Below are 53,597 nucleotides of genomic sequence, written 5' to 3'. Positions count from 1 at the left end.
CGGGCGGCCTCGGTGATGGCCAGTGCTTGGGTGCTGTGGAGTTCAGCCTGCTGGTAGAGGCCCTGGCTTCTCTCGAAGACGCCGGTCTCGTTGAGTAGGCGGCCGAGTGCGGTGTCGGTGCTGTGGGGCAGATGGTTGGTGAGGGTGGTGATGTGGGGGAGTAGGTCGCGCCAGCGAGGCCAGCCGGCCGGGTCGCCGCCAGGGTTGGCGGGGGCGGCGGTGTTGAGGAGTTGGATGGCCTGTGAACTGGGGTCGGTGGTGGTTTGGCTGGCCGGGGGTGTGAGGCGGACAACGGTTTGGACCAGCCGGTGGGTACTGACCGTGGCCGTGTCCAGGGTGATCATGCTGTAGGAGGCGAGCAGACCGAGTGCCAGGTCGGCGGTGGTCTGGTCGCCGTTGGTGAGGGCGGTGATCAGGTCGCGGGGGATGTCGTCGGGGGCGAGCCAGGCCAGGACTCGCAGGATCTCGACCGCCCCGGGATTGGTGGCGGTCAGCGCATCGAGAGTGACGGCCCAGACCCGGGTGACCGCGCGTTGCGCGTCCTGCCCTGGTGCCATCCCGGCGAGCAGACTGCCAGCCTGTTCGTCGTGGAGGCGGTCGTGGTAGGCGGCCATCGAGGTGCGGTGATGGTTGATGTAGGCGGCGGCCTGCTCCAACGCCAGCGGTAGACATCCCAGATAGGCGGCGATCCCGGCAGCAGCGGCGCGGTCGTCCTGGCCGGTGCGTTCGGACAGCATCTGCACGGCCTCAGCTTGGGTGAGGGTGCCCAGTCGGATCGGGATGAGGCCGTGGCTGGTCCATTCGATGTCGCGGCGGGTGGTGATCAGCACCCGGCCGCCGTCGACGCCGCCCAGCAAAGCCTGAATGTCTCCCGGTTCTTCGACGTTGTCGAGGATCAACAACCAACCGTCATGGTGATTCAGCCAGCCTATGGCCCATGCCTCGGCTTGATCGTCGGGCAGCACCGTTGTGGCAGGCGCCAGCCGGTGCGCCAGCGCGGCCAACCCGGCCGTGAGATTGGCCCCGCTGTCCGCACCGACCCACCACACACCTGTGTACCGATCCCGGCAGGCATGTGCGTGATGGAGCGCAACCTCGGTCTTGCCGACGCCTCCGAGTCCGGTGACGCTCTGGCCGATCACCCCGTGCGTGCCGGACGCTAACGTCTGCGCGACCTCGTTCATGACGGTGTCGCGGCCCACGAACACCCGCGACGGCCGGCGCGGCACATTCCACAACCCCGCAGGGCATGGCACCTGCTCCGGGGACTTGAGCTCACCAGAGCCGATGCTCACAAACCTCGGGTCGTCGCCGGTGCTGATGGTGCCGTAGTTGGAGCCAGCCGCGACGGATCGCTCACCGGGTGCGGTCGGACCGCCGGCCGCTCCGGTCACCGGTGAAAGGTGGGGTTATCCCCGGTGCTGGCGATACCGGAGTTCGTGCCCATCGCGATGGATCTGATCCCGGAGGCTTCGTTGTGCACCGTGCCGGCGGGCAGCAGCTGTGCCACGTCGCGGGCGAGGTCCGGGTCAGCGGCGAGCGCTTTACGGATCTGCAGCTTCAACACGGCCTCGCTGTCTTCCTCACCGGCCGCGACGTCGACAATCGCACCCTCGATCACCTGCCGCGACTCCTCACGGCCCAGGATCCGGTTCAGCAACCGGTGCCCGACCCCCACGGTCGCGTCTGACGCCTTGTCCACCACCGTGTCACGGACTTTGTCCAGCGTGGTCACCCCGTACGCGGTCACCGCGGCCGTCACATACGGCATCACCGCAGCAGCGGTCTGCACAACATCGACATCCATCCGACCTGCATACACCCGACACCGATGTCACTGACATCACCAATCGGACACCTGACACCGATGATCGGCAGACCACCCGAACGGCCGACCCCGAACGTGAACACGCTCCAGGTCATCCCGTGCCATTGGCGTGCCATTACGACAGGCAAAACAAGGTCACTCCAGGCCACCCAGAGCACCAACCACCAGCACCAGACAGCCCCCACCAGTCGATCTTGTACGGTTCCCAAGCTGACAGTGCGGGTTCGATTCCCGTCACCCGCTCCAACGACTGAGGCCCAGGCCAGCGGCATGATCCGCGACCTGGGCCTTCGTCATATCTGATCTCTATTCGGCGGTCGTGCCCCCTGCGTGCCCCTTCGGGCTCGCGTGCCCTGCGGCTCCGTGCCCCGCGCGTCCTCCACCAACTTGCCGAGCGCGTCAGCGATCTTCCGGTCTCGGCCCGCTGTCTTGTGCAGTTAGATCAGCGCGGCCCGCGTGGTGGAGTGACCCATCCGACGCGCAGCGTCGCCCCGGTCTCGGCCGCCCAGGTGTTCCCCGTGTGCCGGAGATCGTGGAAGTGCAGACCGGGCACGCCAGCCTTCTCGATGGCGGTGCGCCAGTGCTCCTCGAAGTTCGACCGGCGCAGCGGTCCATCTTTCGGCCCGACGAACAGCAGGGAGTCCGGCCGACTACCGGTGAACTCCGAGAGGTGGTGCACCGCGTTCGGGATGAACACCAGCGGGATGGTGACGCTCACGGCCGACTTGGGAGGCCCGAATACCAGCTCGCCCGTGGGTAGCTCGACGATTGCTCCACCGTGACCGTGCCGTCCGTGGTGTCGACGTGCGTGCCATTACGACAGGCAAACCAAGATCACTCCAGCCCTCTCAGAGCCTCTGACCTGCTTTTCTCCGCTAATACGGCAAGCCGCCGCGGATCGTGCTTGTCGTCGGGTGGTGGGGTCCGAGGGCGGTTTCGCTGATGGTCAGGGCGCGTTGCTGCAGCGGCACCGCCTCCGCCGTGCGGCCCAGGGCGTACAGCGTGCCCGCGAGGTTATTCAGCCGGATGGCGACGTCGGGGTGGTCAGCGCCGAGGGCAGTTTCGGTGATGGTCAGGGCGCGTTGCTGCAGCGGCAGCGCCTCCGCCGTGCGGCCCAGGGCGTACAGCGTGCCTGCGAGGTTGTTCAGTCCGATGGCTGCGGTGGGGTGGTCCGGGCCGAGGGCGGTTTCGGTGATGGTCAGGGCGCGTTGCTGCAGCGACAGCGCCTCGCCGGCCCGACGCAGGGCATACAGCGTGCCCGCGAGGTTGCCCAGCCGGATAGCGACGGTGGGGTGGTCCGGGCCGAGGGCAGTTTCGGTGATGGTCAGGGCGCGTTGCTGCAGGGGCAGCGCCTCCGCCGTGCGGCCCCGGGCCTGCAGCGTCTGCGCGAGGTTGTTCAGCCGGATGGCGACGTCGGGGTGGTCAGCGCCGAGGGCAGTTTCGGTGATGGTCAGGGCGCGTTGCTGCAGCGGCAGCGCCTCGCCGGCCCGGCCCAGGGCACGCAGCGTCTGCGCGAGGTTGTCCAGCCGGATGGCTGCGGTGGGGTGGTCCGGGCCGAGGGCAGCTTGGCTGATGGTCAGGGCGCGTTGCTGCAGGGGCAGCGCCTCCGCCGTGCGGCCCAGGGCGTACAGCGTGCCCGCGAGGTTGTCCAGCCCGATGGCAACGTCGGGGTGGTCAGCGCCGAGGGCAGCTTGGCTGATGGTCAGGGCGCGTTGTTGCAGCGGCAGCGCCTCGCCGGCCCGGCCCAGGGCCTGCAGCGTGCCCGCGAGGTTGTCCAGCCGGATGGCGACGTCGGGGTGGTCAGCGCCGAGGGCGGTTTCGGTGATGGTTAGGGCGCGTTGCTGCAGCGGCAGCGCCTCGCTGGCCCGGCCCAGGGCGTGCAGCGTCTGCGCGAGATTGTTCAGCCGGATGGCGACGGTGGGGTGGTCCGGGCCGACGGCGGTTTCGGTGATGGTTAGGGCGCGTTGCTGCAGGGGCAGCGCGATGTGGTGCTGTCCCTGGGTCCACGAGAACAAGGCGGAGTTTGAGAAAAGCGACGCGTGGGCTTCGTTGGCCTGCTCATCCGAGGTGCACCGGGCAAATGCGTCGATGTGCGGGTTGAGGGTGCGCCAGCGTGGCCAGTCCTCGATTGCCGTTTGGATGTTGCCGTTCGGGCACGCAGCAGCGAGCAGCGCGGTTACCACGGCGGGCGGCTGTAGTTCGTTGTGGCCGTCAGGCGCTGGGGTCGAGTGAGTGCGTAGGACGGCTTGGACGAGGCGATGGACGCTGACGGCGTCCTCAGTAAGGGTGATCATGCTGTAGGACGCCAACACGCCGAGGGCCTGGTCGACGTGGTCGGGGTCGAGCGCGGTGAGCATGTCGCGGGGGATGTTGTCCGGAGCGCAGTAGGAGATGACCTGCAGTAGCAGCACCGCAAGCGGGTCACGCTGCGCGATGGCATCGAGGGTGACTTGCCAGACCCGGGCGACGGCGCGGGCCGATTCGTCGGTCTCGGCGACTGTCGCAAAGGCCTCGGCGGGGCGTTGCCGCAGCAGTTGTAGGTATGCGCTGAGGCTGATGTGCTGCTGGGCGATGTAGGCGCCGGCCTGATCCAGGGCGAGCGGTAGATGGCCCAGTTGGGCGGCCAGAGCTTTAGCGGCGACGGGTTCGTCGCGGCCGGTCAACTCTTCAAGCAACTCGATCGCGGCGTCGGCGCTAAGGATGTCAAGGGACAGTGTTCGGGCGGCGCCCCGCCAGCTGATGTTGCGGCGCGTGGTGATGATGACGTGCCCCCGTCCACCGACGCGGCCCAGCAGTCCGTTGATGTGCTGGCGGTTGTCGACGTTGTCCAGGACGAGTAGCCATCCGGGGTGGCTCTGCAGCCACTGCACCGCCCACGTGGCGGCGTCGGCCGTCTTCGCCTCAACGAGAGCGAGGGTGGGGTTGAGCCGGTGGGCCAGCTCGGCGAGTCCTGCGTCGAGTCGTTCCGGTTCGTCAGCGACGATCCACCAGACCAGCCGGTAGCGATCCCTGTGATTGGCCGCGTACTGGAGGGCCAGTTCGCTCTTGCCCACCCCACCCAGCCCGTAGACGGCCTGGGTGACGACGCTGGTGTGGTCAGCGGTCAACGCCTCTTCGAGCGCTTGCAGCGTCTCGGCTCGTCCGACGAACGGATCCGTGGGAGGCTTTATCAGATTGTCCAGCCGCGACGGCATCGCCACCTGGTCCGGCAGGGGCAACCCGCCCGACCCGACGGTGACGAACCGCGGGTTGGCGCCCGTGTTGGTGATACCGGTATTGGTACCTACCGCCGCCGATCCGGGACCCGAGGCGACCGGTCCGGCAGGAGAGGTTGCGCTCACCGGTGGAAAGAGGCGTTGGCGCCGGTGTTGGCGATGCCGCTGTTGGTCCCGATGGCGATCGCCCCCGCCCCGGACGCTTCATTGTGTACGGATCCGGCAGGCAGCATCGCGGCCACGTCCTGGGCGAGTTCGGGGTCCGCCGCCAGGGCTTTACGGATCTGCAGCCGCAAGGCGGACTCGCTGTCCTGCTCGCCCGCGACGACGTCAAGCACGGCACCCTCAAGAATCTCGCGTGACTCCTCCCGGCCGAGCAGGCGGTTCAGCATCCGCTGGCCCACGCCGACGGTGGCATCCGTGGCCTTGTCGACCGCGGTGTCGCGAATTCTGTCCAAGGTGCTCATCCCGTACGTGGTCACGGCGGCGGTCACGTACGGCATCACCGCGGCAGCAGTCTGAGCAGCATCAACGTCCATCCCACCTACCTACACCGGCTAGAGCCACGCAGTAGGTGCAAGTCGGGCATCTGTCAGCGACGACCAGCAGTCCAACCGGACGGCCGATCCCGAACGAGCCCGGTCATCGTCAACACCCCATTCAGCCTGCCCGCGCCATTGGCGTGCATAAGCGGAGGCAAACCGAGGGCACTCCAGGCCGCTGAAGGCGCCGGTGAGGTCGCGTCGTGGTTGTCCATCTGGGGATCTTGTACGGTTCCCAAGCTGACAGTGCGGCTTCGATTTCCCTCACCCGCTCCAACGACTGAGGCCCAGGCCAGCGGCATGATCCGCGACCTGGGCTTCGTCATATCTGATCTCTGGTCGGCGAACGTGCCCTTCCGTACCCCGCGCGTCCTCCGCCAGCTTGCCGAGCGCGTCGGCGATCTTCCTGTCCCGGGCCCGATGTCTTTCAGCCACTATTCAGCGTGTTTGGCCACTTTCGTCCGTGTCGGTGGCTCGACACCCGTCGGGTACCGGATTCGACGGCTCTGACTCGCGGGAGAAGACGTGGTTTTCAAGAAGATGCTGGGCGCGCTGGGCGTGGGCGGCCCGAGTGTCGACACCGTACTGGCGCAGCCCGGCGCGCAGCCCGGCGGTCCGTTGGCGGGGCAGGTCAACCTGGTCGGTGGCAGCACGGACGTGGAGATCGAGCACATCACTCTGAGCCTGGTGACCCGGGTCGAGGTCGAAGGCGGAAGCGGTGACTTCGGCGCGACCGGCGAGTTCCACCGCACCACCGTGAGCGGTCCCCTGCGCCTGGTCGCCGGGCAGCACCTGTCGCTGCCGTTCCAGCTCGTGCTGCCCTGGGAGACCCCGGCCACCGCCGTCTACGGCCGGCCGTTGCCCGGCATGGTGATGGGCGTGCGCACCGAGGTGGCGATCGCCCGCGCCGTCGACAAAGGAGACCTCGACCCGGTGCAAGTGCACCCGTTGCCGATCCAGCAGCGCATCCTCGACGCCTTCGCCCAGCTCGGCTTCTCCATCAAGGGCGCCGACCTGGAGTACGGCCGGATCGCCGGCGTGCCCCAGAGCTTGCCGTTCTACCAGGAGATCGAATACTTCCCGTCGGCGCAGTACGCGCACGCGGTCAACGAGGTCGAGCTGACGTTCGTGACCAACCCCCACGCCGTCGAGGTGGTGCTGGAGTTCGACAAGCGCGGCGGCATGTTCGGCGGCGGCCACGACTCCTACGGCCGATACACCGTTTCCCACGCCGACGCCGACGCCACCGACTGGGCGCAGGTGGTCGACGGCTGGGTACGCCAAGCCCTCGAACACCGGCGGAGCATGCCCGGATTTGCGGTGGCCTCTGCATCCGATCACGGCCACCCCGGATACGTGCAGCCCGGCTACGGCCACGCCGGGCATCCGGGATACCACGGCCACTACCGACAGCACCATGGCTCCGGCATGGGCGGCGTCGCCGCCGGAGTCGCCGGTGGTCTTGCCGCCGGCTACGTCGCCGGCGAGGTCATGGACGAGGTCTTCGACGACGAGGGCGGCGATGAATAGCCACCCCGGGACCGGTATCGCGAGACGGGTTTGGCGGTCGGTGCTTGACGGGAATCCTGCGGAGCGCAGCACCCCCTAGCCAAGGAGCCTGACGTGCACGTATCCGGGATCATCACCGCTCTCATCATCGGCTTGATCATCGGCGCGCTCGGCCGCCTGGTCGTGCCGGGCAAGCAGAACATCCCGATCTGGCTGACCATGGTGATCGGTGTCGTCGCCGCGCTCATCGGGACCTTCATCGCCTCCGCGCTCGGCGTCAACGACACCAAGGGCATCGACTGGATCGAACTCCTCATCCAGGTCGTCTTGGCCGCCGCCGGTGTCGCCGCGGTCGCCGGCATGTACGGCCGCCGCCGGGTGTAACACTCACGAGCAGCACCAGTTCACCGTCTGACCAAGCCCGCCGGTTGCCCTGCACAGCCCGGCGGGCTTTGTCACGAATTCGGCTCAGTTGATGGTCAGGAAGACGTTGTCGATCTGGCCGGAGAACTGGTCGTTGCCCTTGCCGGCGCCCTTGCCACCCACCCGCAACGGCTCCGCGTTCGCGATGGACAGGCTCGCGGGCACCGGGACCCAGGCGCGTACCTGGCCCTCGACGGTCAGGGTGAGGCGGTCGCGGCTGCGAGCGCACATCAGGTTGTGCCATCGGCCGTCGGCCACGTCGAGGGACGGCTCCGCCCGGTAGATCCTGGTGCGGCCCGCGATGACGCAGCTCGGGTGGCCCTGCCGGTGGTCGACCTGGAGCTTGAACTGGCTCACGCCGCCGACCGAGTAGCCCTTCTGGAAGACGTTCGCGCCGTCCGCCAGGTCCCGGTGGGTCATCAGGATCGACGCCCCGTACCGCATCGGGCGGGTGCCGGGGTTGAGCGCGTCCTCCCGGAAGCCTTCCAGGATCGCCCGCGGGCACTGCCGTTCGCGGGCCAGGGTGCAGCGGGAGGGATAGCGCACGGCCAGGCCCTTGCCCTGCGGCACCAGGGTGAGGGTGCCGCCGTTCTGGCCGAGCGGCCGCAGCGCGAAGGCGCCGTGGAGGTCCGTCAGCGGCCGGTGCACGCCCCCGTCGAAGGTGTACCGGACGGCGATCGGGGCCCTGGCCACGGCTACCCGGCCGGCCTGCGGCACGGTGGCGAGGCCGGCGGTCGTGCTGGTGAGCACGCCGGCGCCGGCCGCGTCCGGCTGGGCGGCGACGTACTGCTGGCTCAGGCGGGAAGTCGGGGAAGCGGGCTGCGCGAGTTGGGCGGCGAGCAGGCCGGAGCCCAGGGCGGCGGTCGCAACCAGCGCGCCGAGGGTGCTGACGCGCCGGCGTGCGCCTCGCGGGGACCGTCGAGAGTCGAACATGCGGTTATTGTCCGGATCGCTGCTTTGACCCGCCGGTACAAACCCCGGATGAGCGCAAATGTGGGTTAAAGCACCCTCACGCGGTCGGTCGAACGGCGGGTTCGCCGATGACCGCATGCAGCACGTCGTCCAGGGCGATCACCCCCAGCGGGCGGCGCCCGTCGCTCACCAGCACGATGTGGCGGCGGTCGCGCCGCATGGTCAGTAGCAGGTCGGCCAGCGTCCGGTCCGGCGCGACCACGGCCAGCGGACGGATCTTCTCGGCCGGGATCGGGAGGCTGCGCTGCCCACCCTCGTACCCCAGCAGGTCCTTGACGTGCACGAAGCCCAGCACCCGCCGGGTCTCGCGCTGCACGACCGGCAGCCGCGACCGGCCGCTGCGCGTCGCCACCGCCTCGATGATCGCCGGCGACGCGTCGTCGGCGACCGTCGTCACGCCCGCCCAGGGCTGCAGCGCGTCCGCCGCGGTCCGGTCGTTCAGGCCCAGCGCCGCGTGGATCCGGGCGTACTGCTCGGTGCCGAGCAGGCCCTCGGCGCGCGCCTGGGTGACCATGCCGGCCAGCTCCTCCGCGGTGAACACGGTCTTGACCGCGTCGGTGGCCTCGATCTTCCACAGCGAGAGGACCATCCGCGAGGCCCAGCGCATCGCGACCAGCAGCGGCTTGGTCCCGGTGCAGAACGCCAGCATGAACGGGCCCAGCACCAGCGCCGAGCGCTCCGGCCCGGCCAGCGTGATGTTCTTCGGGACCATCTCGCCGACCACGGTGTGCAGGAACACCACCACGCCGAGGGCCAGCACGAACGCCACCGGGTGCACCGCCCGGTCCGGCACGCCGATCGCGCCGAACGGGCCCTCCAGCAGGTGGGCCAGCGCCGGCTCGGCGATCGCGCCCAGGCCCAGCGAGCAGATCGTGATGCCGAGTTGGGCGCCGGCGATCATCAACGGGATCTGGTTCATCGCCGACAGGGCCCAGCGGGCGCGCCGGGAGGTGGCGGCCAGCGGTTCGAGCGCGGTACGGCGGGAGGCGATCAGCGCGAACTCGCCGCCGACGAACAGCGCGTTGCCGAGCAGCAGCACGACGGTGACCAGCAGCTCAGTCATCGGCCGGCTCCGGCGGCGCGACGACCCGGACCTGCTCGATGCGGTGCCGGTCGACCTCGATGACGGTGAACTCCCAGCCGTCGTGCGCCAGCGACTCCCCGACGACCGGGATGTGGCCGAGCCGGGAGAGCAGGAAGCCGGCGAGCGTCTCGTACGGCCCCTCGGGCAGCCGGAAGCCGGTCTGCTCGGCCACCTCGTCCTCCCGCAGCAGCCCGTCGACCAGGAACTTCTTGTCGTCGCCGGGGGCGGTCAGCTCGGCGCTGCCGGCGTCGGCGAAGTCCACGTCGTACTCGTCGGCGATCTCACCGACCAGCTCCTCGATCAGGTCCTCGACCGTGACCACGCCGTCGGTGCCGCCGTACTCGTCCACCACGATCGCCATGTCCGCGTCCGCGGCCCGCAGCGCGGCCAGCACCTTGTCCAGGTCCAGGCTCTCCGGCACGAGCACGGGCTCGCGGGCGACCGTGGACACCGCCGTGGCGGCCCGGCGCTCGGGCGGCACACCGAGGGCGTCCGACACCCCGACCACGCCGACGACCAGGTCGAGGGTGGACTCGTACACGGGGAACCGGGTGTGGCCGGTGGCGCGCGCCGCCACGATGAGATCCGCCACGCTCGCGGTGGTCTTGAGCCCGACCACGTCGACGCGCGGGGTCATCGCCTTGGCCGCGCGCTTCTCGCCGAAGCGGATCGTGCGGCGCAGCAGCGTCGCCGTCTCCGTGGGCAGCGCGCCCGCCCGGGCGCTGATCGCGGCCAGCAGGCCGAGCTCCTCGGGGGAACGGGCGCTGGCCAGCTCCTCCTGCGGCTCGATGCCCAGCCGGCGCACCAGCCAGTTGGCCGAGCCGTTGAGCGCGCCGATGAGCCACTTGAAGAGCCGGGAGAAGGTACGCAGCGGAGCCGCGGTGGCCAGGGCGACGCGCATCGGCCGGGCCAGGGCCGCGTTCTTCGGCACCAGCTCGCCGAAGAGCATGGAGACGATGGTGGCGAGCACCAGCGCGAGCACGTGCGTGACAGTCTCGGTGGCGCCGTCGGCGATCGGCTCGACGGCCGGCCGGAACAGCCGGGACAGCGCGGGCTCGGCCAGGTAACCGGTCAGCAGGGCGGTGAGCGTGATGCCGAGCTGCGTCCCGGAGAGCTGGAAGGAGAGCTCGTGCAGGGCGTTCTGCACCGTACGGGCCCGCCGGTCGCCGGCCTCCGTACGCGTGTCGATTTCCGCCCGGTCGACGGTGACCAGCCCGAACTCGGCTGCCACGAAGAACGCGTTGCCCGCCGTCAGCAGCGCGAAGGCAGCCAACGGGAGCACCGTCGTCAGGAGCGGGCCGTCCATGATCGGTTCACCTCGGCCCTCATTGTGCCGGAACGCCGCCCGGCCCGCGCTCACGGTGCTGAAGATCATCATCGCCGGGGGCCGGGCCGCCGCCCGTGAGCTGGGCTGCTGCGAGTTACGGTCGGTTGATGAACCTCGCCGAGGAATTCGCGTTGCTCGCCTACGGCGACGACGGCGCACCCGACACCGACAACGTCCGGCTGGACCACGGCCTCGGAGGCGCCCTACTGCTGGAGCTCGCGATCTCCGGGCGGGTCGGCCTCGAGGACCAGCGGGTCGTGGTCACCGATCCCACCCCGACCGGTGACCCGCTGGTCGACCAGGCGCTGGACCGGGTCGCGGGCGACGGCCGGGCGGCCAAGCCGGCGCACTGGGTGAAGAAGTTCGCCAAGGACGCCCGCAAGCTGACCCTCGACCGGCTCGTCGCGCAGGAAAGGTGCTGACCCGGCAGCAGGACAAGGTGCTGCTGGTCTTCCCCCGGACCCGCTATCCGGCCCCGCACGGCGTCGAGCCAGTGCCGGAGACCGAGGCCCGGCAGCGGCTCACCGCCGCCGTGTCGGCGACGGGGCCGGTCGAGCCGCGTACCGCCGCGCTCTGCGCCCTGGTGGCCGCGACCGGCCTCGACCGCAAGGTCTTCCGCTCGCTGGACCGCAAGCGGGTCTCGGAACGCCTCAAGGAGATCACGGCGGGCGACTGGGCCGCCACGGCGGTCAAGCGCACCATCGACGAGATCCAGACCGCGGTGCTCGTCGCCGTGCTGGCCGCGTCGACCTCGAGCGCCGCCACGTCCTGACCCGCGCGGGCCCGGGCTAGGCGGGCGCCTTGTCGCCCTTGATCGACCGGAGCAGCACGCTGGCCACGTCGATGACCTCGACGTTCTCCTGCTCGCCCTTGCCGGTGACCCCGTCGCCGATCATCGTGTAGCAGAACGGGCAGCCCACGGCGATCGTCTTCGCGCCGGTGGCCAGGGCCTCCTCGGTGCGCTCCACGTTGATCCGCTTGCCGATCTTCTCCTCCATCCACATGCGGGCGCCGCCGGCGCCGCAGCAGAAGGACCGCTCGGAGTTGCGCGGCATCTCGACCAGGTTGGCCGCCTCGCCGAGCACCTCGCGGGGAGCGTCGAAGACCCGGTTGTGCCGGCCCAGGTAGCAGGGGTCGTGATAGGTGACGTCGCCCTCGATCGGCTGGACCGGCGTGAGCTTGCCCTCCTTGACCAGGTGGGCCAGCAGCTGCGTGTGGTGCACGACCTCGACCTCGAGGCCCAGCTGCGAGTACTCGTTGCCGAGGGTGTTGAAGCAGTGCGGGCAGGTCGCGACGATGCGCTTGACCTTCGCCTCCTGCAGCGTCTCGACGTTCTGCTGGGCCAGCATCTGGAAGACGAACTCGTTGCCGATCCGGCGGGCCGGATCACCGGTGCAGGTCTCGCCCTCGCCGAGGATGGCGTAGTTGACGCCGGCCTCGTGCAGCAGGGTGGCGACCGCCCGAGTGGTCTTCTTCGCCCGGTCCTCGAAGGCGCCGGCGCAGCCGACCCAGAACAGGTAGTCGAAGTCCTCGGTCTCGCCGACCCGGGGCACCTCGAAGTCCAGGCCCTTGGTCCAGTCCTCGCGGGTGTTCTGCGGCGCGCCCCAGGGGTTGCCCTTGTTCTCCAGGTTGCGCAGCATGACGCCGGCCTCGGCCGGGAAGCTCGACTCGATCAGCACCTGGTAGCGGCGCATGTCGACGATGTGGTCGACGTGCTCGATGTCGACCGGGCACTGCTCCACGCAGGCGCCGCAGGTGGTGCACGACCACAGCACGTCCGGGTCGATCACGCCGCCCTCGGCCTCGGTGCCGATCAGCGGCCGGTTGCCCTCGGCCAGGGCCAGCACGTCCAGGTGCGCGAGCTGGGCCTCGGTGGCCTTCTCCTCGCCGGTCAGGTCCTTGCCGCCGCCCGCGAGCAGGTACGGAGCCTTCGCGTAGGCGTGATCGCGCAGCGAGAGGATGAGCAGCTTGGGCGATAGCGGCTTGGCGGTGTTCCACGCCGGGCACTGCGACTGGCAGCGGCCGCATTCCGTGCAGGTGGAGAAGTCGAGCAGGCCCTTCCAGGTGAACTGCTCGACCTGGGCGACGCCGAACTGGTCCTTCTCGGGGTCGGCCTCCTCGAAGTCGAGCGGCTTGCCGTCGCTCATCATCGGCTTGAGCGCGCCCAGGCCGGAGCCCGCGGGCTTCTCCGGGCTGCGCTTGAAGAAGATGTTGAAGAACGCCAGGAAGCGGTGCCAGGCGACGCCCATCGTCACGTTCAGCGCGATGACGATGAGCCAGCCCATCGAGATGAAGATCTTGACCAGCGCGACCCAGGTGGGGCCGTTCGCCGCGGCGGGCAGCAACGCGCCGACGCCGTGGCTGATCGGCGTGGCCCAGGCGGGGTACTCGAAGGTGTCGTTGGCGACCTTGAAGCCCCGGATCAGGAAGCCGCAGATCAGCACGCCGACGATGACGGCCTCGACGAAGTAGCCCTGCCACATCGTCGAGCCGGTGAACCGGGAGACCTTCTTGCGCCGGTCGCGCTGGCGGATCGCGATCAGCACCAGGATGCCGGCCAGGCCGAGCGCGCCGATCAGCTCGGTGACCAGGCCGTACGCCGTCCAGTGGCCGATGATCGGCAGCCCGCCGGCCGGGTCGACGACCTCGAAGTAGGCCTCGACGACCAGCAGGAACAAGATCATGAACGAGACCATGACGAACCAGTGGGCCGCCCCGATCACGCTCCACTTGAGCATCCGGGTGTGACCCAGGGTCTCGGTCAGCATCGTGCGGGTGCGGGCGCCCTTACCGGTGAACCGCGCCGGGTCCGGACGGCCCTGCCGGATCACCGCGGTGATCTGCATGACCGCCCGTACCGCGAGCACGATCGCGACGAGGGTCACGACGCCCACCAGGACGGTCGCGACGATCTGCACTGGGCCCATGTGCTTGTGCCTCCTGGAGTCAGCCGGCTCGCCGACCTATGTTACCCATGAGTAATCAGAATGCGAGCGGCAGTCCGGGCAGGGCTTTCACGTCGTCCGGCGGTTCGCAGTCGAAAGCGCACCCCGCGGCTCGGACGCCGGGTGCGCTGTCGGACAAATCAGACGATGACCACGCTACCGCGCCGCCGACAGCGGCGCGGCGGGCTCGGCAACTAGCGCCAGCGGGACAGGATGCCCAGGGAGGCGACCATGCAGCCGAAGCCGACGAGGAGGTTCCAGTACCGCCAGGCCTCGACCGGGTACTGCTGCTCCGAGAGGTAGTACACCACCAGCCAGGTGATGCCGAAGACGATCAGCGCGACCGCCGTGATGGGCAGCCACACCGGACTCGGCTTCTTCGACGCCGCCGTCGCGGACGGGCGAATGTCCGTCGGCGGGGTGTAGACCTTCTTCTTGCGAACCTGTGACTTCGGCACGGTGCTCTCCTGAGGGCAACAAGTGGTGAACAACCCACCCCTGAGCGGCTCCGGGGACCCCGAAAGCTGCCCGTGGCGAATACTGTTCGATAGCTAGCGTAGTCAAGGCGGCGCGCGCACAGGCACCCGCCGGTGGGTTTTTCGGCCGAGCCAGGGAGGACAACCGACGTGGAGTACACCACGGGGGCGCCCTCGTGGCGACTTGTCCTGCGACGAGCCCTGGGCGGGCTGCGCCCCCGCCGCAGGGCTCAACGGCAACGCGGCTGGTCGGTGGCGGTCCCGTTGATCGGGCTGGCGGCCGGCCTGCTGTTCACCACCTCGGCGACGACCGCCGACGGCACCGCCCTGCGCGACGACCGCCGACCGCAGCTCGCCCAGCTCATCGCCGACAAGCGGATCCGGCTGGAACACCGCGAGAAAAGGGCCGCCGACCTGCGAGCCTCCGTCGATCAGGAGGCGGCGCGGCTGGCCGACGTCGACGAACCGGTCAAGCGCGCCCGCCAGCGCGCGGACGCGATGCGCGCGGGCGCGGGCTTCACCGCCCTGCGCGGCCCCGGCATCACGGTCAGCCTCAACGATTCGCCGCAGCGCACCACCGGCACCGGCGAGGCCGCCCCCGAGAACGACGATCTGGTCGTCCACCAGGGTGACGTCCAGGCGGTCGTGAACGCCTTGTGGGCAGGTGGGGCCGAGGCAATGGCGATCATGGATGTCCGCGTCATCTCCACGAGCGCGGTACGCTGTGTCGGCAACACGCTGCTGCTCCACGGCCAGGTCTTCTCGCCACCCTTCAAGATCACTGCGATCGGCGAACCCACGGCGATGCACCGCGCGTTGGAGTCCGCAGAGGGAGTCCAGCAATTCCGGGCGGCAGTGGCCGACTTCGGCCTCGGCTATACGGAAACCGTCGAGAGGAACGTGACTGTGCGGGCGTACGACGGGTCGAGTGACCTCCGATCCGCCGAGGCCACGGAGTGATGGAAGCGTCGGACGCCCAGGAGGGCGCGGCGAACTCCGGCCGGCACCGCGCGCCCGACGGCGACGCTCAGACGGCCTTCATTCCCCGGATCACGGACGCTTCCCCGGACGGAGTGCCGGGCGGGCCCCTGGACCCACCGGCGAGCCTCGGGTTGGCCGCGCCCTGGCCGGCGCCGGCTGCTCAAGCACAGGCGGCGTCTTCGGTTGCTCCCGGTTCGCCGGCTACGGGGGTTGCTGGTTCCGCTGCCGGATCTCCTGGTGCCGCCGATACCGCCATTATTCGGACCGATCCGCCGCCGCTTCGGGGTGAGCCGGCCACGGGGACGGTTGATCCTGTGGTGGCTCGGGCCGCGGCAGCCGCTCGGGCGGCTGCACGCGCTGATCGGCCGGCGACCGGGGCCTCGCCGCCGCCTTCGTCTTTGCCTGCTGTGGGCGGTGTCGCCCCGGTGGTGGCCGCCGCTGCTGCTGTGCCCGTGGCGCCCGCTTCGCCGGTGCCGCCCGCTGTGCCGGTGCCGGCTCCGCGTGGCGCCGCCGGCGGCGGCGACTTTGATTTCTTCGCGGCTGCGGTCGAGGAGGCTCGGGCGGCTCGGGAATTGGCTTCCGGACAGTTCGCCGGTGGCGGCGCAGCGGCGGTTCCGCCCAACGGTGACGGGCGGTCGGCGGCTACGGGCTCGGCGGACGCCTACCGGCAGCGATCCGCCGGAGTCTCCGTTCCGGGGGGCTTCGCCCGGCAGCCCACCGCGGATGATCCGCTGCGGGCCGGGAGTGGGGCTTCGGCCTCCGTCGACTTCACCCGGCCGCCCGCCGAGATGTCCGTGGCCGGCGACCACGCGCGACCCGCCAGCGGCGCCCCGATGGACGGCGCGCGACCCGGCAGCGGCGCCCCCGCAGACTTCACCCGGCCCGCCAGCGGCGCCCCCGCGGACTTCACCCGGCCCGCCAGCGGCGCCCCCATCGGGGGCGGCTACGCCGATCCCAGCGGCGACCCGCAGGCCGCAGCGTACGGTTTCGGGCCGGCCCCAGCCGACCATCCCACCCACGCCGAATTCCTCCCGCCGCCCGTTGCCTCCGGCACGGCGACATCGATCCCTATCCCGGCCCGGCCGGACGCCGAGGGCCACCGCCCGCCGGCCGACGACTTCGATCCCCGGCGCAGCCCTGGCCAACCCTTGGCGCCCGAGCAGGATCACGACGTCTACCCGGCCCCCACCAGCAGCTATCGCGGACCCGTCGACGCCCGCCGATCGTCCGCGCGACGCGCCCCGGAACCGCCAGTGGCAGCCCCCTTCGACACCCCCACCGCCCCGAACGCAGCGCCGGGCACCGTCGGCGCGCGCCGGGCAGCGGAGGAAGCCATGCCCCGCCGGCTGGCCCCGGAGGGCTTCAGCAGGGCCAACGGCACCGAGCCGTGGCCGGCTGAGAGCTACCCCGAGTCGTCCAACGGCTACCGTCCGGACGCCGGTCATGCCGAGGCGGCCAACGGCTTCGGCCGCCGCGCCACCGGTGCGGCCGCGGTTGGCGGCGCTTTCGCGGCCGCCGACGGCAGCCGGCCGAATCCGCAGGCCACCACGAGTCCCTTCGACAGCAGCCGGGCCGGCCGCAGCGCGGACCCGCAAGCCACCGGCACCGCCTTCGCCCCCGGACGGGACGGAGCCGCCCTGAGCGGCCCCACCCCCGACACCTTCCGCCCACGGACGGAACCCCTCGGCAACGGCCGTCCCGCGGTCGGCGCCCGCCGGCCGTTCGACGGCTACCCGTCGGGCACCCCGGACGGCCGCAACGGCCGTGACCCCGCCGCATGGCGACCGGCGCAAGACCCGCCGAGCAACCCGGACGGCCGCAACGGCCATGACCCCGCCGCATGGCGACCGGCGCAGGACCCGTCGGCCACCGCGATCATCCGTACCGCCGATGCGCCGACCGGCCTGCTGCCCTCGGTCCGGGCCAAGGTCGCCTCCTCCGCGCCCGACCCGGCCGCTGTGCCTACCCCCCTGCCCAGCGGGTCCGGCGACGTGGGCGCCGCTTCCGTCGCGGCCGCGGCGGCCGCCGCGGCCGCGGATCCCGATCCCGGTGGCGTGGCGGAGGACGCCAAGCCGCGCCGGGGTGAAAAGGTCGTCAAGTTGCGACCCGAGCAGACCGACGAGGGTTACAAGAGCGTGTACTCCGAGCTGACCCGCCCGACGCTGGGCTCGCGCATCCGGGCCGGCATCCGGGTCTCCGGCGAACTGATGATCACCTTCGGGCTGATCGTGCTGCTTTTCGCCGGGTACGAGGTCTTCGGCAACTCGGCCAAGGTCGACAACGAGCAGGACACCCTCGCCACCCAGCTCGACGACCAGTGGAACGATCCCACGGTCGCGCCGAGCACGCCGGTCAAGGCCGCTCCCGCCGCGCCCGGCAAGAACCTGGTCGGGCGGCTCTACATCCCGAAGCTGGGCATGGAGTGGGTCGTCGTGAACGGCGTGCGGCCCGTCGACATCCGGTACGCGCCCGGCCACTATCCGGACACCGCGGATCCCGGCGAGATCGGCAACTTCTCGGTCGCCGGGCACCGGATCCGCAAGATCTTCTGGCGGCTGGACGAGCTCAAGCCGGGCGACGTGATCGGCGTCGAGACCCGCACCAACTGGTACGTCTACAAGGTCAGCTACAGCCAGGTCGTCAAGCCCAGCGCCGTCGAGGTGGTGGCGGCGGTGCCGAACAAGCCGAGGGCCAAGCCGACCAAGGCGATGCTCACGCTGACCACCTGCAACCCGAAGTTCAACAACTATCAGCGGCTGATCGTGCACGCCGAGCTCGTGGACACGGTCAAGCGCGACGCCACGCTGCCGCAGGCCGGCCGGCCCGCCGACATCGGCAAGACGAAGGCGTAGGGAGGGCTGCGATGTATGCCTGGATCTGGCGCAAGCTGCCCTTCGGCCTGTGGGGCAAGCTGACCGGTTCGCTCGCGCTGGTCACCCTGGTCGGCGCGCTGCTCTGGTACGTCGTCTTCCCCTGGGCCACCCCGTTGCTGCCGTTCGACGACGTGCAGGTGGGCACGGGCACCGAGCAGGGCGGCCCGGCGCAGCAGGACCCGAACGTGGTGCCGGGTGACGACCCGCAGCTGGGGCCCGAGGAGCTGCCGTACAACGAGCACACGAACAATCCCGAACCGACGGCCAGCTAGGTGATCCCGTGCGCATCCTCGTGATCGACAACTACGACTCGTTCGTCTTCAACCTGGTGCAGTACCTCGGCCAGCTGGGCGCCGAGTGCGAGGTCCGGCGCAACGACGAGATCACGGTGGCCGACGTCGCCGGCTTCGGCGCCGCCGGGGTGCTGCTCTCCCCCGGACCGGGTACGCCGGACCGCGCCGGCATCATGATGGACGTCATCGCCGAGTACGCGGGCAAGCTGCCGATGTTCGGCGTCTGCCTCGGCCACCAGGCGATCGGCGCGGCGTTCGGTGGCACCGTCACCCGCGCCCCCGAGCTGCTGCACGGCAAGACCTCCACCGTGCGGCACAAGGGCGCCGGCGTGCTGGCCGGCCTGCCGGATCCGTTCACCGCGACCCGCTACCACTCGCTGGCCGTGCTGCCGGAGACCCTGCCCGCGGAGCTCGAGGTGACCGGCTGGACGGAGTCAGGCGTGGTCATGGCGATGCGCCACCGCACCCTGCCGATCGAGGGCGTGCAGTTCCACCCGGAGTCGGTGCTGACCGAGGGCGGCCACACCATGCTGGCCAACTGGCTGGCCTCCTGCGGCCTGCCGGAGGCCCGGGACCGGGCCCCCGAGCTCGCCGCCGAGGTGGAGAGCCGCCGGCGCTCCGCCTTCGCCACCGCCTGAGCCCGCCACGACCGGAACGAGAAAAGCCCCGGACGCGACCAGCGTCCGGGGCTTCCTGTTCTCGGCTCAGCGGTTGACCAGGCCGCCGAGCGTGCCGCCGTCGCCCGCGCCGCCGCCGTCGCCGCCCGGCGGGGTGGAGCCGCCCGGGTCCGGGGTGCCGGAGTCGTCGGGGTTCGGGTCCTGCTCGGCGATGACGGTCAGCGTGATCTGGGTGTCCCTGGTCTTCTTCTGCTTGGCGTTCGGGGTCTGGTCGACGACCTGGCCCGGTGTGCCCTGCTGATTCGACGGCTCGACCTCGATTTTGGTGAAGCCGGCCTGCTGCAGCAGCGCCTTGGCCACCTCCTCGGTCTTGCCGACCACCGACGGCACCTCGACCAGGTTGCCCCGGGAGATCTTGACCGTGATGGTGGTGCCGGGCTTGACCTTCTCGCCTTCCTTCTCGACCGAGATGACCCGGCCCTCTTCCACGTCGCTGTTGGTCGGCTCGAAGCTCGGCACGAGGTTGGCGGCGCGCAGTGCCTGGTCGGCCGTGTCGCGGCTGGCGCCCCGCAGGCCGCTGGGCACCCGGGTCTCCTCGGGACTGACGCACATGGTCAGGGTGACCTGCGTGGTGACCGGCACCGTCTCGGCCGGCTTCGGATCCTGCGAGTCGACCTTGTTGTCGCAGTCGTCCTTGGTGACCGCCTTGCCGGTGGTGACGTTCAGGAAGCCCGCCGCGGTGAGCCTGTCCCGGGCCGCCTTCTCCGACAGGCCCTCGACCTTCGGCACCCCCTTGGTGGCGACCGGGTCCGGTTCCCTGTCGTTGCTGCGGGACAGCATCAGGCCGATGCCCAGCGCCACGACGGCGAGCACGCCCAGCGCGGCCAGCACCGCCATCACCCAGGACGAGGTCTTGCGTTCCGGCGGCTGCGGGCCACGCGGGCCCACACCGGCCGGGATCGCCCTGGTCATGGCCGTCTGCTGGCGCATCGGCGGGCCGGACATGGCCATGGTCTCGGCCTCGGACATCACCGGGGTGGCCATGACCGGGCGGCCGGCGACCGCGCGCAGGGCGTCGGCGCGCATCTCCTGCGCCGACTGGTAACGGTTCAGCGGGTTCTTGGCCAGCGCCTTGAGCACGATCGCGTCGACGTCCGGCGGGACCTCGCGGTTGATGTCGCTCGGCGCCTTGGGGTCCTCGCGGACGTGCTGGTAGGCGACGCTCACCGGGCTGTCGCCGACGAACGGCGGGTGCCCGACGAGGAGCTCGAAGAGCACGCAACCGGCGGCGTACACGTCGGAGCGGGCGTCGACGGACTCGCCGCGGGCCTGCTCCGGGGAGAGGTACTGGGCCGTGCCGATGACCGCGCTGGTCTGCGTCATCGTGGTGGCGCCGCTGGCCAGGGCCCGGGCGATGCCGAAGTCCATGACCTTGACCTGGCCGTTCGGTGTGATCATCACGTTGCCGGGCTTGATGTCCCGGTGGATGATGCCGTGCCGGTGGCTGAACTCCAGCGCGGCGCAGATGTCGGCGATGATCTCCAGCGCGCGGCGTGGCTGGATCCGCTGCTCGGCCGCCAGGACCTCCTTGAGGGTCCGGCCGCCGACGAACTCCATCACGATGAACGGCAACTTCTCGCCGGTCGAGGACACCTCTTCGCCGGTGTCGTAGACCGCCACGATCGCCGGGTGGTTCAGGGCGGCGGAGTTCTGCGCCTCCCGGCGGAACCGCTCCTGGAAGGTGGCGTCGCGCGCCAGGTCGGTGCGCAGCATCTTGATCGCGACGTCCCGCCCGAGGCGCAGGTCACGACCCTTGTGCACCTCGGCCATGCCGCCGTAGCCGAGCAGCTCGCCGACCTGATACCTGCCACCGAGCAGGCGGGCCTGCGCCGTCATAGCGTCTGTCGTCCTTCGGTCGCGTGGGTCAGGCTGAGCGGAGCGGCAGCCTGCTTCGTAAGACGGTACGACGCCACCGGCGCCCGTGGCTCGAGCGGAGCCGCCTGCACGACGGTGGCCCGCGGCCCGCTCCCGCCCATCGCGGTGTTGCCCTGCTTGATCAGGAACGAGATGACCCCGGCGCACAGCAGGACGAGCAGCCCCAGCACGACGGCCAGCACGATCAGCACCTGTCGTCCGCCGGAGCCCTCCGGCTGCTTGCCGGCCTGCATCGGCGGCTGCTGCATCGGCGGCGCCGAGGGATGCCTGTACGGCGGCTGCCCGGACGGCACGGACGCCGCGCCGCGCGCCTGGGACCCGGACACCGGCCGCGGCACCGGCGGGTACGGCGGGCGGGCCTGGCCGGAGACGGGGTGCCCGGGCGGGCCGGAGGCGGGCGCCCCGGAGTGCGGCCGGTTGGCCACCACCGGGCCACCGGACTGCGGCCGGTTCATCGCCGGGCCACCGGACTGCGGGCGGCCGACCGGGGCCGAGCCGTTCACCGCCGGCTGCTGCACCTGGGTGGTGAGCGAGGAGGCGGCCTGCCGGGCCACGGCGGCCATCGCCGAGGCGGTGGGCCAGCGGGCGCCCGGGTCCTTGGCCAGAGCCCGGTCCACGATGGCCCGTACGGCCGGCGGGATGTCGGCGGGCAGCGGTCGCGGGGTGTCCCGGACGTGCTTCATGGCGATCTCGATGGGCGTCGCGCCGTCGAACGGCCGGTGCCCGGACAGGCACTGATAGGCGACCACGCCGAGGGCGTACACGTCCGAGGCGGCCGTGGCGACCGCGCCCGAGGCCTGCTCCGGGGAGATGTAGGAGGCGGTGCCGAGCACCGAGCCGGCCACGGTGAGCTGCCCGACCAGGGCCGAGCGGGCGATGCCGAAGTCGGTCAGCACGAGCGTGCCGTTCGGGCGTACCAGGAGGTTTCCGGGCTTGACGTCGCGGTGCACGATGCCGTTCGCGTGCGCGGCCTGCAGCGCGTCGGCGGCCTGGGCGACCAGCGCCATGGTGCGGGCCGGGGTCAGCCGGCCGACCCGGCTCAGCGTGCGCGACAGCGCGTCGCCCTCGACGTACTCCATGACCAGGAAGGCGAGCTGCTGGTCGCTGCCGTAGTCGTAGACGTCGACCACCCCGGGGTGGTTGATCGTGGCCATGGTCCGGGCCTCGCCGCGGAACCGCTCGGCGAAGCCGGGCTCGTCGAGCAGGGCCGGGAGCAGGATCTTGACGGCGACCGTCCGGCCCAGCACCTCGTCGGTGCCGCGCCACACGTCGCCCATGCCGCCGCCGGCGATCCGCTCGTCCAAGCGGTACCGGCCGCCGAGGGTGACCCCAGGGCTGATCATCTCAGTCCCCTCCCCGGCCCGCCGCGGCCTTCATGATGAGCCCGGCGATCCGGGCCGCCTCGGCACTCGGATGATCGCCGGGGACGTTCTCCAGCATGACGCAGGCCGCCGAGACTGCCTCGCCCTTGTCGTTGAACGCGAAGCCGATGAACCAGCCGTGGTTGTCGGCGCCGGTCGCGTTCTGCGCCGTGCCGGTCTTGCCGCCCACCTCGAAGCCGCTGATCTTGGCGCGCCGGCCGGTGCCGTTCTCGACGACGCTGACCATCATCTCGCGCAGGTCGCCGGCCACTTCGCCGTTGACCGGCGTGCGCAGCGTCTGCGGCGCGGCGTTGTAGATCGGCCGCCGGTCGGGGCTGAGCAGCTGCTGGACCAGGTACGGCCGCATCTGCCGGCCGCCGTTGGCCACCGTCGCCGCGATCAGCGCACCCTCGAGCGTCGTCATCCGGACGTCCTTCTGCCCGATCGACGACTGGGCGAGCCCGGCCTGGTCGGTGCTGCCGTCCGGGTTCTTGATCTCACCGGTACGGCTGGCCGCGACCGGCAGTCCCGAGCCCTCGAGGTTGCCGACCGTCAGGTCGTCCTGCTCGAAGCCCCAGTCCCGGGCCGCCTTCTTGACCTTGTCGCCGCCCAGCGCCACGCCCAGCTGCGCGTAGCCGGTGTTGCAGCTGTCGGTCAGCGCCTCCTTGAGGGTGACCACCGCGCCGGGACAGGTCTGGTCCTCGGAGTTGCGGATCGGCGCGCCGGAGCCGGGGGCGGTGTAGCTCGTGCCGGCTTTGATCTCGCTGGTCTGGGTGTACCCGTTCTGCAAGGCGGCGGCCGAGATGATCACCTTGAAGGTGGAGCCGGGCGGGTAGGTCTCGGACAGCGCACGGTTCAGCAGCGGCTTGTCCTTGTCCTTGTTCAGCTCGTTGTACGCCGCGGCCGCGGCCTTGACGTCGTGGCTGGCCAGCGGGTTCGGGTCGTAGCTGGGGAAGGAGGCCATCGCCTGGATCGCGCCGGTACGCGGGTCGATCGCGATCGCCGAGCCCTTCTTGGCGCCGCCCTGGTTGTTGGTCAGCTGCTTCCAGGCCGTCTCCTGCGCCTTGGTCTTGATCGAGAGCACGACGTTGCCGCCGCCGGCCTTGTCGCCGGTGAACATGGCGCTGACCCGGTCGGCGAAGAGCTTGTCGCTGGCGCCGGAGAGGAACTCGTTCTCGGTGCGCTCGATGCCCACCTCGGCGATGTTCACCGGCTTGTAGCCCACGATCGGGGCGTAGACCTGCTTCTCCGGATACTGCCGGAGGTACTTCAGGGTGTCGTCGGTCAGCTTGTTCTGGGCGAGCGCCTGCCCGTCGGCCTCGACGACCCCGCGGGGCACTTCATATTCGGCGACGGTGACGCGGCCGTTGTAGTCGCTGGTGCGGTAGGCGTCCGCCTTGTAGCCCTGTACCCAGTTCAGGTTGGCGAAGAGCAGACCGAACAGGACGAGGATGACCACGCCGGCCTTGCGCAGGGGTGCGTTCACGGCTTGATCACCTCCGTCATGGCGCCGTGGAGCTGGGCGGGCGGTTGCTTCGGTCCACCCGGTTGAGCCGCCGGCCCGGCCGCCGCCGGCCGGCGACCGGCATCGGAGATCCGCAGCAGCATCGCGATGAGCAGCCAGTTCGCCATGAGCGACGAACCTCCGGAGGACAGGAACGGCGTGGTCTGGCCGGTCAGCGGGATCAGCCCGGTGATGCCACCCAGGATGACGAAGACCTGCAACCCCAGGGTGAACGCGAGGCCACCGGCGACCAGCTTGCCGAAGGAGTCCCGCACCCCGAGGGCCGCCCGCAGGCCGCGCTCGACGATCAGCAGGTAGCAGACCAGCAGCGCGGACAGGCCGAACAGGCCGATCTCCTCGCCCATGCCGGCGAAGATGAAGTCGTTGCGCACCTCCGGCACGAAACCGGGCGAACCGGCGCCCGGCCCGGTGCCGAACAGCCCGCCGGTGCCCAGCCCGAGCAGGCCCTGGACCAGCTGATAGCTGCCGCCGATCCGGTTGTAGTTCTCCGCGTCGAACGGGTGCAGCCAGACGGTGGCCCGGTCGTAGAAGTTAGCGAACGGGCCGCCGACCGACGCGCCGAGCAGGTACGCCACGTAGACGCCGCCGAAGAACATGACCAGGCCGATGAGCAGCCAACTGACCCGTTCCGTGGCGACGTAGAGGGTCACCACGAACAGGCCGAAGTAGAGCAGCGCGGTGCCCAGGTCCTTCTCGAAGACCAGGACCAGCAGCGAGAGCAGCCACACGGTGATGACCGGGCCGAGGTCGCGGCCGCGGGGGAAGTCGATGCCGAGCACCCGGCGGCTGGCCAGCGACAGCACCTCGCGCTTGCGGACCAGGTAGTAGGCGAAGAAGGAGACCAGCGCCAGCTTGGCGAACTCACCGGGCTGGATCGAGAAGCCGCCGATCTTGATCCACAGCTTGGCCCCGTTGATCTCGGAGAACCGGCCCGGCAGCACGGCCGGGATCATCACCAGGACGATACCGACCAGGCCCAGCGTGTACGCGTACCGCGAGACGGCCTTGTGGTCGCGCACGACCAGCAGCAGCACCGCGGCCAGCACCAGGGCGACCAGCGTCCAGGCGAGCTGACGGCCGCCCACCCCGGCGAAGATGCCCGGCTCGGGCTGCTTCTCGGCGATCGACTTGGCCAGATCCAGCCGGCGCAGGAACCCGACGCCGAGGCCGTTGATCAGCGCCACCGTCGGGATCAGCACCGGGTCGGCGTGCAGCGCGGTGAAGCGGACCACCAGGTGCAGGGCGAGGAACAGGACGCTGAGCAGCGCGGCCGGCACCCAGAAGGTCGGCGTGAGCTTGTCGAACTGGTTGGCCTCCACCGTGGCGCCGTACGCCGCCACGATGATCATCGCCAGCGCGAGCAGGCCCAGCTCCGCGTTGCGGCCCGTCCTCGTGCCCGGGACACGCGGCATCTCACCCGTGGTCGCGGGTGTGGGAGCCGGAAGGGCGGGCGCGGTCAAGAAGGAGTCCCCAGACTTCGGTGAGCGGACGCTCAGTCGACGGGCCGGCACCCGACCGGGTCGACGACCGGCGGGGCAGACTCCGAGGGCTGGGCGTCCGGCGTGGAGGTCGGCGTGAGGGCCGACGCCGACGAGGAGGTGGGCCGGCCGGGAGACGACGTCTTCCCGGCCGCGGACGGCTCGCCGGACGGGAGCACCGGCTCCGGCGTCGTCGGCGCGGCGCTGCCGGCCACGCAGATCGGCTTCAGGTTCGGGTTGGACGGCTCGTCGCTGGTCAGCTCCTGCAGCATCCGCTGGGCGTCGGGCTGATTGGCCGCGTGGATGCCCTGCTTGACCCGGTCCTGGGCGACCGAGGTGAGGTCGTCCAGGCGCGCCGGGCTGGTCTCGTGAACGCTGGAGAGGTCGAGGCCCGCGATCTGGCCGGGCACGCCCCGGAAGATCGCGAGCTGGCCCTGCTCGGTCGCGCCGACGTAGTACTGCTTCTGGGTGTACTGCCAGCCCAGGTACAGGCCGCCGCCGAGGATGCCGAGCAGCAGGAGCAGCAACAGGCTCGTGCGTACCGGATGGCGCTTGGGCTGCGGGTCGGGCTCGTCCCGGTCGTACGCCGGTCCGGGCTGCGCCGGCCGCGGCGGCGACTGCAGGGCCGCCGCGCGGGCCGCGGCGCTGGAGGCGTCCGCGACTGTCGAGTTGCCGCGGTCCCGGGCGGCCGCGCCGCCGACGATCGGGGCCTGCTCGACGATGTCCGCGTCGGTCGCGTCGGCGACCACCACGGTGATGTTGTCCGGGCCGCCGCCGCGCAGGGCGAGCTGCACGAGCCGCTCCACGCAGGCCTGCGGGTCCTGGATGTCGCGCATGCTCTCGCCGATGGTCTCGGCGCTGACCACGCCGGACAGGCCGTCGCTGCAGATGAGGTAGCGGTCGCCCTTGAGGACCTGGCGCACCGAATACTCCGGGTCGATGTCCCGGCCGTCGAGCGCGCGGGTGAGCAGCGACCGCTGCGGGTGGCTGCTCGCCTCCTCCGGGCTGATCCGGCCCTCGTCCACCAGCATCTGGACGTAGGTGTCGTCCTTGGTGATCTGGGCGAACTCCCCGTGGCGCAGCATGTAGGCGCGCGAGTCGCCGATGTGCACCATGCCGATCTTGCTGCCGGAGAAGAGGACCGCGGTCAGCGTCGTGCCCATCCCCTCCAGGTGCGGATTGGCGTCGACGGTGTCCCGCAGGGTCTGGTTGGCCGTGCCCACGGCGTGCCGGAGGGCGTCGACCAGCGCATCGCCGGGGACGTCCTCGTCGAGCGGGGCCATGGCCGCGATCACGATGTTGCTGGCGACGTCACCGGCGGCCATGCCGCCCATGCCGTCGGCGACGGCAAGGAGCCGCGGTCCGGCGTAGACGGAGTCTTGGTTTCCGTCTCGGATCAGACCGCGGTCGCTCTGGGCGGCGTAGCGCAGGGTCAGGGTCATGGCCGTAACTCGAGTGAAGTGCGGCCGATCCGGATCGGCACGCCAAGGGGGACGGGAGTAGGTCCGGAGACCTTACCGCGATCGAGATAGGTGCCGTTCGTCGAGCCGAGGTCCTCGACGAACCACTGCCCGTCCCGCGGCACGAGCCGGGCGTGCCGGGCCGACGCGAAGTCGTCCGTGATGACCAGCGTCGAGTCCTCCGCCCGCCCGATAGTGATTTGAGCCTCACCGAGCGTGATCCGGGTGCCGGCCAGCTGGCCGGCGGTCACCACGAGCTGCCGGGCCGCCTTGCCCCGCTTCGCCTTCGCCGGCCGGCCCTGCGGCACCACGCCGCCTACGCCCCGGGGCGAGGCGACCAGGCTCTTGGACCGGACCCCGGCGAAGAGATCCTTGCGGATGACTCCCACCACTGTGAACACGAAGATCCACAGCAGGATCAGGAAGCCGAAGCGGGCGACGGTGAGGACAAATTCTGGCAAGGTGCCTAGCCGTCCACTCGGAACGTGAGGGTGGTCGTCCCCAACTGGATCATGTCGCCCGGGTTGAGCGCCACGGCCGACACGCGCTGACCGTTGACCATCGTGCCGTTCGTCGAACCCAGGTCGGTCAGCACGACCTGGCTGCCGTCGTAGTCCAGCCGGGCGTGACGCCGCGAGATGCCGACGTCCGGCAGGCGCAGATTCGCCTGGTCCCCACGGCCGATGACCGTCGAGCCCATCTGCAACGGGTACGTGCGGCCGTCGCCGGAGACCAGGCCGACGTTGCGCCCGTTGTGCCCCCCGTGCGGCGGATAGCCACCCTGCTGCTGGTCGTACGGCGAATACGCCGGCGCCGCGTCGTAGGCGGGCTGTTGCACCGGGGCGACCTCGCCGCCGGTGTACACCTCCGCCGTGACCCGGAACATGCCGGTATCGAGCCCGTCACCGCGCTCGATCTCGACGATGACGTCGCCGTAGACCGTCCAGGCCTGCTCGCCGATGAACTCCGCCTGCGACTGGGCCAGCTCCTGGGCCAGTGCGGCGGCGTACGGCGCCAGCCTGCTGTGGTCGTACGGCGAGAGATCGATCACGTAGCGGTTCGGCACCAAGGTGCGACCACCAGCGAGGATAGCCTTGTGCGCCTCGGCCTCCCGCTGCATGGCATTAAGAATCTCCACCGGGTGCACGACACCCTTGAACACCTTCGCGAAGGCACCCTCGACCAGGCCTTCCAACCGCTTCTCAAAGCGCTGCAGCACGCTCACCGGCTCCTCCTCGGGTTCCGAGGACATGATGGTATCCGGCCGCCGCTTCCGCATCTCTGCGAAGAGCCGCCGGTCGCTCCTGACCCTCGTATTGCGTCCCCTGACGCCGTGCTAGTCTTCCCTGGCGTCACGGGCAGTATCTGCTCGCGGTGTAACGAGGGACAGCGTAGTCTGTTCCGGCTAACTGAATGCCACGGGGATGTGGCGGAATGGCAGACGCGCACGGTTCAGGTCCGTGTGTCCGAAAGGACGTGGGGGTTCAACTCCCCCCATCCCCACGAGACGCCTGGGCGCCTCCTGTCCGCGGAAAGCGCGGACCGGGGGCGTCTCGTCATATCTGCTCCGGGGGCCGAGCCCCCGGACGCCCCGCGGTGCGGTGGGCGCGCTGAGTGATCTGCTCGCGCTGGGTGGGTGGCTCGCCGTCGCTTCGCTCGGCATCGTGGGGGGGTCGGGACTCTGTCCTCCCCTCCGCCTCTCCCTCCGCCTCCGCTTCCTTCTTCTCTTCTCCTGGGTTTGTGCCGGCTCGTTTGGGTGACAGCGGAGCGTGAGGGGGGTCGCGTTATGCTCTCGACTGGTTTTTGACCCCGAGACCTCTGGAGAGTTTGCTCGTGGCTGTTGCCCTGGTGACCGGATCAGGTGGTCTCATCGGCTCCGAGGCGGTTCGGCACTTCGCCGGGCTGGGCCTCGAGGTCGTCGGGATCGACAACGACATGCGACAGGAGTTCTTCGGCGCCGAGGCGTCGACGGCCTGGAACGTGCAGCAGCTCACCGCGGACCTCGGGCCGGCGTACTCACACCACGGGGTGGACATCCGCGACCGCGACGCACTGTCGCGAATCTTCCAGCGGTACGGCAAGGACATCGCGGTGGTGATCCACACCGCCGCCCAGCCGTCGCACGACTGGGCCGTGCGGGACCCGTTCACCGACTTCGACGTCAACGCCGGCGGCACCCTGAACCTGCTGCAGAACACCCGCGAGCACTGCATCGACGCGGCGTTCATCCACTGCTCCACCAACAAGGTGTACGGCGACGCCCCCAACCGGCTCCCGCTGATCGAGCAGGAGACCCGCTGGGAGATCGACCCGGCGCACCCGTACGCGGACGGCATCACCGAGGACATGTCGATCGACCAGTGCCTGCACTCGGTCTTCGGCGCGTCGAAGGTGGCCGCCGACGTGATGGCCCAGGAGTACGGCCGCTACTTCGGCATGAAGACGGCCATCTTCCGGGGCGGCACCCTCACCGGGCCGGCCCACTCGGCGACCGAGCTGCACGGCTTCCTCGGCTACGTGATGCGCGCGAACATGGAACGGCGGCTCTACCGGATCTTCGGCTACAAGGGCAAGCAGGTCCGCGACGCCATCCACAGCCACGACGTGCTCAGCGCGTTCGAGGCGTTCTTCCGCAACCCGCGCTCGGCGGCGGTCTACAACCTCGGCGGCGGCCGGCACTCGAACTGCTCCAACCTCGAGGCCTTCGCCATGGCGGAGAAGATCAGCGGCACCGAGATGGTCACCGAGTACGTCGACGAGAACCGCATCGGCGACCACCAGTGGTGGATCGGCTCGATGGCCGCGTTCCAGGCCGACTACCCGCAGTGGAAGCAGGTCTACGACGTCCCCATGATCCTCCAGGAGATCTACGAGGCCAACGTCGACAAGTGGGTGCCCCAACCGTGATCGCGCAGGGCAAGAAGAACGTCCTCGGCGTGCTGGTCGACGCGGTGGACTACGAGGCGGCGACGGCACAGATCCTCGACGCCGCCCGCGAACGCCGCCACTACGCCGTCACCGCGCTGGCGGTGCACGGCGTGATGACCGGCGTGCAGGACAAGGCGCACAACGCCCGGCTCAACTCGTTCGACCTAGTCACGCCGGACGGGCAGCCGGTCCGCGGCGCGCTCAACCTGCTGCACCACGCCGGCCTGGCCGACCGGGTCTACGGTCCCGAGCTCACCCTGCGCGTGCTGCGCCAGGCCGCGGCCGAGGGCCTGCCCGTCTACCTGTACGGCTCCACCGAACCGACCCTCGGCAAGCTCGTGCCGGCGCTGGAGCGGATGTTCCCGGCGCTGAAGATCGCCGGCGTCGAGGCGTCGAAGTTCCGCAGCGTCCAGCCGGGCGAGGACGCGGAGATCGCCGAGCGGATCAAGGCGTCGGGCGCGCGGATCGTGCTGGTCGGGCTCGGCTGCCCCCGGCAGGAGATCTTCACGTACGCGATGCGGCCGCTGCTCGACATGCCGCTGCTCGCGGTCGGCGCGGCGTTCGACTACCACGCCGGGCTGCTGAAGAACCCGCCCGCGTGGATGCAGAAGTACGCCCTCGAGTGGTTGTGGCGGCTCGGGCTGGAGCCCAAGCGGCTGTGGAAGCGGTACATCCTGCTGAACCCGGCGTACCTGTCGCGGCTGGCCGTGCAGAAGGCCGGGCTGTGGAAAGCGGCTCCGCCCGCGCCGGCCACCGAGCGGGTTCACACCTTCGCGGTCTGACGTCCCCCGGCCGGGTTGTCCACAGGCGGCCGGGCGGTGCCGGGGTCCCGCGGCGTCGCCGCCGGAAACCCCGGCCGACCTCCCCAGGTCGGGCCCGTGGCCGCCACCGATGCATCGGTGGGGTCTGGCACCCGACACTAGGACACAGCTCACGGCCGCAACAGGGGGCATTGTCCCCTTCGCCCATTGGGATGAGGTCGCTGCGTGAAGCTGCGGCGACCCTGGGTCATCAGGTAACCCCTACGGGTCCCCGGTCCGGGCATATCCCGGTTTCGCGGTTTGCCCGCCAGGTGAAGGCTGTCGATGTGAACACCGCAACGGACCTGATTCTCATCGGCGCGCTCGCCGGGGTCTGGCTCACCGCCGGACTGCTCGCGGATGCCCTGCCGGGCGTACGCACCGCTCGTGAGCTGCGCCGACGTGCGCGCACACTGTCCCTGCTGGTCGGTGCAGGCGTCGCGGTGTTCATCGCCGTGCCGCTGGTCACCGGCGTACTGCCCGGGACGTCGAACGCGCCGGCGGCCGCGCTGCTGCCCGCCGTACCCGCGTTGGTCGTGCTGACCCTCACCGCGCGCCGCCTCACGCGGATCCGGCGCGGTGCGGCCGCGTTCGCCACCGCGCCGCTGACGCCGGCGCCGCCGGCGCTGCAGGCCGCCGCCGCGCACCCGCTGGTCGCGACGCCGCTGCAGGTCACCGGCCTGGCCGCGCTCGCCGGCGTGCCGATCGCCGCGGGGGTGATCGACGTGCCCGGGGCCCAGGTGGCCGGGATCGTGCTGACCGTGGTCGGAATGGCGGTGCTCGCGCTCGGCATCCGGCACGCGATCCGGCACAGCCGGCTCAACGTCAACGTCTTCGCCCCGATCGGCAAGGCCCGGCTGCGTCCCGTGCCGGCACGCCAGACCGCCGCCGAGACCTACACCGCCCTGCCGGCCGAGAGCCGGCCGGCAGAGGGGTACGCCACCTCGGGCCACCGCGCCGCCTGAGGCGTCGCGGTCCTACTTGCGCTTGGCTTCCTGCACGTAGAGCAGTTCGAGGATGGAACGGGCGGCCTCGAACCAGCGGTCCAGCCAGGCCGAGTCCGGCATGGCGCCGCGGACCGGCAGCTCGAGCAGCAGGCCACGCAGCAGCGGGTGGTCGGCCATCGAGGGCGAGCTGCTCGCGTCGACCCAGCCGCCGCTGGTCGGGAAGACCGGCTCGGTCACCCCCTGCAGGTCCATGGATGGCAGCTTGGCCGCCCGGTCAAGTGCGCTGGTCGGCTCGATCGGGGTACGGGTCGGCAGGCCCGACAGGCTCGATCCGCCGCCCCGCGCGACCAGCTCCCCGTCGTTCTCCGCGGCCAGGGCAGCCTCACGGCGGGTCTGCCGGTACGCGCTCACGCCCCCGCTGAAGCGGTCCTGTGCGGTCACGGATCCGTTGCTCAGATTGTCGGAACCCATCGTCATCTGCTTCGCCTTGCCTCGCTCGTATGGATCGCCCACCCGCACCGTCACGCGAGGGGGACGGTCAGCCGTACGGGGCCGGCGGCGGTTCTCCGGCGCGGTCCGGTCCGCGCTTAGAGCGTTCAACGAGGCATACCCGAACGGGCGACGGTGCCAATGGGGCGAAATGCAGCGACCGCCCCCACGTACGCGGCGGGGGCGGTCGGGTGTTGCACTACCGGTCGAACTCGCCGTCCTTGGCGCCGCCCACGAAGGCGTCCCACTCGGCGGCGGTGAAGATCAGGGCGGGCCCGGTCGGGTTCTTGGAGTCGCGCACCGCGATGGCCTGGTCCACGAAGGCCACCTCAACGCAGTTGTCACAGTTCGGCCCACTGCGCGTGCTCTTGAACCACTGCGCGCGGTTCAGATCGATCCGGAACCCCTTGGTCTCAACTTCCACAATGGCTCCTCTGCCAGCATAGCGATCATGTCTCTGGACTCCTCGGGAGAGAGGGCCGACGATCGGATGGTCTCGAAGATCGAGTTGTACTTGCGGAGCTCATCGCTCTTCTCCAGAAACAGCCCGCCGGTCGCGTTCTCGGCGAACACCACGTTGGGGTCCTCGGCGTCCGGAAAGTCGAGGATCGCGAACGTGCCGTCCATGCCGGCGTGGGCACCCGCCGCGAACGGCAGGATCTGCAGAGTGACGTTCGGCAGACGGGTCGCCTCGACCAATCGCAATAATTGATCTCGCATGACCTCGTCGCCGCCGACCGGGCGACTCACCACCGCTTCATCGAGCACCACCTGAAGATCGATCGGATCGTCCTGAATCAATAACGCTTGGCGAGCCATCCGGACGCGTACCCGTTGCTCTATTTCTCGGTCCGGGTCACCCAGTCGAGCGGCCCGAATCATCGCTATTGCGTACTTATCGGTCTGGAGCAAACCGGGAATCACCTGCTGCTCGTACGCCCTGATGGAGCGGGCCGCCGCCTCCAGCCCGACATACGCGCCGGTGAGCACCGTGCTGAATGGATGCCACCATCCCTTTTGCCGGGCTTCCCGCGATATCTGGACTAATTCGTCGGATTCCACGCCCTTGACGTCATAAATGTCCAGCATGTCCTTTACGTCCCGCGGAGTGGCGCTGGTGTGGCCGGTCTCGATTCTGGACACCTTGGACGGTGAGCAGCCGAGACGCTCGGCCACCACGTCGATGGTCACGCCGGCCGCGTCGCGGTATCGACGAAGTTCGGCACCGAGTCGGCGGCGGCGGATGGTGGGGCTGCGGCGCGGATTCACGCTCACCTCCGGGCTGCGTGGCATCATGCGACCGGACGGTATGGGGCTCCACCGTACGGCGTTGTCCGACTCAGTCTCTCTGTTGATCTCTTGATCCTTCAAGCGTCCACAGTGATCGTTTAGTCACTTTCGGCTGACCTGCAACTTGCATCGACTAGTCTCGTGGTGCAATCTTTCCGTATGGCGCACGTCACTTAGTGTTCTTGCGGGAAGCTGCGATACGGCGCCGAGCACTCAGCAATGCACCGAAAAGCGACGTCGTGCACGGGGGGACCGGCCCCCGCCGACTGTCCCGGCCGGACTCCACCGGCTCACGGGCAGTAACGGCGGGCCGACTGCGGCACAACCGCGCCATTGCGAGGATTGGCACATTCGTTATGGTGCAAAGACGCACGAGCCGGGCACACTGGACCGTCGGCGTTCATGTGCGGCGCAGTGCAATTTGCCCCTACTGGGTTCAGGACAGGAGATGACGTGCTTCCTCGGTCCGGCGATGTCATACACGTGACGAAGGCGGCCAGCGTCCAATTCGCGGCGCCGATGCTCTTCCGCGTCATCCGGGTGCACGACTGGCCGACCTACGAGGGTTGGATCTGGCTGGACGGCTACGAGCTCAACGGATCCGGTGACGCGGTCGAGCGTCGCTCCATCTTTGTGCAGGTCGGCGGCCTGCGGCAGGTCGGCAAGGCCCCGGATCCGCGTACCCGTAACGGCCGGCAGCCGGGCATGACCACGGGCGCCATCCAGGCTCGGGCCCTGCGCGCCAACCGCTGACGCCGACTGACCCCGGGCTCGGTTGAGCCCGGCCTCAGTCCTCGTCCGGCTGGCCGGCCGGGCTGGTCGTGGTGGGCGGCGTCGTGGTCGCCGGCGTGGTCGGTCGCGCCGCGATGATCAGCGTGACCACCGTGTCCGCGGGCACCTGCTGACCCTCCGCGGGGTCGCTGTCGATCACTGTGCCGGCCGGGGAATCGCTGGTCACGTAGCGCAGCCGGTAGTTCAGGCCCTTGCGGTCCAGGGCGCCCCGGGCCTCGTCCGTGGACAAACCCTTCAGCGCCGGCACCGTCACGTCGCTCGGGGTGGTCGGTGGCGTCGTCGTCGGCTGCGTGGTCGCCGGCTCGGTGGACGGCGGCGCGGTAGTGGGCTGGGTGGTCGCGCCGGTGGTGGCCGGCGCCGCCGCCGAGGGGGTCACGGCCGGGGTGGCGTCGTCGCCCCCCGTGGACTGCACGATGAGGTAGATACCCCAGCCCAGCAGGCCCAGCAGCAGCAACGCGACGATGCCGACCGCGATCGGCGTCCACCACTTGCCGCGCGGTTCGTCGGCCGGCCCGGCGGCCCAGTCGGTGGGGGCGTACTCGTCGCCGTACCCCGGGCGCGGAGGGCGGACGCCGGCCCGGGCGGACCAGACGGCGTCCCCCTCTTCGGCCCAGTTGTCGGTGCTGCGGGGGTAACGCTCTGTGTGCGTACCGTCGTCGGTCGGACCGGGAAAAGCGGCGGTCGCGTCGCCCCGCGACGCCCGCGGGGCGACCTGGGTCGCGTCCGGATCGGCGCCGGGAAAGACCTGGGTGCGGTCCGCGTCGGCCGCCAGGCCGGGCAACTGGGCGGTGCGGTCATCCTGCGGGGGACCGTCGATCGGGGGATTTTCCTCGTCGTCGGCGAACGGGAAGTACTCGCCCGTCTCGTCCAGGCGGCGGCGCTCGTCGTCGTCGGCCATCGCCGGATCCTCTCCGTTCGCGCGTCCTGCCCACCAACCTAACCAATCTTGGTGCATCACCTCATTGATTCGCAGGCATCGTCACCGACGGCTACAGTGCCCGGCATGGCCGAGACGGGCTGGACAGCGCGAGTGGCAGCCGCGGCCGGAGTGGCCGCGGGGACGGGCGCCGCCCAACTCGGCCTCGGCTACGGCCTGGGCGTGGTGGTGTGGCCGGCGGTGTCCGACGACGACAGCGTCTGGCTGGGCAGCCTGGGCTGGGCCACCTGGATCGCCGCGAGCGCGACGGTGTTCGGCGCGGTCATCGCGGGCCGGCTCGGCCGCGCGGCCGGCGGGCCCTGGCGCTTCGCGCTGGCGGCCTCCGCGGCGGTCGGCGCGCTGCTGACGGTCGCGCTGATCGCGCTCCCGGCCCGGGCAGCGGTACGGACGGACACCTACTCGCCGCAGACGATCGCCGGCGGGTACGCGGTGATCGGCGTGCTCCTGGGCCTGGCCATCGCGTACTGGGCGGTGGTCTCCCGGCCCGTGGCGGCGAACCTGATCGCGACCGCGGCCTGGCTGTGGTCACTGGCCGTGGCGGCAGTCATCGCCACGATCTTCTGGCACCGTCCCTCGGCGACGTACCTGTCGAGCTGGCAGTTCGTCTCACCGGACACCGCCGACAGTCAGTACGGCACCATCTCCTGGCCCAGCGCGGTGCTGACGCTGCTCGCGGCCCTGGTGCTGGGGGTCCTCGGCGCCCTGCCCGCGGTCCGTCGCGGTGACGTCGGGGTGGGCGCCGCCTCGTCGGGTGCGGTCGGTCCGCTGCTGGTGGCGGGGGCGTTCTTCGTGCTGGCGCCGCAGTTGAGCGGTACGCCCGGGCCGTTGCAGTCGGCTTATCTCATCGCGCCTTATGCGGTGCTGGCCGGGCTGGCGGGGTCGGCGTTGGCGGTTGCGCTCGGGCAGCGTTGGGGCGTGGGGCGAGGTGTCGCCGCGGGCCCGGCATCCACAGGCCCGGCATCCACAGGCCCCGCATCCACAGGCCCCGCATCCACAGCTCCCGCATCCACAGGCCCCGCATCCACAGCTCCCAGGTCCGAGGCTTCCGGATCTACAAGCGCCGCGACGGGCTCGGCGCGAGCCGGGAACACCGGGTCCGGTGCTGCTGCGACACGGGCCGGCGCTGCTGAACCCGCGACTGCAGCCGGTGCCAAGGGTTCCAGGGCCGGGGTGTCTGGGACCACCGGGTCAGGAGTAGCCGCGTCGGGGCCTGCTGGGAGCGGAACCGCCGCCGTGCCGTCGGCCAGGTCGGCATCGAGGTCCCGGGGCGGGTCTGAGTCGATCTCCGCGCCGCCGGAGCGGGAGGAGCGCGCCGGATCCGCCGGTGGGTCCGAGGCACCTCCCCGACGGTCGTTCATGGACCGGTTCCGCCGGCGCGACGCCCGTCAAGGTGACACTGAGTCGCCGACCACTCCGTCGGGGACCGCTACGGGACGCGCCAAGGCTCCCGCTTCCGCGACCGCGTCGGCCGGTGCCGGCCGACGCGAGGACGCCCCTACGCTTGGCGACCGCGCCGCCGGAGGAGACCAGACATCCGGCGATCGAGCTGGTGCGGGCCGAGGGGATGCCGCACCGAGTGTCACGGGTGCCGTCGCCGCTCGCGGAAAGTCACCGGCCGGCCGCCCCACAAGCTCGCCGCGATCCGGCGCGGCGTCGGTTGACGGAGCCGCGCGTCCTGCCCCGTCGTCGGCTCCCGGCCGGTCCGACACCCGCTCGACGGTGGCGCCTCCCCCGGCCTCTCCACCGATAGCACGGATCAACGAACCTCAATCGGGTGAAAAGCGGCCGGCTCGCCCGCAATCCTCGGCCCGCGCGGGTGGCAATGAGACGCCTGGTCAGGCAAATGACGCGGCTTCCGATAAAGCGCCTTCGGCGGCGAAGACCACCGCGAAGTCCACAAAGGCCGCGTCCGGCACGCCCCGATCGGCGCCTCGGCAGACGAGGTCGGGGGGCGCGAGAGCAGCAACGTCCGCCAAGCCGGACGCGTCCGGGTCCACCGCCACGGGACCGACCACGGCTGCGGCAACCACCGCGGGATCCAAGAACGCATCCGGCTCGAAGGACGCCGCCGGCTCGAACGACGCCCCCGAACGGAAAGACACCGCCGGGCCCGATGCCACCGCCGGCCAAGAGATGCCGCCCGGCAAAGAGACACCACCCCGCCAGTAGTGCCGCCGGGCCAAGATATGGGGCCCGCCAAGAGACTCCGCCGCAAAGAGATGCCGCACCAAGAGACGCCACACGACGAGAACGACAACCGCGGACCACGGGAGAGCCGGCTCACCGATCCGGATACGCCGGGCCAACCCACCACCTGCGTTCAGCCGGGTGGAAGCCCCCGCCAAAGAGCCCCTCAAGCCTGCCAAGAAGACGCCGCCGCGCCGGCAAGAACGGTGATCCGCGGCAAGAACAGGAACCCCGCCACCGGCGAAAGAACAAAGCCCGGCGGCCCCGAACTCAACGCCCCCCAGCCACCACCCTGGAGGGGAACGCCGGCCAGCTGCTCGGCAGCGAAAATCCCGGACAACCCGCGCTAATCGACCGGCCAGGTATGGACCGGCTCGTTCGTCTGCTGCAATGAGCTGTACCGAAGCAACATGTCATGCAAAGCCGCCTGCCGATCCAGCCCGCGATGATGCTCGGCAGCCCACACCGCCCCGGTCTGCCACGTCGCCCCGTTACGGCCCGTCCGGCAGCGGTTCTCGATCACTCCGAGCAGCCGGTCCCGTTGGGCGGGATCCACGCCGAAGGCGTCCAGCCCGGCATGAGCCATCGGCAGCAGCTCGCCCAGCACCAGTTCGGGCACCGGGATCTCGCCCCGGCCGGGCCAGTACATTTCCGCCTCGATGCCGCGCCTGGCCGCCTCGTGGAAGTTGTCCTCCGCCGCGCCGAAGGCCAGCTCCGCCCAGAGCGGCCGGTCCTGCTCGACCAGGTGGCGGACGAGGCCGAAGTAGAACGCCGCGTTCGCCAGCATGTCGATCACCGTCGGGCCGGACGGCAGCACCCGGTTCTCCACCCGCAGGTGGGGGCGGCCGTTCATGATGTCGTAGACCGGGCGGTTCCAGCGGTACACCGTGCCGTTGTGCAGCCGCAGCTCGCCCAGGGCCGGGACCTTGCCCGCGGCCAGGGCCTCGGCCGGGTCCTCGTCGTCCATGATCGGCAGCAGGGGCGGGAAGTACCGGACGTTCTCCTCGAAGAGGTCGAACACCGAGGCGATCCAGCGTTCGCCGAACCAGACTCGGGGGCGTACCCCCTGGGCTTTGAGCTCGTCCGGCCGGGTGTCGGTGGCCTGCGCGAACAGCGCGATCCGGGTTTCCGCCCAGAGCTGCCGGCCGTGCAGGTACGGCGAGTTCGCCCCCAGCGCCACCTGGATCCCGGACACCGCCTGGGCCGCGTTCCAGTAGTCGGCGAACTTCTCCGGCGGCACCTGGAGGTGGAACTGCACGCTGGTGCACGCCGCCTCGGGGGCGATCGAGTCGCTCGCCGTCTGGAGCCGTTCGACGCCGCGGATGTCGACGCTGAACTGTTCGCCGCGGGCGCCGGCGAGCTGGTCGTTGAGGGCGCGGTACCGGTCGTCGGCCGACAGGTTGGCCAGCACCAGGTGGTCCTGGCGCAGCGTGGGCAGGCTGCCGATGAGCACGATGGTGCTGTCGGATTTCTTCGCCCGGTCCTCGGCGCGGGCCAGGCTCTCGATGATGTCCTGCTCGTAGTCGGCCAGTCCGGCCCCGCTGATCAGCCGCGGCCGGGCGTTGAGTTCGAGGTTGAACCGGCCGAGCTCGGTCTGGAACGTGGGGTCGGCCAGGTCGGCGAGGATCTCGGCGTTGCGCATCGCCGGTTCGGCGTCCTGGTCCATGAGGTTGAGCTCGATCTCGAGGCCCGTCATCGGGTGCTCCGCGTCGAAGGCGAAGTCGTCCAGCATCAGCGCCAGGACGTCGAGGCAGCGCCGGACCTTCTGCCGATAACGGAGCCGGTCCTCCTGCGAGAAGACGACCCCGGAGAGGCCCTTACCCATCGTTCCTCCTGCGGGGTTCGCGTGACGGTCTCACGCTATGTGCACCCGCTAACCAAAGCCAGGGACAAACCGGACGTACATCAGCTCTCGGTAAGCGGACCGCAGCGCAACGTTTACCCTCGCATCCGCTCCCTGATGCCGCCAGTCCTGCCCCGAACGCAGCCGGGCGCCGCCCGAACGGGCGGCGCCCTGCTGCGCAACGGCCGGATCAGGCCTGGCGAATGGCTTCGCCCTCGATCTCGATCTTGACCTTCTTGCCGATCATGACGCCGCCGGACTCGAGCGCCATGTTGTAGGTCAGGCCCCAGTCCTCGCGGTCGATCTCGGTGGTCGCGCTGAAGCCGAACACCTGCTGACCGTACGGGCTGGTGGTCGCGCCCTCGAACTCGACGACCAGCTCGACCGGCTTGGTGACGTCCTTGATGGTCAGCTCGCCGTCGAGCACGAACTCGGCACCGGAGTGCGACTTGATGCCGGTGCTGCGGAAGGTGATCGCCGGGTACTTCTCGGCCTCGAAGAAGTCGCCGGTACGCAGGTGGTTGTCGCGGTCGGCGTTGCCGGTCTGCACGCTCGCGGTGGTGATCGTCGCGGTGACGGCGGACTGCAGCGGGTCCTCGGCGATGGTGATGGTGGCGTCGGCCTGCGCGAAGTCGCCGCGGACCTTGCTGACCATCAGATGGCGTACCACGAAGCCGACGCGCTTGTGGGCGGCGTCCAGCTGGTACGTGCCGGCGGCCGGGATCTGGAGACCGTCGAACTCACGGGTGGTGGCGATGGAGTCGGTCATGACATGTCCTCTCGATGGCAGAGCCAGGTTGTTGTCTGACGGAGCAACTATATGCCAAGCAATATTCCTCCTGTCAAGCTAACGAGGTAGGATGAGTGACGTGGCTACCGACTTCGATGACTACCGGTTCACCGCCATCGGCCTGTTCGCCGAGGCGTTCACCGGCCTGAACAGCCGTTTCGCCGCGCAGTTCGAGGAGCACCGGGTCTCCCCGGTCGAGTTCGAGGTGCTGATGCGCCTCGCCCGCTCGCCGCAGAACCGCTTGCGGATGACCGATCTCGCCGGCCAGACCTCCCTGTCCACCAGCGGGGTGACCCGGGTCGTGGACCGGATGGACCGCAGTGGGCTGATCCGCCGCGAGGCGTGTCCGAGCGACCGCCGCAGCTCCTACGCGGTGATCACCGAGGCGGGCCTGGCCCGGCTGGAGGAGATCCTGCCGGGGCACCTGGAGCTGGTGCAGCGGTGGTTCATCGACCAGCTTCCGCCCGAGAAGCTCACCCAGCTGCTGGAGTCGTTGCGGACCATCCGCGACGCGGTCAACCCGTGCGCGACGGCCGGCAGCTCCGAGGACGACGCCGCCCGGGTGGCCCCGGCCGGCTGATTCGAACGGGTCGGTAACCGGCAGAACTACCGGCAGAAGCACCACCGGGTGCGGCCGAAACCGGCCTATATCCACAAATCGCCCGAGAGCCCCGGCTAAGGTGATCTCCGCAGGGGGACGCGGCGCGGCCGAGGCCACGGCGGGGCAAACGGGGGTGCCTTCGTTCACGCCGCGTTACCGGGGCGTTGGGACGACCGGCGTGTGGGGGGCACATCAAGCGCCGGTCGTCCACGCCCTGCCTCGGCTCAGACCTGCTCCTCCAGCCGGCGCAGCACGTCCGCGCCGAGCAGCTCCCGCTCCCGGGGCAGCAGCGTGATCCCGCCCGTACGGCACAGCTCGGCGAGCCGGGCCACCGCCTCCTGCCGGCGTTCCGCCTCCGGGGTGCTCCGCACCACGCCGACCAGGGCCTCGACCGTGTCGCGCGGATCATGGCCGCCGGCATAGGCCGCCGCGGCGGCCGCGAAGCTTTCCGCCGCCCGCTTCTCCTCGCCCTGACGCAGCGCGATCGCCGCTTCGACGATCGCCGCGGGCCCGTCGGCCACCGCCTGCGGCGCCGCGGTCCGCAGCTCGGCCAGCACCGCGGACGCCTCCGCGACCCGTCCGCTCTCGGCCAGCGCCAGGCCGATCGTGGCGAGCACCCGGCGCCGATGGCCCGGGTCACCGACGTCCTCCAGCTCGGCGATCGCGTACCGGCCCAGCCGCGCGGCCTCCGCGAAACGGCCGTCGAGCCGTTCCACCTCTGCCAGGTTCGCCGCCGCCAGCGCCCGCAGCCGGTGCTCACCGCACCGGCTGGCCAGCCGGTCGACCTCCGCGAGCCGGTCCCGGGCGGCGGCCAGGTCACCCTCGCGGATCTCGTGCCAGGTGAGGTTGTTCTCGGCGACCGCCATGTCGCGGGCCCGGCCGCTGCGACGCGCCAGCTCGAGCGCGGCGGCGCCGTGGCGGCGCGCCCGCTCGTATCCCCCGGCCGTCAGCCACAGGGCGGCCAGTTGGGTGTGCGCGGTGAGCTGCCCCGGCACGTCCCCGTGGGTGACGAAGTCGGTCAGCGCGGACTCCGCCGAGTCGATCTCCTCCGCCCCCGAGCCGTGTTCGAGGGCGAGCTGGGCCAGGCCGACCTTGGCCCAGGCCCGGACCAGCGGGTCGGCGTCGGCCGTCCGCGGGTCGGCCAGCAGCCGGCGCAGCCACTGCCGCCCGGTCACGTCGCGACCCCGCAACCGCCACCACCGGGGCAGCGCGGCGGCCAGGCGCAGCGCGATGTGCGGATGCTCACGGGCCGCGAACGTCAGGGCCGCGCCCAGGTCACCGGCGACGTCGTCGAGCCGGGCGGCGGCCTCGGCGAGACGCCCCTCCTTGAGGTCCGTGGCGATGCCCTGGGCCAGGTCGGCCAGCACCTCGGCGTGCCGGTGCCGGGCGGCCGCCAGGTCGCCGTCGGCCGCCGCGCGCTCGAGCGCGTAATCGCCCACCACGTCCAGCAGGCGGAACCGGAAGGCCCGGGCGCCGCGCGCGCTGAGCAGGCCCAGCTCCAGCAGCCGGTCGAGCAGGTGCACCGCGTCGGTGGCCGCGCCGTCCGCGATCACCGCCTCGGCCAGGTCCAGCGACCAGCGGTTGCGGAAGGTGGCCAGCCGGTGCAGGGCCCGCTGCTCGTCCGGGGCGAGCAGCCGGTAGCTGGCCGCCACGGCCTCCCGGACGGAGACGACGGCGCCCGCGGCCGGCCGGCCGGACAGATCGAGGACGCGGTCGCCGTAGCGGTCGAGGATCTCCGCGACGGTCAGCACCCGGCCGCGGGCGGCGGCCAGCTCCAGCGCGATCGGCAGGCCGCCCAGCCGCCGGACCAGGGCGGACAGCGGCGCCACCTCGTCCGGCTCGACCGGCCCGCCGCGGACCCGGGACAGCCGGTCGAGGAAGAGCGCGACCGCCGGATAGCCGGCCACGTCGGCGAGCTCCGGACCGGCGTCCTCCGGCGGCGCCACCAGCGGGGTCACCGTCCAGACCCGTTCGGTGGGCAGGCCGACCGGGTGCCGGCCGGTGGCCAGGAAACGCAGGGTCGGGTGCTGGTCCAGCAGTCGGCCGAGACCCTCGGCGACGGCTTCGGAGGCGCGCTCGACCGCGTCGATGAGCAGCAGCGCGGAGCGACCGGCGAACCGCGGCGCGAGATCGTCCGGCCGGCCCACCCCGAACACGGCCGCGACGCCGCCGAGCACCTCGCCGGTGGTGGAGCCGTCGGTGATGACGACGCCCGCGATGCCGCCCGGGTAGGCCGGCGCGACGCGGTGGGCGACGGTGAGCGCGAGGCTGGTCTTGCCGACCCCGGCCAGCCCGACCAGGGTGATCCCCCGGCGCCCGTCCACCCGCGCCGGGGACAGGCGGGCGACCAGCTCGGCGACGTCACCGTCGCGGCCGATCAGGTCCCCGGCCGGGGGCAGGCGCATGTAGCGCGGCGGCGGGCCCGCCCCGGCTGGCTGTCCGCGTGCGGCGGCCAGGAACGCGAGCCGGTCGGCGCCGGCCAGCCCCAGCGCCGCCGCCAGCAGCTCCACCGTGGTGCGTTGCGGCCGGGACGCGCGGCCGCGTTCGAGATCGCGGACGGTCCGTACGCCGACCCCGGCGCGAGCCGCCAGCTCGTCCTGGGTCAGCTTCGCCCGCAGCCGGTAGCTGCGCAGCACGGCGTCGAATCCCGGACCACCCTGGTCCGCCCCGTGATCGGACGTCATGTCTCGAACCTAGGCACCCGTGTCGATGGATGCCGAGTTCAACAGGCTCTTTGTCGAGTAACCGACGTTCTCGCCGTCGGATTTGCCGCGGAAACCGCCCGCGAGTCCAAGATCTACAGTCCGAGGCCGCGCGCGATGATCATTCGCTGCACTTCGGACGTACCCTCCCCGATCTCCAGGATCTTCGCGTCCCGGTAGAAGCGCCCCACCGCGGACTCGTTCATGAAGCCGTAGCCGCCGTGCACCTGGGTCGCGTACCGGGCGTTGTCCATCGCCGCCTCGCTCGCGTAGAGCTTGGCCAGCGCGGCCTGGTGCTTGAAGTCCTCGCCGGCCAGCATCCGGGACGCGGCCTCGTAGTAGGCGATCCGCGCCGTGTGCGCGCGCATCTCCATGTCCGCGATCATGAATTGGACGGCCTGGTAGTTGCCGATCGGCCGGCCGAACGCCTGGCGCTCCTTGGCGTACTTGACCGACTCGTCGACGCAGCCCTGGGCCAGGCCGACCGAGAGCGCGGCGATGGCGATCCGGCCCTCGTCCAGGATGCGCAGGAACTGGGCGAAGCCGCGGCCCCGCTCGCCGAGCAGGTTCGCCGCCGGTACGCGCACGTCGTCGAAGGCCAGCTCGTGGGTGTCGGAGGCGCACCAGCCGACCTTGGAGTAGCCGGGCGCCACGGTGAAGCCCGGGGTGCCCGACGGCACGATGATCGTGGAGAGCTCCTTGCTGCCGTCCGGCTTCGTGCCGGTCACCGCCATCACCGTGACCAGGCAGGTGATGTCGGTGCCCGAGTTGGTGATGAACGCCTTGGAGCCGTTGATCACCCACTCGTTGGTCTTCTCGTCGAGGACCGCGCGGGTCGTGGTGGCGCCGGCGTCGGACCCGGTGCCCGGCTCGGTGAGCCCGAACGCCGCCAGCGCCTCGCCGCTGGTCAGCCGGGGCAGCCACTCGGCCTGCTGGGCCGGCGTACCGAAGCGGTAGATCGGCATGGCACCCAGCGAGACGCCCGCCTCCAGGGTGATGGCCACGCTGCTGTCGACCCGGGCGAGTTCCTCCAGGGCGAGGCAGAGCGCGAAGTAGTCGCCGCCCATGCCGCCGTGCTCCTCGGCGAAGGGCAGGCCGAACAGGCCCATCTTGCCCATCTGCCGCACGACGTCGTACGGGAAGCTCTTCTTCTCGTAGTGCTCGGCGATCACCGGCGCGACCTGCTCGCGGGCGAATTCCCGCACGCTGGCGACGAGCGCCTCTTGCTCCTCGGTGAGCCGGAAGTCGACCATGGTGGGTCCTTTCTAGACCGGAGTGACGCCGTGCCGGCGCCGGGAGAATGCGCGGTCCTTGCCGCGGGCGGCGGCGTACCGGCGGATGAGCTCGCCGCGCAGGTCGGCGGGCTCCACGATGGTGTCGATGACCAGTTCGCTGGCCAGGCGCAGGATGTCGATGTCGCGCTCGTACTCGGCCCGGCGCTCGGCCACGAAGGCCGCCCGCTCGTCCTCCGGCAGCGCGGCGATCTTGTTGGCGTAGACGGCGTTCACGGCCGCCTCCGCGCCCATCACCGCGATCTTGGCGGTGGGCAGGGCGATGGTCGCCTCCGGGGCGAAGCCGGGGCCGGCCATCGCGTACAGGCCGGCGCCGTACGCCTTGCGGACCACGACGCAGATCTTGGGCACCGTGGCCTCGGAGATCGCGCTGATCATCTTGGCGCCGTGCCGGATGATGCCCTGCTTCTCGACCGCGCTGCCGACCATGAAGCCGGGCACGTCCGAGAGGAACAGCAACGGCACGTTGAAGGCGTCGCAGAGCTGGACGAAACGGCTGGCCTTGTCGGCCGAGTCGACGAACAGCACGCCGCCCTTGAACATCGAGTTGTTGCCGACCACGCCGATGACCTGGCCGTCGAGGCGGGCGAAGCCGACCGTGAGCTCGCGGGCCCACAGCGCGTGGATCTCGAAGAAGGAGCCCTTGTCGACGATGCCCTTGACGTAGCGGCGCATGTCGAAGGCCTGCCGCTCGCTGACCGGGACGAGCGCGGCGAGGTCGACCGCGGCGGGTTCCTGGGCCTCGGCCGCCGGTGGCTGCTGCTCCCAGTTCGAGGGCAGGAACGACAGGTACGAGCGGACCACGTCGAGCGCGTCCTGCTCGGTCTTGCAGAGGAAGTGCCCGACGCCGGACTCGGCGCAGTGCACCCGCGCCCCGCCCATCGCCTCGAGCGTGGTCTTCTCCCCGGTGACCATCTCGACCATCCGGTCGGAACCGAGATACATGCTCGCGTTGCCCTCGACCATGGCGACCACGTCGCAGAAGGCGGGGATGTAGGCGCCGCCCGCGGCGGACGGCCCGAACAGCGCGCAGACCTGCGGGATGGAGCCGGAGGCGCGGACCTGGGTGTGGAAGATCTTGCCGGCCCCGCGCGGGCCGGGGAAGAGGTCGACCTGGTCGGTGATCCGCGCGCCCGCGGAATCGACCAGGTAGACCATCGGTACGCCGGTCGCGTACGCCCGCTCGATGATCCGGATGATCTTCTCGACCGTCCGTGCGCCCCAGGAGCCGGCCTTGACGGTCGAGTCGTTGGCCATCACGCACACCTCGCGCCCGTCGATCCGGGCGTTTCCGGTGATCACGCCGTCCGCGGGCAGGCCGTCGGCCAGGCTGTTGGCGTAGAGCCCGTCCTCGACGAACGAGCCGTCGTCGACGAGCAGGGCGATCCGCTCCCGCGCGAAGAGCTTGCCCTTCGCGGCGTTGGCCGCGTGATAGCGCTCGGCGCCGCCGGCCAGCGCCCGCTTGCGCGCCTGCGCGAGCGCATCCTCGTCCAAAGCCACCTGGTCCCCCTCGTTCGTCCTGAACGATCGTTAGGCTAACGCATTAGCCAGGCGGAGGCCAGAGACGCCGGACGGGAGCCCCCGCCGCTGCGGGGACTCCCGTCCGTTTCCTTGCGACCGGCGCTGTGGAGGAGCGCCGGTTTACTGCCCGACGCCCAGGGGCGTCGCTCGGGTCACGCCCGGGACCGGCGTGACCCGGGCCTCACGGCCGACGCGGGTCGCGTCGGCTCGGTTCACTTGCCGAGGGTGTCCAGTTCATTCAGGCCAACGACGTTCAGGCCACCCGCGTTGCTCAGGTTCTGGGTGAGACCGTCGACGGGCGCCGTCTCGGACTTGACGCTCTTGCGGCCCGGGTTGCCGTAGTGGTTGCCCCGGTCGCCGTGGTCGCCGGCCACATCGTCGTTGCCGTGGCCGTTGTCGTCCTGGTCGCCGCCGACGTAGTCGTCGTCGTTGTCGCCGTTGTCGCCACCGTTGTCGTTGTGGTCACCGTGGCCGTTGTCGCCACCGTTGCCGTTGTGGCCGTGTCCGTGGCCGTTGCCCCGGTCGCCGTCCACGTCGTTGGCGCACGCCGCCGCGGAGTTGGCCAGGCCGAGCACGGCCAGCGAGTTGCCGCAGATGTTGATCGGGACGCTGATCGGCGCGGCGAGCTGCGTGCCGTTCAGGACGCCCACGTTGTGCGACGAGTCCTGCGAGACGTCGTGCCCGCGGGCCGACTCGTTCTGGGCGACGGCGGCCGAGTTGGCCTCGCCGGCCACGCCGATCGAGTTGCCGGCCACGTTCAGCGGCGCCGCGATCGGGGCGTAGACCTGGGTGCCGTCGGCGATCCCGTAGTTGCCCGAGGTGTCCTGCGTGGCGGACTCGCGACGGCCGTGCCCGCCACCGTTGACGCAGGCGGCCTGCGACTGCGCCAGGCCCAGGATGCTGAGCGCGTTGCCGCACAGGTTGATCGGGACGTCGACCGGCGCGTAGAGCTGCGTGCCGTTGAGCACGCCGTAGTTGCCGGAGCTGTCCTGGTGGCCGCCCTGGCCGCCCTTGCCGTGCTCGACCTTGGCGCTCTCGACGTGGTTCACGCCGGCGCCGCTCGCGTTGGCCAGGCCCAGGACGGCGGCCGAGTTGCCGACCACGTTCACCGGCACGGCGATCGGCAGGTACGCCTGGTTCCCGTTGGCGATGCCGAAGTTGCCGGACGAGTGCTGGGAGACCTTGCCGCCACGCTTGCGGTGCTGGCCGCTCTCGACGAAGTTGATGCCCGAACCGGCCGAGTTGGCCTCGCCGGCCACGCCGATCGAGTTGCCGACCACGTTCAGCGGCACGGCGATCGGGGCGAGCACCTGCGTGCCGTTGAGGATGCCGACGTTGCCGGACGAGTCCTGCGAGACGTCGGCCTGCGCGGCGCCGGGGGCGAACAGGAGGGCGCCGGCCGCCAGAACGCCGACGCTGAGAGTCTTACGAACCCAAGTCTTCATGGAGAGAAGATGCCTTTCGGAATTGTCAGAAATGGTGATACGCGTATTCAATTGATCGGTGTTTTCGGGCGCAGCGGTGCCACGGCGTTATTCGTCCATTGCCCTGACCCCGCCTGTCGACGTGCGCCCATTACGGGTGACGCGGTATTCGCGGTGACGTACCGGTGACGGGCCCCGAGATGATTCGCCGCCTGTTCGCAGGCGGGCCGGGAATCAGGCCCGTGACGCGGGCACACTCGACCCACCGGTGAAGCGGGGGTTGCGGGTGTGCCGGCCGGTGCCGGTACTAGTCAGGTGAGACGGTCGGGGCCTCGGCGTCATGGCGCCGGGCCTCGACGTCGGTCGTGATCGGCAGCCGGTGGCAGGCCACCGTGCTGTCCGCGACCTTGGCCGGGAGGATGGCTGCGGAGCCGCCCTCCGTCGCGGTCGACGATCCGGAGGCCGGAACGCCGTTCGCTGCCCCGAGGTGCACCCGCAGAGGCGCGGGTCCGTCACCGTCGGGTGTTTCGCTGACCGTCTCCGGCTCGGCCGCGGTGACGGCCGCCCAGTGCCGGTCGGCAGCCAACGCGTGCTGCCGGACGACGGTCTTTCCCGCCTGGCGCTGGCGATCGGGCTCAGGCCCGGCCGCCTGCGCCTTGGCGTCCCGGTCCACGGCCGAGCCGGCCGGGCCGGCCGAGCGGACCGCGTCGACCCGGTCGGCGGCCACCGCGGAGGTGTCGGCCGCCAAGTCGCCGGAGCCGTTCACCCGCGTCACGGAGGGCCGCGCCGGCGTCACCGGAGCGGTCACCGCCGGCGGCCGCCCGGGCTCCGGCGGGTCGATGACCGGGACGATCCGGGTGTCCACCGCTTCACCGGCAAGGTGAAGGGGGGCGGTCAACCCCCGGACGACGCCGACGATCCCGCCCCGGGCGGGATCCGCGTCGCTGCTCCTCGTGGCCGGGGCCGGTGTTCCCAGCAGCCGGCCCGCGAGCGTGGCCGCCGGCCCGGAACCGCGGTGCCGGCCGGAATCCAGCGGCTCGAGAGCCGGGATGATCCGGTGCGCCAGCGGGGCGTGGCGGCCGTCGCCGGGCACCACGGAGCCGATCAGCGACGAGCCGAGGGGCAGGCCCTCACCCGCCGGGTCACGGTCCGCGGCGTGCGCGGCGGCGCCGGTGAGCAGCCAGGCGGCTCCGGCCAGGCCGCCGATGACCAGTGCCCGCAGGCCCCACCGGGATCCGGTGCGCCCTGCGCGGTGCCCGCGACGCCGCTCCGCCCCCTGGCTGTGGGGCGGCATGGGCTCGGAGACACCGGTGGACGGGACTGACGCGGACCGGTACGCCGTACGCGCATCGCGCTCGACCACCCGTCCCGTCATCGTCTCGCCCCTCGTCATCGGCTGTGACACCTGGGCCGGCCGCCCGTCGAAAGAACGAGGCGATATCGGCCACTCGGTATTGGTAACGAAGCGACACAGCCGGGGTCACGCGGACAAATGGAGGAAAAGAAAGAATGCGGTTCAGACCAATCTGGTACGCGGTCCGGCCCGAAGAACACCCGACGGGAGTGTGCGGCCGAGCAGTCCCTCGGCCAGTTCCGCCACCGTGATGAGCTTTTCCAGGTCAATTCCCGTGCTGATGCCCATGTCCTCGAGCATGTGCACGAGTTCCTCGGTGGCGATGTTGCCGGAGGCCCCCGGCGCGTACGGACAGCCGCCGATCCCGCCGACGCTCGCGTCGAACTCGGTGACGCCCAGCTCCAGTGCGGTCAGCACGTTGGCCAGCCCCGTACCCCTGGTGTTGTGGAAGTGCAGCAGGTCCGGGCGTACCGCCGAGAGCAGGTCCCGCACCCGGCGCGGGGTCGCCATGCCGGTGGTGTCGCCGAACGCGATGCGGTCCGCGCCGTCGGCGCGGACCCGCTCCACGATGGACGCCACCCGCTGCGGGGCGATGTCGCCCTCGAACGGGCAGCCGAAGCTGGTCGCGACGATGACCTCGAGCTTCGCGCCGGCCGCGTGGATCAGCGGGATCAGCGCGGTGATGTCGTCCAGCGACTCGTCCGTCGACCGGTTGAGGTTGCGGCGGTTGTGGGTGTCGCTGGCCGACACCACCACCTCGATCTCCCGGAAGCCGGCGGCCAGCGCCCGCTGCGCGCCGCGGGTGTTGGGGATCAGGGCGGAGTAGCGGACTTCGGGGTTGTGCCAGGCCCGGGCCCACACCTCGTCGGCGTCGGCCATCTGCGGGATCGCCTTCGGGTGCACGAAGGAGACCGCCTCGATCCGGCGCACCCCGGTGTCGGAGAGCGCGTCGATCAACCGGACCTTGTGGTCGGTCGGGATCGGCTCCTCGTTCTGCAGGCCGTCGCGCGGTGCGACCTCGCGGATCGAGACGGTGTCCATCGCGGCTATCCCTTCTTGACCTTGGCCGGGCGCATCCGGGCGACGATGCCGGTGTCGTAGTCGCCCGAGCGGAACTCGTCGTTCTCCAGCAGCTCGGCGAAGAACAGCAGGTTGTTCTTGGGGCCGGCGATCGCGAAGCCGGCCACCGCGGCCCGCGCCCGGGCGAGCGCGTCGGCGCGGTCGGTCCCCAGCACGATCAGTTTCGCCATCAGCGAGTCGTAGAACGGCGTGACCGTCGTCTCCGGGCCGTAGCCGGAATCGACCCGGACGCCCTCGCCCGACGGCTCCACCCAGGTGGTCACCCGGCCCGGGCCGGGCATGAACCGCTGCGGGTCCTCCGCATTGATCCGCAGCTCGATCGCGTGGCCGGTGGTGGCGTGGATCGTCGCCGGGTCGAAGGTGGGCGCCGCGCCGGAGGCGATCCGCAGCTGCTCCTCGACCAGGTCGATGCCGTGGATCAGCTCGGTGATCGGGTGCTCCACCTGCAGCCGGGTGTTCATCTCCAGGAAGAAGAACTCGCCGGTCGCGGGGTCGAGCAGGCACTCGACCGTGCCGGCGTTGCGATAGCCGACCGCCTCGCCGGCCTTGACCGCGGCCGCCAGGAAGCGTTCGCGCAGCTCCGGCGTCACCGCCGGGGAAGGGGCCTCCTCGACCAGCTTCTGGTTGCGGCGCTGCACCGAGCACTCGCGCTCGCTCAGGGCCACCACGCGGCCGTCGGCCAGCCCGAGAATCTGCACCTCGACGTGGCGGACCCGGGGGAAGTAGCGCTCGACCAGCACCGAGCCGTCGCCGAACATCCGCTCGGCGAAGGCGCGGACCTTGTCGTACTCGGCGCGCAGGCCGTTGTCGTCGGCGGCGACCGCCATGCCCATGCCGCCGCCCCCCGCGGCCGCCTTGACCATCACCGGATACCCGATGGTCGCGGCGGCCTCCAGCGCCGCCTCGACGGTCGCGGCCGGGTCGTGCGTGCCCGGCGCGACCGGCACGCCGGCCCGCGCCATCAGGTTACGGGCGTTGATCTTGTCGCCCATCGCGGCGATCGCCTCGGCGGGCGGTCCGACCCACACCAGGCCGTGGGCCTCGACGGTACGGGCGAACTCCGCGTTCTCGCTCAGGAAGCCGTAGCCGGGGTGGACGGCCTGCGCCCCGGTCGACTTGGCGGCGGCCAGGATCGCCTCGACGTTGCGGTAGCTCTGGGCCGGGTTCGCCGGTCCCACGCACACCGCCTGGTCGGCCTCCGTGACGAAGGGCAGACCCGCGTCCGCCTCCGAGTGGATCGCGATCGTCCGGATCCCCAGCCGCTTGGCGGTCCGGATGATCCGGCGGGCGATCTCGCCCCGGTTGGCGATGAGCAGCGACTCGATCATTTCGCTCTTTCTCTCGTGCTTCCCGGCCGTCTCGGCGGCCGGCTGCCTGACGACCGGGCGCTCGGGCCTCAGCGACCGAGCAGAGCGTGCACCGTCGCCTCGCGCAGCAGCTCGGCCCGGCGGCGGCGGTCGACCTCGCCGCCCAGGAACGGCGTCGAGTTCATCAGGCCGAAGGCCGAGTGGGCGAGCACCCGGGCCTCGCCCGCCTCCAGCTCGGGGCGCAGCGTGGCCAGCACGGTGACCCACTCCTCGACGTAAAGGCGCTGCAGGCGGCGGATCTGCCGGCGCGGCTCGTCGGGCAGGCGGTCGAGCTCGTGCAGGTGCAGGGCGATCACGGCCGGGTTGGCCAGCGCGAAGTCCACGTGGAACTCGATCAGGTCGATGAGCGCGGCCTGCGCGTCCGCGGGGTGCCGGCCGACGCGTTCCTTGCCGCCGTGCAGCAGTCCCTCGCTGACCGGGATGAGGGCGGCCACCAGCATGGCTTCCTTGCCGGCGAAGTGGTGGTACAGGGCCGGTCCGGTCACCCCGGCGGCCGAGCCGATGTCGTCCATCGAGACACCGTGATATCCCCGCGCGGCGAAGAGGCCGACCGCGATCTCGAGGATCTCGTCGCGGCGCGAGCGCCGGCGCGGGGCCGGCGGCCCGGGACGCTGCTGCTGATCTACCGTCACCCGGCAACTCTAACCCGCTGTCAAGCCGAAGACTTAACGGCCGTTCAGCCGATTACTCGTCCTCCACGCCTTCGGTGCGGCGCAGCCGGGCGGCCTGCTCGATGTTGCCGCCCGCCTCCAGCGCCTCGGCCAGCACCCGGGCGGCGACCGGCCGTTGCGGCGCGTCCTGAGCCATCTCGCCGAGCACCGGCCAGAGCAGATCCTCGGCCTGCTGCGGACGACCGGCGCGCAGCAGGGCCTCGCCCAGCAACGTCGCGACCTGATCCGCCTCCTCCCGGGCGCCGACCTCGCGCAGGGTCTCCGGTCCGCCAGTGACGAACGGCACAGCCTCCTCGGCGCGGCCCCGGGCCAGCAGCAGCCGGCCCATCTCGAAGCCCAGCATCGCCCGCTCCCACACCGCTCCCGGCTCCTCGCCCACGTCGGGGGGCAGGCCGGCGTGCTTGCGCTGGGCCAGCCGGAACGTCTCCTCGGCGGCCGGCACGTCGTCGGCCCAGTGCAGCGCCATCACCCGGCGCCGCAGCAACCGCAGCTCGCCCAGCGGATCACCGGCCACCCGCAGATCCTCCGCACCGGCGGCGAACCACTCCGCCGCCTCGGCGTCGCGGTCCAGCCGGAACAACAGGTCACCGGCGTTCTCCCGGATCTGGCCGCGGCCCGCCGGGTTGTCGGCCAACCGCCCGACCAGCTCCTCGTAGAGCGCCAGCGCGCCGGGATTGTCGCCGAGCCGGCGGTAGAGCCCCGCGAGCAGGAACCGGGTGTTGTCGGCGGCCTCGTCGTGGCCCAGGCGAACCAGCCCGGCCAGGGCCTCCTCCGCGACCTCGGCCGCCTCCACGACCCGGCCGGCCTGCCGGTACGCGTCCGCCAGCTCCTGGCGGATGAACGCGCCGCCCTCGTCCAGCTCCTGCTCGGCGCAGAGCGCCACCGCCTCGACCAGGTCGTCGATCGCCTCGTCGATGCGCTCGAGGTGGACCAGGGCGCGGCCCCGGCCGAGCCGCGCGGTGAGCGCGGCGGCCGGTTCGCCCGCCGCCAGCACCTCCCCGAACGCCTCGGCCGCCGCCTCCGGATCCGAGGTCAGCTGGCCGAAGAGGGCGGCGGCGTCGGCCAGCCGCAGCGCCGGCCCGTGCTCCTGGAAGTACGCGCGAGCCTCGGCCGCCGCCGCCAGCGCCTCCTCGTGGCGGCCGGCGGCGGCACGGTTCGAGGCACGGCGGGCCAGATAGAAGGCCCGCAGCCGGGGATCGTCGGTCTCCGCGGCGGCCTGCTCCGACCGGTCGTGCGCCTCGTTGGCCTCGGCCGGGCGATCCTGCACGAGGTTGATCAGGGCCAGCCGGGACCAGGCGGCCGCCCGCTGCCGGGCGTCGCCGTGCTCCTGCTGGTACGCGGTGTCCGGCTCGATCAGGGCCCGGCCCTCGTCCGGGCGTCCGGCCAACGCCACCGAGACGCCCAGCCGGCCCCGGGCCACCGAGGCCTCGCCCTCGCAGCCGGCGGCGGTGAACAGGTCGATCGCCCGGCACCAGGCCACCGCGGTGCCGTCCTGGTCGTCGTCCCGCCACAGCTGGCTGCCCCGCAACATCGCCCGGCGGGCCGCCCGGCGCAGCACCGCCGGGTCGCCGCCCGCGTCCGCCGCCACGTCCTCGCCCGCGCCGAACCGGGCGTCGTACACCGCCAGGACCGCGTCGGCGTCGTCGTCGCGGTCCTGCAGCTCGTGCTCCTCGGCCAGGTCGAGCAGGGCGTCGGCGTCGGCGTCGGCCGGGACCTCGACCGGCTCGGCGGGCGCCGG

General features: G+C 71.1%; 48 protein-coding genes and 1 tRNA gene. 14 read left to right on the top strand and 35 right to left on the bottom strand.

Annotated elements, in window-relative coordinates:
- The 5 genes from Ani05nite_RS16885 to Ani05nite_RS16865 form a co-directional block, all read right to left on the bottom strand.
- Nucleotides 1-1,394, bottom strand: a 1,394-nt coding sequence (locus Ani05nite_RS16885) for an NB-ARC domain-containing protein (RefSeq protein WP_203769379.1), incomplete at its 3' end; no start/stop codon positions are given.
- Complete coding sequence (locus tag Ani05nite_RS16880) at nucleotides 1,391-1,807, bottom strand: hypothetical protein (RefSeq protein ID WP_203769377.1); 417 nt, start codon at nucleotides 1,805-1,807, stop codon at nucleotides 1,391-1,393. The genes Ani05nite_RS16885 and Ani05nite_RS16880, both read right to left, overlap by 4 nt.
- A 463-nt stretch (nucleotides 1,808-2,270) precedes the next feature.
- Nucleotides 2,271-2,546, bottom strand: a complete 276-nt coding sequence (locus tag Ani05nite_RS16875; RefSeq protein WP_203769375.1) for a tyrosine-type recombinase/integrase — start codon at nucleotides 2,544-2,546, stop codon at nucleotides 2,271-2,273.
- A 157-nt stretch (nucleotides 2,547-2,703) separates the two neighbouring features.
- On the bottom strand, nucleotides 2,704-5,169 hold the full coding sequence (gene fxsT / locus Ani05nite_RS16870) for an FxSxx-COOH system tetratricopeptide repeat protein (protein ID WP_203769373.1): 2,466 nt from the start codon (nucleotides 5,167-5,169) through the stop codon (nucleotides 2,704-2,706).
- Nucleotides 5,166-5,582 carry a hypothetical protein gene (locus Ani05nite_RS16865; RefSeq protein WP_203769371.1) on the bottom strand — a complete coding sequence of 139 codons (417 nt, stop codon included), beginning with the start codon at nucleotides 5,580-5,582 and terminating at the stop codon, nucleotides 5,166-5,168. The genes fxsT and Ani05nite_RS16865 overlap by 4 nt, the downstream gene beginning before the upstream one ends.
- A 528-nt stretch (nucleotides 5,583-6,110) precedes the next feature.
- Here Ani05nite_RS16865 and Ani05nite_RS16860 point away from each other — a divergent pair.
- Both Ani05nite_RS16860 and Ani05nite_RS16855 read left to right on the top strand, forming a co-directional pair.
- Nucleotides 6,111-7,115: a sporulation protein gene (locus tag Ani05nite_RS16860; protein ID WP_203769369.1), complete on the top strand. Its 1,005-nt coding sequence runs from the start codon at nucleotides 6,111-6,113 to the stop codon at nucleotides 7,113-7,115.
- Between the two features lie 93 nt (nucleotides 7,116-7,208).
- A complete protein-coding gene (locus Ani05nite_RS16855; protein ID WP_203769367.1) occupies nucleotides 7,209-7,478 on the top strand; it encodes a GlsB/YeaQ/YmgE family stress response membrane protein in 270 nt (89 codons plus the stop codon).
- An 84-nt stretch (nucleotides 7,479-7,562) separates the two neighbouring features.
- Here the strand turns inward: Ani05nite_RS16855 and Ani05nite_RS16850 are convergent, their stop codons facing one another.
- The 3 genes from Ani05nite_RS16850 to Ani05nite_RS16840 all read right to left on the bottom strand — a co-directional run bounded on the left by Ani05nite_RS16850 (nucleotide 7,563) and on the right by Ani05nite_RS16840 (nucleotide 10,879).
- Nucleotides 7,563-8,450 carry a LamG domain-containing protein gene (locus tag Ani05nite_RS16850; RefSeq protein ID WP_203769366.1) on the bottom strand — a complete coding sequence of 296 codons (888 nt, stop codon included), beginning with the start codon at nucleotides 8,448-8,450 and terminating at the stop codon, nucleotides 7,563-7,565.
- Between the two features lie 76 nt (nucleotides 8,451-8,526).
- Nucleotides 8,527-9,552 carry a hemolysin family protein gene (locus Ani05nite_RS16845; protein WP_203769365.1) on the bottom strand — a complete coding sequence of 342 codons (1,026 nt, stop codon included), beginning with the start codon at nucleotides 9,550-9,552 and terminating at the stop codon, nucleotides 8,527-8,529.
- Nucleotides 9,545-10,879: a hemolysin family protein gene (locus tag Ani05nite_RS16840; RefSeq protein WP_203769364.1), complete on the bottom strand. Its 1,335-nt coding sequence runs from the start codon at nucleotides 10,877-10,879 to the stop codon at nucleotides 9,545-9,547. The genes Ani05nite_RS16845 and Ani05nite_RS16840 overlap by 8 nt, the downstream gene beginning before the upstream one ends.
- A 128-nt stretch (nucleotides 10,880-11,007) precedes the next feature.
- Here Ani05nite_RS16840 and Ani05nite_RS41105 point away from each other — a divergent pair, with 128 nt between their 5' ends.
- Both Ani05nite_RS41105 and Ani05nite_RS41100 read left to right on the top strand, forming a co-directional pair.
- A complete protein-coding gene (locus Ani05nite_RS41105; protein ID WP_239130080.1) occupies nucleotides 11,008-11,322 on the top strand; it encodes a GOLPH3/VPS74 family protein in 315 nt (104 codons plus the stop codon).
- Entirely contained in the window at nucleotides 11,316-11,672 is a 357-nt protein-coding gene (locus tag Ani05nite_RS41100) for a GOLPH3/VPS74 family protein (protein WP_239130079.1), read from the top strand. Before Ani05nite_RS41105 ends, Ani05nite_RS41100 begins: the two co-directional genes overlap by 7 nt.
- 16 nt (nucleotides 11,673-11,688) lie before the next feature.
- On the opposite strand, the gene Ani05nite_RS16830 is transcribed toward Ani05nite_RS41100, so the two are convergent.
- Nucleotides 11,689-13,827, bottom strand: a complete 2,139-nt coding sequence (locus Ani05nite_RS16830) for a (Fe-S)-binding protein (protein WP_203769363.1) — start codon at nucleotides 13,825-13,827, stop codon at nucleotides 11,689-11,691.
- 212 nt (nucleotides 13,828-14,039) lie between these two features.
- On the bottom strand, nucleotides 14,040-14,303 hold the full coding sequence (locus Ani05nite_RS16825; protein WP_203769362.1) for a cell division protein CrgA: 264 nt from the start codon (nucleotides 14,301-14,303) through the stop codon (nucleotides 14,040-14,042).
- 168 nt (nucleotides 14,304-14,471) lie between these two features.
- Between Ani05nite_RS16825 and Ani05nite_RS16820 the strand changes: the two genes are divergently transcribed.
- The 4 genes from Ani05nite_RS16820 to Ani05nite_RS16805 all read left to right on the top strand — a co-directional run bounded on the left by Ani05nite_RS16820 (nucleotide 14,472) and on the right by Ani05nite_RS16805 (nucleotide 19,106).
- Entirely contained in the window at nucleotides 14,472-15,281 is an 810-nt protein-coding gene (locus tag Ani05nite_RS16820; RefSeq protein ID WP_203769383.1) for a DUF881 domain-containing protein, read from the top strand.
- Between the two features lie 1,355 nt (nucleotides 15,282-16,636).
- Nucleotides 16,637-18,154: a class E sortase gene (locus tag Ani05nite_RS41095; RefSeq protein ID WP_239130078.1), complete on the top strand. Its 1,518-nt coding sequence runs from the start codon at nucleotides 16,637-16,639 to the stop codon at nucleotides 18,152-18,154.
- Between the two features lie 11 nt (nucleotides 18,155-18,165).
- Nucleotides 18,166-18,447 carry a hypothetical protein gene (locus tag Ani05nite_RS16810; RefSeq protein ID WP_203769361.1) on the top strand — a complete coding sequence of 94 codons (282 nt, stop codon included), beginning with the start codon at nucleotides 18,166-18,168 and terminating at the stop codon, nucleotides 18,445-18,447.
- 8 nt (nucleotides 18,448-18,455) lie between these two features.
- Nucleotides 18,456-19,106, top strand: a complete 651-nt coding sequence (locus Ani05nite_RS16805; protein WP_203769360.1) for an aminodeoxychorismate/anthranilate synthase component II — start codon at nucleotides 18,456-18,458, stop codon at nucleotides 19,104-19,106.
- A gap of 66 nt (nucleotides 19,107-19,172) precedes the next feature.
- On the opposite strand, the gene pknB is transcribed toward Ani05nite_RS16805, so the two are convergent.
- The 7 genes from pknB to Ani05nite_RS16770 form a co-directional block, all read right to left on the bottom strand.
- Nucleotides 19,173-20,981 carry a Stk1 family PASTA domain-containing Ser/Thr kinase gene (gene pknB, locus Ani05nite_RS16800; protein ID WP_203769358.1) on the bottom strand — a complete coding sequence of 603 codons (1,809 nt, stop codon included), beginning with the start codon at nucleotides 20,979-20,981 and terminating at the stop codon, nucleotides 19,173-19,175.
- Complete coding sequence (locus Ani05nite_RS16795) at nucleotides 20,978-22,363, bottom strand: serine/threonine-protein kinase (protein ID WP_203769356.1); 1,386 nt, start codon at nucleotides 22,361-22,363, stop codon at nucleotides 20,978-20,980. The genes pknB and Ani05nite_RS16795 overlap by 4 nt, the downstream gene beginning before the upstream one ends.
- Before the next feature lies 1 nt (nucleotide 22,364).
- A complete protein-coding gene (locus Ani05nite_RS16790; protein ID WP_203769354.1) occupies nucleotides 22,365-23,867 on the bottom strand; it encodes a peptidoglycan D,D-transpeptidase FtsI family protein in 1,503 nt (500 codons plus the stop codon).
- Nucleotides 23,864-25,318 carry an FtsW/RodA/SpoVE family cell cycle protein gene (locus Ani05nite_RS16785; RefSeq protein ID WP_203769352.1) on the bottom strand — a complete coding sequence of 485 codons (1,455 nt, stop codon included), beginning with the start codon at nucleotides 25,316-25,318 and terminating at the stop codon, nucleotides 23,864-23,866. Before Ani05nite_RS16785 ends, Ani05nite_RS16790 begins: the two co-directional genes overlap by 4 nt.
- 80 nt (nucleotides 25,319-25,398) lie before the next feature.
- Nucleotides 25,399-26,826 (bottom strand): PP2C family protein-serine/threonine phosphatase, encoded by a 1,428-nt coding sequence (locus Ani05nite_RS16780; protein ID WP_203769350.1) that lies wholly within the window; start codon nucleotides 26,824-26,826, stop codon nucleotides 25,399-25,401.
- Complete coding sequence (locus Ani05nite_RS16775) at nucleotides 26,823-27,305, bottom strand: FHA domain-containing protein FhaB/FipA (RefSeq protein WP_203769348.1); 483 nt, start codon at nucleotides 27,303-27,305, stop codon at nucleotides 26,823-26,825. The genes Ani05nite_RS16780 and Ani05nite_RS16775 overlap by 4 nt, the downstream gene beginning before the upstream one ends.
- 5 nt (nucleotides 27,306-27,310) lie before the next feature.
- Nucleotides 27,311-28,096, bottom strand: coding sequence for an FHA domain-containing protein (locus tag Ani05nite_RS16770; protein ID WP_203769381.1), 786 nt, complete (start codon nucleotides 28,094-28,096; stop codon nucleotides 27,311-27,313).
- 168 nt (nucleotides 28,097-28,264) lie between these two features.
- On the opposite strand from Ani05nite_RS16770, the gene Ani05nite_RS16765 reads away from it, so the two are divergent.
- The 4 genes from Ani05nite_RS16765 to Ani05nite_RS16750 all read left to right on the top strand — a co-directional run bounded on the left by Ani05nite_RS16765 (nucleotide 28,265) and on the right by Ani05nite_RS16750 (nucleotide 31,537).
- Nucleotides 28,265-28,347, top strand: a tRNA-Leu gene (locus Ani05nite_RS16765).
- Nucleotides 28,348-28,677: 330 nt separating this feature from the next.
- Nucleotides 28,678-29,751, top strand: a complete 1,074-nt coding sequence (locus Ani05nite_RS16760) for an NAD-dependent epimerase/dehydratase family protein (protein WP_203769346.1) — start codon at nucleotides 28,678-28,680, stop codon at nucleotides 29,749-29,751.
- The gene (locus Ani05nite_RS16755) at nucleotides 29,751-30,554 is read left to right on the top strand and encodes a WecB/TagA/CpsF family glycosyltransferase (RefSeq protein WP_377881512.1); all 804 of its coding nucleotides are present in this window, start codon (nucleotides 29,751-29,753) and stop codon (nucleotides 30,552-30,554) included. Before Ani05nite_RS16760 ends, Ani05nite_RS16755 begins: the two co-directional genes overlap by 1 nt.
- A gap of 305 nt (nucleotides 30,555-30,859) precedes the next feature.
- The gene (locus Ani05nite_RS16750; protein WP_203769343.1) at nucleotides 30,860-31,537 is read left to right on the top strand and encodes a hypothetical protein; all 678 of its coding nucleotides are present in this window, start codon (nucleotides 30,860-30,862) and stop codon (nucleotides 31,535-31,537) included.
- A 12-nt stretch (nucleotides 31,538-31,549) separates the two neighbouring features.
- On the opposite strand, the gene Ani05nite_RS16745 is transcribed toward Ani05nite_RS16750, so the two are convergent.
- From Ani05nite_RS16745 to Ani05nite_RS16735, 3 genes are all read right to left on the bottom strand, one after another.
- A complete protein-coding gene (locus Ani05nite_RS16745; protein ID WP_203769341.1) occupies nucleotides 31,550-31,996 on the bottom strand; it encodes a hypothetical protein in 447 nt (148 codons plus the stop codon).
- Between the two features lie 211 nt (nucleotides 31,997-32,207).
- Nucleotides 32,208-32,432, bottom strand: coding sequence for a DUF397 domain-containing protein (locus Ani05nite_RS16740; RefSeq protein ID WP_203769339.1), 225 nt, complete (start codon nucleotides 32,430-32,432; stop codon nucleotides 32,208-32,210).
- Nucleotides 32,396-33,277 carry a helix-turn-helix domain-containing protein gene (locus tag Ani05nite_RS16735; RefSeq protein ID WP_203769380.1) on the bottom strand — a complete coding sequence of 294 codons (882 nt, stop codon included), beginning with the start codon at nucleotides 33,275-33,277 and terminating at the stop codon, nucleotides 32,396-32,398. Before Ani05nite_RS16735 ends, Ani05nite_RS16740 begins: the two co-directional genes overlap by 37 nt.
- 474 nt (nucleotides 33,278-33,751) lie before the next feature.
- Here Ani05nite_RS16735 and Ani05nite_RS16730 point away from each other — a divergent pair, with 474 nt between their 5' ends.
- Nucleotides 33,752-34,051: a hypothetical protein gene (locus tag Ani05nite_RS16730; RefSeq protein WP_212992281.1), complete on the top strand. Its 300-nt coding sequence runs from the start codon at nucleotides 33,752-33,754 to the stop codon at nucleotides 34,049-34,051.
- 34 nt (nucleotides 34,052-34,085) lie between these two features.
- Here the strand turns inward: Ani05nite_RS16730 and Ani05nite_RS16725 are convergent, their stop codons facing one another.
- The 6 genes from Ani05nite_RS16725 to Ani05nite_RS16700 all read right to left on the bottom strand — a co-directional run bounded on the left by Ani05nite_RS16725 (nucleotide 34,086) and on the right by Ani05nite_RS16700 (nucleotide 39,826).
- Nucleotides 34,086-34,988 (bottom strand): PASTA domain-containing protein, encoded by a 903-nt coding sequence (locus Ani05nite_RS16725; protein ID WP_203769337.1) that lies wholly within the window; start codon nucleotides 34,986-34,988, stop codon nucleotides 34,086-34,088.
- Between the two features lie 188 nt (nucleotides 34,989-35,176).
- Entirely contained in the window at nucleotides 35,177-35,422 is a 246-nt protein-coding gene (locus Ani05nite_RS16720; RefSeq protein ID WP_203769335.1) for a hypothetical protein, read from the bottom strand.
- Nucleotides 35,423-35,644 (bottom strand): hypothetical protein, encoded by a 222-nt coding sequence (locus Ani05nite_RS16715; protein WP_203769333.1) that lies wholly within the window; start codon nucleotides 35,642-35,644, stop codon nucleotides 35,423-35,425. It abuts the gene before it with no gap.
- 1,218 nt (nucleotides 35,645-36,862) lie between these two features.
- Nucleotides 36,863-37,174, bottom strand: a complete 312-nt coding sequence (locus tag Ani05nite_RS16710) for a hypothetical protein (protein WP_203769331.1) — start codon at nucleotides 37,172-37,174, stop codon at nucleotides 36,863-36,865.
- Between the two features lie 386 nt (nucleotides 37,175-37,560).
- Nucleotides 37,561-39,039, bottom strand: coding sequence for a glutamate-cysteine ligase family protein (locus tag Ani05nite_RS16705; protein ID WP_203769329.1), 1,479 nt, complete (start codon nucleotides 39,037-39,039; stop codon nucleotides 37,561-37,563).
- Nucleotides 39,040-39,247: 208 nt separating this feature from the next.
- The gene (locus Ani05nite_RS16700; protein WP_203769327.1) at nucleotides 39,248-39,826 is read right to left on the bottom strand and encodes a YceI family protein; all 579 of its coding nucleotides are present in this window, start codon (nucleotides 39,824-39,826) and stop codon (nucleotides 39,248-39,250) included.
- 91 nt (nucleotides 39,827-39,917) lie between these two features.
- Between Ani05nite_RS16700 and Ani05nite_RS16695 the strand changes: the two genes are divergently transcribed.
- Complete coding sequence (locus tag Ani05nite_RS16695; protein WP_203769325.1) at nucleotides 39,918-40,427, top strand: MarR family winged helix-turn-helix transcriptional regulator; 510 nt, start codon at nucleotides 39,918-39,920, stop codon at nucleotides 40,425-40,427.
- Nucleotides 40,428-40,672: 245 nt separating this feature from the next.
- Here the strand turns inward: Ani05nite_RS16695 and Ani05nite_RS16690 are convergent, their stop codons facing one another.
- The 9 genes from Ani05nite_RS16690 to Ani05nite_RS16650 all read right to left on the bottom strand — a co-directional run.
- The gene (locus tag Ani05nite_RS16690) at nucleotides 40,673-43,132 is read right to left on the bottom strand and encodes an ATP-binding protein (RefSeq protein ID WP_203769324.1); all 2,460 of its coding nucleotides are present in this window, start codon (nucleotides 43,130-43,132) and stop codon (nucleotides 40,673-40,675) included.
- A 113-nt stretch (nucleotides 43,133-43,245) separates the two neighbouring features.
- On the bottom strand, nucleotides 43,246-44,403 hold the full coding sequence (locus Ani05nite_RS16685) for an acyl-CoA dehydrogenase family protein (RefSeq protein WP_203769323.1): 1,158 nt from the start codon (nucleotides 44,401-44,403) through the stop codon (nucleotides 43,246-43,248).
- A 12-nt stretch (nucleotides 44,404-44,415) separates the two neighbouring features.
- A complete protein-coding gene (locus tag Ani05nite_RS16680; RefSeq protein WP_203769322.1) occupies nucleotides 44,416-45,942 on the bottom strand; it encodes an acyl-CoA carboxylase subunit beta in 1,527 nt (508 codons plus the stop codon).
- 233 nt (nucleotides 45,943-46,175) lie between these two features.
- Nucleotides 46,176-47,408, bottom strand: a complete 1,233-nt coding sequence (locus tag Ani05nite_RS16675; RefSeq protein WP_203769321.1) for a chaplin family protein — start codon at nucleotides 47,406-47,408, stop codon at nucleotides 46,176-46,178.
- Nucleotides 47,409-47,694: 286 nt separating this feature from the next.
- A complete protein-coding gene (locus Ani05nite_RS16670) occupies nucleotides 47,695-48,780 on the bottom strand; it encodes a hypothetical protein (protein ID WP_203769320.1) in 1,086 nt (361 codons plus the stop codon).
- A 123-nt stretch (nucleotides 48,781-48,903) separates the two neighbouring features.
- On the bottom strand, nucleotides 48,904-49,782 hold the full coding sequence (locus Ani05nite_RS16665; RefSeq protein WP_203769319.1) for a hydroxymethylglutaryl-CoA lyase: 879 nt from the start codon (nucleotides 49,780-49,782) through the stop codon (nucleotides 48,904-48,906).
- Nucleotides 49,783-49,787: 5 nt separating this feature from the next.
- On the bottom strand, nucleotides 49,788-51,149 hold the full coding sequence (locus Ani05nite_RS16660; protein WP_203769317.1) for an acetyl-CoA carboxylase biotin carboxylase subunit: 1,362 nt from the start codon (nucleotides 51,147-51,149) through the stop codon (nucleotides 49,788-49,790).
- A gap of 68 nt (nucleotides 51,150-51,217) precedes the next feature.
- Complete coding sequence (locus Ani05nite_RS16655; RefSeq protein WP_203769315.1) at nucleotides 51,218-51,820, bottom strand: TetR/AcrR family transcriptional regulator; 603 nt, start codon at nucleotides 51,818-51,820, stop codon at nucleotides 51,218-51,220.
- A gap of 52 nt (nucleotides 51,821-51,872) precedes the next feature.
- Nucleotides 51,873-53,597: tetratricopeptide repeat protein (locus Ani05nite_RS16650; protein ID WP_369076850.1), on the bottom strand; the 1,725-nt coding region annotated here is incomplete at its 5' end.

The sequence above is a fragment of the Actinoplanes nipponensis genome (assembly GCF_016862275.1).
Lineage (GTDB): Bacteria > Actinomycetota > Actinomycetes > Mycobacteriales > Micromonosporaceae > Actinoplanes > Actinoplanes nipponensis.
Note: the sequence above shows the minus strand (reverse complement) of the source record. Positions and strands in the feature narration are given on the sequence as shown.

Excerpts from the sequence above, each read along its gene's own strand:
- Ani05nite_RS16880 (WP_203769377.1), bottom strand. The coding sequence starts at position 1,807 with ATGGATGTCGATGTTGTGCAGACCGCTGCTGCGGTGATGCCGTATGTG.
- Ani05nite_RS16865 (WP_203769371.1), bottom strand. The coding sequence starts at position 5,582 with ATGGACGTTGATGCTGCTCAGACTGCTGCCGCGGTGATGCCGTACGTG.
- Ani05nite_RS16850 (WP_203769366.1), bottom strand. The coding sequence starts at position 8,450 with ATGTTCGACTCTCGACGGTCCCCGCGAGGCGCACGCCGGCGCGTCAGC.
- Ani05nite_RS16845 (WP_203769365.1), bottom strand. The coding sequence starts at position 9,552 with ATGACTGAGCTGCTGGTCACCGTCGTGCTGCTGCTCGGCAACGCGCTG.
- Ani05nite_RS16840 (WP_203769364.1), bottom strand. The coding sequence starts at position 10,879 with ATGGACGGCCCGCTCCTGACGACGGTGCTCCCGTTGGCTGCCTTCGCG.
- Ani05nite_RS41105 (WP_239130080.1), top strand. The coding sequence starts at position 11,008 with ATGAACCTCGCCGAGGAATTCGCGTTGCTCGCCTACGGCGACGACGGC.
- Ani05nite_RS16830 (WP_203769363.1), bottom strand. The coding sequence starts at position 13,827 with ATGGGCCCAGTGCAGATCGTCGCGACCGTCCTGGTGGGCGTCGTGACC.
- Ani05nite_RS41095 (WP_239130078.1), top strand. The coding sequence starts at position 16,637 with ATGCCCCGCCGGCTGGCCCCGGAGGGCTTCAGCAGGGCCAACGGCACC.
- Ani05nite_RS16810 (WP_203769361.1), top strand. The coding sequence starts at position 18,166 with ATGTATGCCTGGATCTGGCGCAAGCTGCCCTTCGGCCTGTGGGGCAAG.
- pknB (WP_203769358.1), bottom strand. The coding sequence starts at position 20,981 with ATGACGGCGCAGGCCCGCCTGCTCGGTGGCAGGTATCAGGTCGGCGAG.
- Ani05nite_RS16795 (WP_203769356.1), bottom strand. The coding sequence starts at position 22,363 with ATGATCAGCCCTGGGGTCACCCTCGGCGGCCGGTACCGCTTGGACGAG.
- Ani05nite_RS16785 (WP_203769352.1), bottom strand. The coding sequence starts at position 25,318 with ATGCCGCGTGTCCCGGGCACGAGGACGGGCCGCAACGCGGAGCTGGGC.
- Ani05nite_RS16780 (WP_203769350.1), bottom strand. The coding sequence starts at position 26,826 with ATGACCCTGACCCTGCGCTACGCCGCCCAGAGCGACCGCGGTCTGATC.
- Ani05nite_RS16770 (WP_203769381.1), bottom strand. The coding sequence starts at position 28,096 with ATGTCCTCGGAACCCGAGGAGGAGCCGGTGAGCGTGCTGCAGCGCTTT.
- Ani05nite_RS16745 (WP_203769341.1), bottom strand. The coding sequence starts at position 31,996 with ATGACGATGGGTTCCGACAATCTGAGCAACGGATCCGTGACCGCACAG.
- Ani05nite_RS16725 (WP_203769337.1), bottom strand. The coding sequence starts at position 34,988 with ATGGCCGACGACGACGAGCGCCGCCGCCTGGACGAGACGGGCGAGTAC.
- Ani05nite_RS16705 (WP_203769329.1), bottom strand. The coding sequence starts at position 39,039 with ATGGGTAAGGGCCTCTCCGGGGTCGTCTTCTCGCAGGAGGACCGGCTC.
- Ani05nite_RS16700 (WP_203769327.1), bottom strand. The coding sequence starts at position 39,826 with ATGACCGACTCCATCGCCACCACCCGTGAGTTCGACGGTCTCCAGATC.
- Ani05nite_RS16695 (WP_203769325.1), top strand. The coding sequence starts at position 39,918 with ATGAGTGACGTGGCTACCGACTTCGATGACTACCGGTTCACCGCCATC.
- Ani05nite_RS16690 (WP_203769324.1), bottom strand. The coding sequence starts at position 43,132 with ATGACGTCCGATCACGGGGCGGACCAGGGTGGTCCGGGATTCGACGCC.
- Ani05nite_RS16685 (WP_203769323.1), bottom strand. The coding sequence starts at position 44,403 with ATGGTCGACTTCCGGCTCACCGAGGAGCAAGAGGCGCTCGTCGCCAGC.
- Ani05nite_RS16675 (WP_203769321.1), bottom strand. The coding sequence starts at position 47,408 with ATGAAGACTTGGGTTCGTAAGACTCTCAGCGTCGGCGTTCTGGCGGCC.
- Ani05nite_RS16670 (WP_203769320.1), bottom strand. The coding sequence starts at position 48,780 with ATGACGAGGGGCGAGACGATGACGGGACGGGTGGTCGAGCGCGATGCG.
- Ani05nite_RS16665 (WP_203769319.1), bottom strand. The coding sequence starts at position 49,782 with ATGGACACCGTCTCGATCCGCGAGGTCGCACCGCGCGACGGCCTGCAG.
- Ani05nite_RS16660 (WP_203769317.1), bottom strand. The coding sequence starts at position 51,149 with ATGATCGAGTCGCTGCTCATCGCCAACCGGGGCGAGATCGCCCGCCGG.